The organism is Streptomyces sp. NPDC054956 (assembly GCF_053609185.1).
The window spans coordinates 1-55,662 of sequence record NZ_JBSGXB010000008.1 but is presented as its reverse complement, the minus strand read 5'-3'; the positions used below and the strand labels follow the sequence as shown (position 1 = coordinate 55,662).

52 protein-coding genes (1 of these 52 only partly in view) are annotated in these 55,662 nt (G+C 71.4%); 11 read left to right on the top strand and 41 right to left on the bottom strand.

From position 1 onward, the window contains the following. The 17 genes from ACWGDE_RS03375 to ACWGDE_RS03295 form a co-directional block, all read right to left on the bottom strand. Nucleotides 1-801: the 5' portion of a class II 3-deoxy-7-phosphoheptulonate synthase gene (locus tag ACWGDE_RS03375; RefSeq protein WP_453387274.1), read on the bottom strand. Its footprint begins 591 nt before the window's first position; only the first 801 of its 1,392 coding nucleotides appear in the window; the start codon lies at nt 799-801; the stop codon falls past the left edge of the window. A 155-nt stretch (nt 802-956) separates the two neighbouring features. Continuing rightward, nucleotides 957-2,225 (bottom strand): multidrug effflux MFS transporter, encoded by a 1,269-nt coding sequence (locus tag ACWGDE_RS03370; RefSeq protein WP_453387273.1) that lies wholly within the window; start codon nt 2,223-2,225, stop codon nt 957-959. A 27-nt stretch (nt 2,226-2,252) separates the two neighbouring features. Further along, nucleotides 2,253-2,900: an NAD(P)-dependent oxidoreductase gene (locus ACWGDE_RS03365; protein WP_453387272.1), complete on the bottom strand. Its 648-nt coding sequence runs from the start codon at nt 2,898-2,900 to the stop codon at nt 2,253-2,255. A 74-nt stretch (nt 2,901-2,974) separates the two neighbouring features. Next, a complete protein-coding gene (locus ACWGDE_RS03360; protein ID WP_453387271.1) occupies nt 2,975-3,787 on the bottom strand; it encodes a class II aldolase/adducin family protein in 813 nt (270 codons plus the stop codon). A 96-nt stretch (nt 3,788-3,883) separates the two neighbouring features. Continuing rightward, nucleotides 3,884-5,428 (bottom strand): FAD/NAD(P)-binding protein, encoded by a 1,545-nt coding sequence (locus tag ACWGDE_RS03355; protein ID WP_453387270.1) that lies wholly within the window; start codon nt 5,426-5,428, stop codon nt 3,884-3,886. 169 nt (nt 5,429-5,597) lie between these two features. Beyond that, entirely contained in the window at nt 5,598-6,641 is a 1,044-nt protein-coding gene (locus tag ACWGDE_RS03350; protein WP_453387269.1) for a hypothetical protein, read from the bottom strand. 1 nt (nt 6,642) lies between these two features. Further along, entirely contained in the window at nt 6,643-7,140 is a 498-nt protein-coding gene (locus ACWGDE_RS03345) for a flavin reductase family protein (RefSeq protein ID WP_453387268.1), read from the bottom strand. Nucleotides 7,141-7,220: 80 nt separating this feature from the next. After that, a complete protein-coding gene (locus ACWGDE_RS03340; protein ID WP_453387267.1) occupies nt 7,221-8,759 on the bottom strand; it encodes a 4-hydroxyphenylacetate 3-hydroxylase family protein in 1,539 nt (512 codons plus the stop codon). Between the two features lie 343 nt (nt 8,760-9,102). Further along, nucleotides 9,103-9,381 (bottom strand): LysR family transcriptional regulator, encoded by a 279-nt coding sequence (locus ACWGDE_RS03335; protein WP_453387266.1) that lies wholly within the window; start codon nt 9,379-9,381, stop codon nt 9,103-9,105. A gap of 177 nt (nt 9,382-9,558) precedes the next feature. After that, nucleotides 9,559-9,942: a hypothetical protein gene (locus ACWGDE_RS03330; protein ID WP_453387265.1), complete on the bottom strand. Its 384-nt coding sequence runs from the start codon at nt 9,940-9,942 to the stop codon at nt 9,559-9,561. Continuing rightward, nucleotides 9,939-11,552, bottom strand: a complete 1,614-nt coding sequence (locus ACWGDE_RS03325; RefSeq protein WP_453387264.1) for a class I adenylate-forming enzyme family protein — start codon at nt 11,550-11,552, stop codon at nt 9,939-9,941. The genes ACWGDE_RS03330 and ACWGDE_RS03325 overlap by 4 nt, the downstream gene beginning before the upstream one ends. A gap of 225 nt (nt 11,553-11,777) precedes the next feature. Next, nucleotides 11,778-12,467 carry a ScbR family autoregulator-binding transcription factor gene (locus ACWGDE_RS03320; protein ID WP_453387263.1) on the bottom strand — a complete coding sequence of 230 codons (690 nt, stop codon included), beginning with the start codon at nt 12,465-12,467 and terminating at the stop codon, nt 11,778-11,780. A 125-nt stretch (nt 12,468-12,592) separates the two neighbouring features. Beyond that, complete coding sequence (locus ACWGDE_RS03315) at nt 12,593-12,868, bottom strand: hypothetical protein (protein ID WP_453387262.1); 276 nt, start codon at nt 12,866-12,868, stop codon at nt 12,593-12,595. 37 nt (nt 12,869-12,905) lie between these two features. Continuing rightward, nucleotides 12,906-14,402 (bottom strand): Asp-tRNA(Asn)/Glu-tRNA(Gln) amidotransferase subunit GatA, encoded by a 1,497-nt coding sequence (gatA, locus tag ACWGDE_RS03310; RefSeq protein ID WP_453387261.1) that lies wholly within the window; start codon nt 14,400-14,402, stop codon nt 12,906-12,908. A 112-nt stretch (nt 14,403-14,514) separates the two neighbouring features. Next, entirely contained in the window at nt 14,515-15,573 is a 1,059-nt protein-coding gene (locus tag ACWGDE_RS03305; protein ID WP_453387260.1) for a hypothetical protein, read from the bottom strand. A gap of 41 nt (nt 15,574-15,614) precedes the next feature. After that, nucleotides 15,615-15,797 carry a hypothetical protein gene (locus tag ACWGDE_RS03300; RefSeq protein ID WP_453387259.1) on the bottom strand — a complete coding sequence of 61 codons (183 nt, stop codon included), beginning with the start codon at nt 15,795-15,797 and terminating at the stop codon, nt 15,615-15,617. A 180-nt stretch (nt 15,798-15,977) separates the two neighbouring features. Then, complete coding sequence (locus ACWGDE_RS03295; protein ID WP_453387258.1) at nt 15,978-16,286, bottom strand: hypothetical protein; 309 nt, start codon at nt 16,284-16,286, stop codon at nt 15,978-15,980. 208 nt (nt 16,287-16,494) lie between these two features. Here ACWGDE_RS03295 and ACWGDE_RS03290 point away from each other — a divergent pair, with 208 nt between their 5' ends. Continuing rightward, nucleotides 16,495-17,493: a helix-turn-helix transcriptional regulator gene (locus tag ACWGDE_RS03290; RefSeq protein WP_453387257.1), complete on the top strand. Its 999-nt coding sequence runs from the start codon at nt 16,495-16,497 to the stop codon at nt 17,491-17,493. Nucleotides 17,494-17,537: 44 nt separating this feature from the next. Here ACWGDE_RS03290 and ACWGDE_RS03285 read toward each other — a convergent pair whose 3' ends face one another. The 11 genes from ACWGDE_RS03285 to ACWGDE_RS03235 form a co-directional block, all read right to left on the bottom strand. Next, a complete protein-coding gene (locus tag ACWGDE_RS03285) occupies nt 17,538-18,116 on the bottom strand; it encodes an LOG family protein (protein ID WP_453387256.1) in 579 nt (192 codons plus the stop codon). 6 nt (nt 18,117-18,122) lie between these two features. Further along, on the bottom strand, nt 18,123-19,478 hold the full coding sequence (locus tag ACWGDE_RS03280) for a hydantoinase/carbamoylase family amidase (protein ID WP_453387255.1): 1,356 nt from the start codon (nt 19,476-19,478) through the stop codon (nt 18,123-18,125). A gap of 59 nt (nt 19,479-19,537) precedes the next feature. Further along, nucleotides 19,538-21,502, bottom strand: coding sequence for a S9 family peptidase (locus ACWGDE_RS03275; RefSeq protein ID WP_453387254.1), 1,965 nt, complete (start codon nt 21,500-21,502; stop codon nt 19,538-19,540). Between the two features lie 17 nt (nt 21,503-21,519). Continuing rightward, nucleotides 21,520-23,505, bottom strand: a complete 1,986-nt coding sequence (locus ACWGDE_RS03270) for a M13-type metalloendopeptidase (protein WP_453387253.1) — start codon at nt 23,503-23,505, stop codon at nt 21,520-21,522. Next, nucleotides 23,505-24,815 carry an MFS transporter gene (locus ACWGDE_RS03265; protein ID WP_453387252.1) on the bottom strand — a complete coding sequence of 437 codons (1,311 nt, stop codon included), beginning with the start codon at nt 24,813-24,815 and terminating at the stop codon, nt 23,505-23,507. Before ACWGDE_RS03265 ends, ACWGDE_RS03270 begins: the two co-directional genes overlap by 1 nt. Then, on the bottom strand, nt 24,812-26,143 hold the full coding sequence (locus ACWGDE_RS03260; protein WP_453387251.1) for a cupin domain-containing protein: 1,332 nt from the start codon (nt 26,141-26,143) through the stop codon (nt 24,812-24,814). The genes ACWGDE_RS03265 and ACWGDE_RS03260 overlap by 4 nt, the downstream gene beginning before the upstream one ends. A 100-nt stretch (nt 26,144-26,243) precedes the next feature. Further along, a complete protein-coding gene (locus ACWGDE_RS03255; protein WP_453387250.1) occupies nt 26,244-27,449 on the bottom strand; it encodes a cupin domain-containing protein in 1,206 nt (401 codons plus the stop codon). Between the two features lie 381 nt (nt 27,450-27,830). After that, nucleotides 27,831-28,343, bottom strand: a complete 513-nt coding sequence (locus ACWGDE_RS03250; RefSeq protein WP_453387249.1) for a tetratricopeptide repeat protein — start codon at nt 28,341-28,343, stop codon at nt 27,831-27,833. Nucleotides 28,344-28,744: 401 nt separating this feature from the next. Beyond that, nucleotides 28,745-29,530 (bottom strand): ABC transporter permease, encoded by a 786-nt coding sequence (locus ACWGDE_RS03245; protein ID WP_453387248.1) that lies wholly within the window; start codon nt 29,528-29,530, stop codon nt 28,745-28,747. Then, entirely contained in the window at nt 29,527-30,507 is a 981-nt protein-coding gene (locus ACWGDE_RS03240) for an ATP-binding cassette domain-containing protein (RefSeq protein ID WP_453387247.1), read from the bottom strand. Before ACWGDE_RS03240 ends, ACWGDE_RS03245 begins: the two co-directional genes overlap by 4 nt. Nucleotides 30,508-30,549: 42 nt before the next feature. After that, a complete protein-coding gene (locus ACWGDE_RS03235; protein ID WP_453387246.1) occupies nt 30,550-31,221 on the bottom strand; it encodes a DUF4097 family beta strand repeat-containing protein in 672 nt (223 codons plus the stop codon). Nucleotides 31,222-31,442: 221 nt separating this feature from the next. On the opposite strand from ACWGDE_RS03235, the gene ACWGDE_RS03230 reads away from it, so the two are divergent. From ACWGDE_RS03230 to ACWGDE_RS03215, 4 genes are all read left to right on the top strand, one after another. Then, nucleotides 31,443-32,159: a helix-turn-helix domain-containing protein gene (locus ACWGDE_RS03230; RefSeq protein ID WP_453387245.1), complete on the top strand. Its 717-nt coding sequence runs from the start codon at nt 31,443-31,445 to the stop codon at nt 32,157-32,159. A gap of 711 nt (nt 32,160-32,870) precedes the next feature. Further along, nucleotides 32,871-34,061 (top strand): endonuclease/exonuclease/phosphatase family protein, encoded by a 1,191-nt coding sequence (locus tag ACWGDE_RS03225; protein WP_453387244.1) that lies wholly within the window; start codon nt 32,871-32,873, stop codon nt 34,059-34,061. A 791-nt stretch (nt 34,062-34,852) separates the two neighbouring features. After that, a complete protein-coding gene (locus tag ACWGDE_RS03220) occupies nt 34,853-35,341 on the top strand; it encodes a GNAT family N-acetyltransferase (RefSeq protein ID WP_453387243.1) in 489 nt (162 codons plus the stop codon). Between the two features lie 96 nt (nt 35,342-35,437). After that, entirely contained in the window at nt 35,438-37,117 is a 1,680-nt protein-coding gene (locus ACWGDE_RS03215) for an FG-GAP-like repeat-containing protein (protein ID WP_453387242.1), read from the top strand. 106 nt (nt 37,118-37,223) lie between these two features. Here ACWGDE_RS03215 and ACWGDE_RS03210 read toward each other — a convergent pair whose 3' ends face one another. Then, nucleotides 37,224-38,123: a DMT family transporter gene (locus ACWGDE_RS03210; RefSeq protein ID WP_453387241.1), complete on the bottom strand. Its 900-nt coding sequence runs from the start codon at nt 38,121-38,123 to the stop codon at nt 37,224-37,226. 21 nt (nt 38,124-38,144) lie between these two features. Continuing rightward, complete coding sequence (locus ACWGDE_RS03205; RefSeq protein WP_453387240.1) at nt 38,145-38,969, bottom strand: alpha/beta fold hydrolase; 825 nt, start codon at nt 38,967-38,969, stop codon at nt 38,145-38,147. A 135-nt stretch (nt 38,970-39,104) separates the two neighbouring features. On the opposite strand from ACWGDE_RS03205, the gene ACWGDE_RS03200 reads away from it, so the two are divergent. Then, entirely contained in the window at nt 39,105-39,560 is a 456-nt protein-coding gene (locus ACWGDE_RS03200) for a MarR family transcriptional regulator (protein ID WP_453387239.1), read from the top strand. A 105-nt stretch (nt 39,561-39,665) separates the two neighbouring features. Here the strand turns inward: ACWGDE_RS03200 and ACWGDE_RS03195 are convergent, their stop codons facing one another. Both ACWGDE_RS03195 and gdhA read right to left on the bottom strand, forming a co-directional pair. Continuing rightward, entirely contained in the window at nt 39,666-41,015 is a 1,350-nt protein-coding gene (locus ACWGDE_RS03195; RefSeq protein ID WP_453387238.1) for an AMP-binding protein, read from the bottom strand. Nucleotides 41,016-41,158: 143 nt separating this feature from the next. Then, nucleotides 41,159-42,523 carry an NADP-specific glutamate dehydrogenase gene (gdhA, locus tag ACWGDE_RS03190; protein WP_453387237.1) on the bottom strand — a complete coding sequence of 455 codons (1,365 nt, stop codon included), beginning with the start codon at nt 42,521-42,523 and terminating at the stop codon, nt 41,159-41,161. 371 nt (nt 42,524-42,894) lie between these two features. On the opposite strand from gdhA, the gene ACWGDE_RS03185 reads away from it, so the two are divergent. Next, nucleotides 42,895-43,386 carry an anthrone oxygenase family protein gene (locus ACWGDE_RS03185; protein ID WP_453387236.1) on the top strand — a complete coding sequence of 164 codons (492 nt, stop codon included), beginning with the start codon at nt 42,895-42,897 and terminating at the stop codon, nt 43,384-43,386. A gap of 43 nt (nt 43,387-43,429) precedes the next feature. On the opposite strand, the gene ACWGDE_RS03180 is transcribed toward ACWGDE_RS03185, so the two are convergent. Next, nucleotides 43,430-43,948 (bottom strand): anthrone oxygenase family protein, encoded by a 519-nt coding sequence (locus tag ACWGDE_RS03180; RefSeq protein ID WP_453387235.1) that lies wholly within the window; start codon nt 43,946-43,948, stop codon nt 43,430-43,432. A 192-nt stretch (nt 43,949-44,140) separates the two neighbouring features. Here ACWGDE_RS03180 and ACWGDE_RS03175 point away from each other — a divergent pair, with 192 nt between their 5' ends. After that, complete coding sequence (locus ACWGDE_RS03175) at nt 44,141-44,632, top strand: GNAT family N-acetyltransferase (protein ID WP_453387234.1); 492 nt, start codon at nt 44,141-44,143, stop codon at nt 44,630-44,632. Between the two features lie 37 nt (nt 44,633-44,669). On the opposite strand, the gene ACWGDE_RS03170 is transcribed toward ACWGDE_RS03175, so the two are convergent. The 3 genes from ACWGDE_RS03170 to ACWGDE_RS03160 all read right to left on the bottom strand — a co-directional run bounded on the left by ACWGDE_RS03170 (nt 44,670) and on the right by ACWGDE_RS03160 (nt 46,843). Beyond that, nucleotides 44,670-45,575, bottom strand: coding sequence for an AraC family transcriptional regulator (locus ACWGDE_RS03170; protein WP_453387233.1), 906 nt, complete (start codon nt 45,573-45,575; stop codon nt 44,670-44,672). Nucleotides 45,576-45,654: 79 nt separating this feature from the next. Then, entirely contained in the window at nt 45,655-46,515 is an 861-nt protein-coding gene (locus tag ACWGDE_RS03165; RefSeq protein WP_453387279.1) for an NmrA family NAD(P)-binding protein, read from the bottom strand. Between the two features lie 127 nt (nt 46,516-46,642). Next, nucleotides 46,643-46,843 (bottom strand): DUF4287 domain-containing protein, encoded by a 201-nt coding sequence (locus ACWGDE_RS03160; protein WP_453387232.1) that lies wholly within the window; start codon nt 46,841-46,843, stop codon nt 46,643-46,645. Nucleotides 46,844-46,964: 121 nt separating this feature from the next. Here ACWGDE_RS03160 and ACWGDE_RS03155 point away from each other — a divergent pair, with 121 nt between their 5' ends. Together ACWGDE_RS03155 and ACWGDE_RS03150 are read left to right on the top strand one after the other, a co-directional pair. After that, entirely contained in the window at nt 46,965-47,786 is an 822-nt protein-coding gene (locus ACWGDE_RS03155) for an alpha/beta fold hydrolase (RefSeq protein WP_453387231.1), read from the top strand. 61 nt (nt 47,787-47,847) lie between these two features. Then, on the top strand, nt 47,848-48,402 hold the full coding sequence (locus ACWGDE_RS03150; RefSeq protein ID WP_453387230.1) for a flavoprotein: 555 nt from the start codon (nt 47,848-47,850) through the stop codon (nt 48,400-48,402). A gap of 36 nt (nt 48,403-48,438) precedes the next feature. Here the strand turns inward: ACWGDE_RS03150 and ACWGDE_RS03145 are convergent, their stop codons facing one another. The 5 genes from ACWGDE_RS03145 to ACWGDE_RS03125 form a co-directional block, all read right to left on the bottom strand. After that, a complete protein-coding gene (locus ACWGDE_RS03145; RefSeq protein WP_453387229.1) occupies nt 48,439-48,945 on the bottom strand; it encodes a DinB family protein in 507 nt (168 codons plus the stop codon). A 134-nt stretch (nt 48,946-49,079) separates the two neighbouring features. Further along, nucleotides 49,080-50,249: an epoxide hydrolase family protein gene (locus ACWGDE_RS03140; RefSeq protein ID WP_453387228.1), complete on the bottom strand. Its 1,170-nt coding sequence runs from the start codon at nt 50,247-50,249 to the stop codon at nt 49,080-49,082. 123 nt (nt 50,250-50,372) lie between these two features. Beyond that, nucleotides 50,373-51,002 (bottom strand): ScbR family autoregulator-binding transcription factor, encoded by a 630-nt coding sequence (locus ACWGDE_RS03135; protein ID WP_453387227.1) that lies wholly within the window; start codon nt 51,000-51,002, stop codon nt 50,373-50,375. Between the two features lie 214 nt (nt 51,003-51,216). After that, the gene (locus ACWGDE_RS03130; protein WP_453387226.1) at nt 51,217-52,446 is read right to left on the bottom strand and encodes a cytochrome P450 family protein; all 1,230 of its coding nucleotides are present in this window, start codon (nt 52,444-52,446) and stop codon (nt 51,217-51,219) included. Nucleotides 52,447-52,602: 156 nt separating this feature from the next. After that, nucleotides 52,603-53,295: a ScbR family autoregulator-binding transcription factor gene (locus ACWGDE_RS03125; protein ID WP_453387225.1), complete on the bottom strand. Its 693-nt coding sequence runs from the start codon at nt 53,293-53,295 to the stop codon at nt 52,603-52,605. Nucleotides 53,296-53,562: 267 nt separating this feature from the next. Between ACWGDE_RS03125 and ACWGDE_RS03120 the strand changes: the two genes are divergently transcribed. Next, nucleotides 53,563-55,500, top strand: coding sequence for an acyl-CoA dehydrogenase family protein (locus ACWGDE_RS03120; RefSeq protein ID WP_453387224.1), 1,938 nt, complete (start codon nt 53,563-53,565; stop codon nt 55,498-55,500). The last annotated feature ends 162 nt before the right edge of the window (nt 55,501-55,662 follow it).

Below are 55,662 nucleotides of genomic sequence, written 5' to 3'. Positions count from 1 at the left end.
GCCGATCCAGATCATGTGGCCGGAGACGTCGTACAGCTCGCCGGTGCGGGCGTCGGTACGGGTCAGGGCGGCCTCGTAGTCCAGGAGCAGCGCCTCGTGGCTGGCGAAGATCTCGGAGGAGTGGACGGCGGCCGGGTCGGCTCCGCAGGCGGAGAGGAAGGTCAGCGCGTCGTCGATGTCGCCGGCGAGGCGCTCGTAGCGCTCTCCGACCGGGGAGGCGGCGACGAAGTCGCGGTTCCACTCGTGGACCTGGCGCAGGTCGGCGTAGCCGCCGGTGGTGAAGGCCCGTACGAGGTTCAAGGTGGCGGCGGAGGAGTGGTACATCCGCTTGAGCCGCTCGGGGTCCGGGGTGCGGGACTCGGCGGTGAAGGCGAGGCCGTTGACCGAGTCGCCCCGGTAGACGGGCAGTTCGACGCCGTCGCGGATCTCGGTGGGCTTGGAGCGGGGCTTGGAGTACTGCCCGGCGATCCGGCCGATCTTCACCACGGGCACGGAGCTCGCGTAGGTGAGGACGGCGGCCATCTGGAGCAGGGTGCGGACCTTGTCGCGGACCTGGTCGGAGCTGACCGCGTCGAAGGTCTCGGCGCAGTCGCCGCCCTGGAGGATGAAGGCCTCTCCCCGGGCGACGTCGGCGATCCGCTCGCGCAGGCGGTCGCACTCCCCGGCGAAGACCAGGGGCGGGTAGGAGGCGAGGTCGTCGAGCGCGGAGCGCAGGGCGACGGGGTCGGGGTAGGCCGGCTGCTGGGCGGCGGGCAGCAGCCGCCAGGAGTCGACGGCCGTGGCGTGAGTGGCGAGGGTCATGGTGGCTGTGCCTCGATCGGTTTCGGTGGAAAGGGAGGAGGGTGGGCCTGTCGCCGCCCGGGTGGTGGCCCGGGGTGCCGGGGGACCGCGCGGCGATGAAGCCGTACGGTCCCCCGGCAGGCAATCCGTTTGCTCGAGCCTGTCTCGCCGGGGGCTTAGACCGGCTCGCGCACCTCGGCGAGCGCGGACTCGGCCGCGGGCGCCTGGGCCTCGGTCTCCGGGCCGGCGGCCTGGTGACCCTTGGTGAGGCTGAAGAAGACGAGCCCGCCGACGCCGAGGACGGCGATGACGATGCCCATCGGGACGGCGCTGTCCTCGCCGGCGAGGCCGACGAGCGGGACGACGGCCGCACCGATCAGGTGCTGGGACAGGCCCAGCAGTGCGGCGGCCGAGCCGGCCACGTCACCGTGGTCCTGCAGGGCCAGGGCGAAGGAGTTCGGCAGGACGAGGCCGACGCTGGAGACGACCACGAAGAGCGCGACGAGCATCGGGGCCAGACCGGCCTCGGTGATGACCACGGCGAGCAGCGCGAGGCCGCCGACCGCGGAGGCGGTCAGACCGGTCGCGAGCAGGGCGCGCGGGCCGGTCTTGTGCACGATGCGGCCGCTGACCTGCGCGGCGATGACCAGGCCGAGGGCGTTGACCGCGAAGACGGCGCTGAAGCCCTGCGGGGACATCCCGTGGATGGACTGGAGCACGAAGGTCGAGCCCGAGATGTAGGCGAACATCGCGGCGAAGGCGAACCCGCAGGCCAGGTTGTAGCCGACGAACACCCGGTCGGTGAGCAGCCGGCGGAAGATCGGCCCGGTGGCCTTGAGGCCGCCGCTGACGCGCCGTTCGGCGGGGTGCGTCTCCGGCAGGGCGCCCGCGACGCCGAAGAGCATGACGGCGCCGATGATGGCGAGGGCGATGAAGATGCCCTTCCAGGACGTGAGCAGCATCAGCTGGCCGCCGAGGACGGGGGCCAGGATCGGCGCGATGCCGGTGATGAGCATCAGCATGGCGAAGAACCGGGCCGCGGCGGGCCCGGTGTGCCGGTCGCGCACGACGGCGGAGGCGATGACGATGCCGGTGGCACCGCCGAGGCCCTGCAGCGCGCGCAGCCCGACGAGGGTCCAGATGTTCGGGGCGAAGGCGCAGAGCAGCGCGGTGACCGCGAACAGCGCGAGACCGGCGATGAGCGGACGGCGGCGGCCGAGCGCGTCACTGACCGGGCCGGCGATGAGCTGGCCGATGCCGAGGCCCAGCAGGCAGGCCGTGAGGCTGAGCTGGGCGGCGGAGGCGCTGGTCGACAGGTCTTCGGCGATCTGCGGAAGACCGGGGAGGTAGGCGTCGTTGGACAGCGGTCCGAGAGCGGTGAGCGCACCGAGGATGATGGCGAAGCGGGCGAGCCCGGCGCCCTTCGGCGTGGCGGGTGAAGTCATGGTCGGATCCCCTCCGGGGAACGCGGATCAGTAGGCGACGGTGATGCGGGACTGGATCGCGTCGCCGCGCTCCAGTACGTCCGCGAAGGCGACCGCGTAGTCCGCGATGCTGATGCGGCTCTGTCCTTCGGCGTCCACCAGGAGCTGGTCACCGCCGACGCGGTAGGTTCCGGTGCGCTCGCCGGGTTCGATCTGGGCGGCCGGCGAGATGAACGTCCAGTCGAGGCCGTCGGCCTGGCGGTAGAGACCCAGCGCCTCGCTCTGGGCCAGCGCGTTCTGCTTCCAGACGGCCGGGAAGTTCGGGTTGTCGATGACCTTGACGCCCGGGGCCACCTCGAGGCTGCCGGCGCCGCCGAGGACCACGACGCGGCGTACGCCGCTGCGGGTGAGGCCCTCGATGAGCGCGTTGGCCGCACCGACGATGATCTTGTGGTCGTCGTCGACTCCGAGCTTGGGGCCGACGGCCGAGGCCACCGCGTCGTAGCCCCGCGCGGACAGTTCGGCCACGGTGTCGGCGCTGGTGGCGTCACCGGCGACGACGTTCAGTCCCTCGTTGGCGTTGCCCGCGATCTCTCCGGTGCGGGTGACGCCGGTGACGGAGTGCCCACGGGAGAGCAGCTCACCGGCGATGGCGCTGCCGATGTGTCCGCTCGCTCCGAAAAGCAGGATGTTCATGGTGTGCCTCTTCTACTTGGGTGTTTCTCGCGGGGTGTTGTCGCGCGGGACGGTCACCACTCCGACGAAGCGGCCTACTCCTCTGTGAGGAAGTCGGGCTGCTCGCGGACGATCTCGTCCCAGAGCAGCTGGAAGCTGAACCAGCCCAGCTGCTCGTTGCCGAAGCCGTCCCCCGCGGCCACGGCCTGCTCATGGGTGAAGCTCTTGGGCGTGCCCGCCGCCCGGGCGAGCAGCTGCACCTGGGCGCAGCTGTCGTAGGTGAAGAACCAGTGCACGGCCTCGTCGAGCGATCCGCCGACGGTTATGAGGCCGTGGTGGCGCAGCAGGATCGCGCGGTTGTCGCCGAGCTTCGCCGCGATGTCGCGGCCGAGTTCGGCGGAGACCGAGGGGCCCTCGTACTCCTCGTAGAGGACCTGGCGGTTGTAGAAGGCCGCGGACTCCTGGTCGATGGGCTCCAGCAGGAGACCCAGGGCGCCCAGCGCGCGGGAGTGCGCGGTGTGCCCGTGGGCGGCGGCGGTGGCGCCGGGCTGCATCTCGTGGATGGCCGAGTGGATGACGAAGGCGCTGGGGTTGACCCGGTGCTTGCCCTCGACGACGTTGCCGGCGGAGTCCACGCAGATCAGGTCGGCGACCGTCACCAGATTGAAGGAGACGCCGAAGGGGTTCACCCAGAACCGGTCCTCGTGCTCCGGGTCGCGGACCGAGATGTGGCCCGAGATGCCTTCACCGAAGCCGTACTTGCCGAACAGCCGCAGCGCGGCGGCGAGCCGCTGCTTGCGGTGGCGCCGGGTCTCCTCGTGGGTGGCGAACACCGGCTCGGTCGGAATCGGCAGGCCGGTGTGCGTGTCCGCCAGGTAGGCGGGCCGGTCGGTCTCGGTGATGCTCATGCTCGGGGGTCCTCATCTCCGGATCGTTTTCCGGTGGCGGTACGGGTACGGGTGCGGGCGGTGTCCGGACCGCGGCGGGTCCGGACCGTGCGCGGGCTAGACCGTGAGCAGGACTTCCTCGCTCTCCTGGCTCGCGGCGGTGACGGTCTCGGCGTGCTGCAGGATCGCGCCGACGATGTCCTGGCTGCGGTCGACCAGCGAGGGGATGCCGAAGGTGAAGAAGAGCGACCCGGCGGCGATGTTGCCGAGCCCGTAGAGGCGCGGGTCGGGGCGTCCGTTGGTCGTGAGCTGGCTGGTGGGCCGGGCTATGTGCAGGCCGCCGTGGGGGTGCCGGCTGGCGACGCGGCTGCGCATGAGCGAAGTGACCAGGGGCGCGGCGCTGGTGGGTATGCGCCCCTCGGAGGCGTTCACGGCGCTGACGACGCGGTCGGCCGTGAAGTTGTGGCCCTCGGCGGTGACGACGTCGAATCCCGCCTCGGGGTTGGGCGTGATGTTCTGCAGGCCGGCGACGATGTCGAGCTTGCCCGCCTCGACGAGTTCGAGGAGGACTCCGGCGCTGCCCGGCGGCATGGGGCAGCACAGGCTCATGATCGTGCGGTAGTGGGCGCGCAGCAGCTGGACCTTGTCCTGCTCGCGCAGCAGCGGCCAGACGTCGGGTCCGGTCTCGGGGACGGCACGCTGCAGGATCCGCAGGCCCATGTGCGGGGAGTCGACCTCTTCGATCTGCCGGCGCAGCCGGTCGACCGGGTCCTCCAGGTCGACGCGGATGATCTCCTCGACGGTCGAGTCGAGGTCGGCTCCGACGTCGCGGAACTCCGCCCGCATGATGGTGGCGATGTCCTCGAGGCTGATCTCGGGGTGGGTGGTGGCCAGGGTCTCCATCCGGTGCGGGGTGAAGTGCCGCAGCTCGAAGGGGACCGCCTTCTGCCGCACGCCCGGCAGGACGCCGCGGCGCGACATCAGGCTGATGCGGCCCTGGTGCCCCTGGGCGGCCAGGGACAGGATGATGTCGATGGCGGTCAGACCGCTGCCGATGACGGCGACGTGGTCGTTCTCGCCGACGTCCGCCAGCTTGTTGACGATGGGGTACGGGTCTCCGACGAAGCCCTCGGTGCCGGCCAGCCCGTAGACGTCCTTGGGGCTGTCGCCGCCGACGCACAGGATGGCGTAGTCGAAGGCGCGGGCCCGTCCGTTGCCGGTGCGCAGCAGCACCCGGTTGGCGGCGCGGCTGGCGGAGGTGACGCCCTCGCCGACGAGGTCGACGCGCCAGCCCTGGCGGCGCAGTTCACCGAGCGCGGCGTACGCCGTCTGCTCCAGGTACTCGCCGTAGACGGTGCGGGGCGCGAAGCGGCTCCCGGACCACCGGTCGACTCCGGTGCGCACCCCGATGACCTTGTCCCGCGTCTCCAGCCAGTTCTCGAAGTGCTGGAGGTCGCCGGCGCGCACGGACATGTCGTCGGGCGTCGCGTTGACCTTGAGGGTCTCGGTGTCGACCTGGTAGGCGCGGCCGCGCCACAAGTGCGGTGACGGTTCGAAGACCGTGAGGCTGCCTGGTTCGCTCTGTGTTCGGGACAACGCGTCGATCAAGCAGACTGCAGCCGCGCCTCCTCCGACGATACCGATCGAGAATCCACGGGACATGTGTCAGTCACCTATCAATTCGTGGAAGGCGCTGGGTCGTCGTGCGCCGGCCTTGCTGTCCGCGATCACGGTGGCCCTTTCCTCGCCTACTCCGGGGATTCAGTGGAGGCCGCCGGCCACCCCCGGTGCGGCGGGGGTGAACCGGTCAGCCGATGGGATTCGCCGCTCGTCAGGCGACGGAATTCTTGAAGTTCTTCATCGAGACGGTGTAGTCACCGCGGTTCGCGCGGTAGTCGATGCAGTACTCCTGCGGGTACCAGCCACCGATCTGCCACTGCTGCGGCTGCTTTATGGGCCAGCAGCGGCTCGGGTTGACCCCGGCCTCGATGCCCTCGAACCAGGCCTTGGTGATCATCGGCTCGAGGAAGCTGATCTTGGCGTCGTAGGCGCCGTAGATGAACGTCTGGGTGAAGGCCGTGGAGCCCCACTCGGGCGAGTTCAGGTCGACCAGGTGGTTGCCCATGGCCGCCTCGGCGACGCCCTTGTCCGTGTAGTCCTGCGGCATGAACTGCGGGGCGATCGGCTTGGTGGCCGTCGCGTAGTCGTCGCAGTTGATGGCCAGACCGCACGGTCCGCTGCGGATCGCGTCACGCTCCGCCTTCGACTGGGTGTAGAAGTGGAAGTCGAAGTGCGGGGTGTCGTAGATGTGCTCGGGGCCGTGACCCATCGGGTTGAAGTTCACCAGGGCCCACTTGAGCGGCATGCCGGGCAGCGAGGTCAGCTGCGAGGGCAGGTCCAGCGGACGCTCGTGGCCGCCGACGCACTCCGTGTGCTGGTTGACCGAGCCGTCGTTGTTCATGTCGTAGCAGTGGTGACCGTCCGTCATGGAGGTCGGCATGTTGGTCAGCGTGGACTTGGGGAAGACGATCCCGACGGTCTGCGGCTTGCCGCCGGCGATCTGCGCGTACGTCCGCAGGTTGCCGTTGCCGAGCGCGTTCGGGGTGCCGTACGAGGCGCACGGGCCCCGGTAGGACAGCGTCTCCTCGAGCAGGACCTCGGCGGCCCACTGCGCGACCTTCACGTTGCGCTCGCGGGTCGGGGCGTCCGCCGTCACCAGACAGATGCTCACCGATCCCGTGGTGGCGGCCGCCGCCTCCGGGCCCGACCCCGATGCCTGGGCCGAGGTGTTCGGCCAGATCAGCAGGGTCAGGGCGGATATCGCCAGCGCCGCTCCGAGGAGCGCCCGCCAGCTCAGGAACTTCTTCGCTCGCACGTCACACCTGTTCCAGTTCGAATCTGTGGAATCCGCCCTGAAGGAAGATCAGGGGGGTCTGGGTCTCACGGGCACCCATGGCGACGACTTCGCCGATGACCATCACGTGGTCACCCGCCACCACGTGGTCGCGCAGGCTGCACTCCATCCAGGCCGCCGCCTCGAACAGGAGCGTCCCGGTGGCCTCGCCCGGGGCACCGGGCACCTCGGTCAGCGCCTGGTCGCGCTCGGGCCGCCGGCGCGCGAACGCGCGGGCGGTGGACTCGCCCTCGGCCCCGAGGATCGAGATCCCTACGACGCCGGTGCGCATCAGCTCCGCGAAGAACTCCGAGTCGTGACGGAAGCTCAGGGACACGAGCGGGGGTTCCAGGGAGACGGAGGTGAGCGAGTTGACGGTGATCGCGTTGTGGGTCCGTACGCCGTCCTTGTCGGTGTACGTACTGACGACGCAGACCCCGGTGGCGAAGGAACGCATCACATCGCGCAGGTCGTGGTTCATGGCCGGGCCTCTCTGCTGGGCGCGGACGGGTGCGCGCGGCGCCTGGGCCGCAGGCACCCGTCCGTACGCGGGCTGACGGGTCAGTTCTCCTGGGCCCAGCGGCCGCGGGTCCAGCCGTCGAGGTCGTAGTCGTCCATGGCCCTCTGGACGAGGTCGCCGTAGTTGTCGAGCAGACCTGCGCCGCGGGACCAGTTCAGGGTGTCGAGACGCACCTGGTCGGGGCCGCCGGCGTAGTTGAGCTCGTACAGCTCGTGACGGGCGCCGAACTCGGTGCCGATCGCGTCCCAGGCCAGCTTGAAGAGCTTGGTGCGCTCCTCGGCCGTGGCGCCGGTGCCGCGGTAGTAGCGGTCGAGCAGCGGACGCAGCTCGGGGTTCTGCAGGTCCTTGGCGCTGGACGGCGTCATCAGCAGCGCGCCCGCGAGGTGCTCCTCGAAGAAGCGGTGCGTGCGCTCCCAGCTGAGCGGGGCGAGGGCGCGGTAGCCGGCCGAGTAGTCCATGCGCGGCAGGACGGTGCCGGCCGGGCCGGCCTCCGGGTCCAGGGCCATGGCGGTGGTGACGGCCCAGGTCTGGTGGCGCCAGGCCAGCAGCTCGCCGAGGCCCGCCTGGACGCCGCGGAACTGGTCCGTGCCGTTGATGCGGGTGCCCTTGTCGAGGATGCCCGCCATGAACTCGAGCTTGACCGACATGCGGATCGCGCCCTGGAAGAAGCCGCGGGAGAGCAGGCCGGAGCGGGGGAAGTACTGGTGGATCTTCTCGGTGTCCCGGTAGATCAGGACGTTCTCCCACGGGATGAAGGCCTTGTCGAAGACCAGCACCGCGTCGTTCTCGTCGAACCGGCTGGAGAGCGGGTTGTCGAACGGGCTGGAGGCCTTGGCCTCGTACGGGGTGCGGCAGACGACCTTCATGCCCGGGGTGTTCAGCGGGGCCATGAAGGCCAGCGCCATGTCCTCGGCCTTGCCCTTTTCCAGGTTGGCCAGGTGGATCTGGCCGACGAAGGCGACGTTGCTCAGCGCGGAGGCGGTGGCCATGAGCTTGGCGCCCTCGACGACGATGCCGTCCTCGCGCTCCTCGACGACCTTCAGGTAGACGTCGCGGATCTCGTGCGCCGGCTTGTTGCGGTCCACGGGCGGGTTGACGATCGCGTGGCTGATCGAGAGGCCCTGGCGGGCGTACTTCTCGTACCAGGCACGGGCGTTGTCGCCGAAGGGCTCGTAGAAGTCGTGGGTGACGGCGAGGCCGGCCATGAACGACGCCTTGTAGTCGGGCGTGCGGTTCATGAAGCCGTAGCTCAGGCGGGCCCAGTGCTCGATGGCGTCGCGCGCCTTGATGAGGTCCTCGCCCGAGTGCGCCGGGGTGAAGAAGCGGTGGACGCGGTATCCCGTGTACCGGTCGACCGTCGTCATCAGGTCCTTGGTGTCCGGGTGGTGGAGCGCGTCGTAGAGGTGCGCGGTCGACCTCGCGGCGTTGGCGAACGCCGGGTGCGTCGTCACGTCCTTGACGAGCTCGCCGTTCACGAAGACCTGGCGACCGTCGCGCAGGCTCTCCAGGTAGGAGTCGCCCGTCATGAGGTCGTTCGGAGCCTCGTCGGCCGACTGATCCACTATCGGGACCTGACCCATTTTTGGTGTCCTCTCCAGGGGTAATACACGCGACCGCTGCCGGACGCACAGTTCGATTGGTCCGAGCGTAGGCTCGCGTTCCCATCCGCTCTTGCTGGGCCGCGCACGAACAATTGCCCATCCACGCCAACTCTGCGGACATCAAGTGCCCGACTGCCCGTCAACGGGTAGGCGCGGGAGGCCAGTTGTCATTAGCAAGAAGGCGTGGACAACTGTCCCCATATTGCGGAAGGGTGAATTCCGAATACCTTGAAAAAACTCCGGCCCGGCGCGGATCCAGGGAATTTGGATACGCAGCCGGGCCGCATGAAAAATGAATTGCGAATACGTGTCCGGCAGCCGGTCAGGCGGCTGGACGGGTGCGACCGGCCGACGCGGCGTCGATACAGGCCGTTTCGGCGATCAGGATGATCTTCTCGACGTGCGGCAGCAGTCGCATGCCCGCCTCGGTGAGCTGGACACGGCCGCCGGCGCGATGGAACAGCGGCGCCCCGATGTAGTCCTCGAGGTTCTTGATGTGGGCGGTGACGCTGGGCTGCGAGTAGTGGAGGTTCCTGGCGGCACGAGTGAAGCTCATCTCGGCGGCCACTTCGCGGAACGAGCGTAGCTGCTGGAACTGCACGGCAGAGGCTCCCTTCTGCGAGGCTCAAGCCTCGTAGATGAGAAACATACCACGGTGGCGGTATTGTTGCAGCCCTCGGGAACGCCGCCCGGACATACCTGTGGCCATGCCCGCAGGGAGGGCATGGCCACAGGTCAGCCGCCGCTTAGTGGTTGACAGCGGGTCTTGCGGAGTGGACTAGTCGGACATCTCCATCGGGGAGAGGAGGTCCCTGGCGATCTGCGGGAGCAGACGGTCGATCAGGACGCCCGTGCGCGCGGACCCGTCGGCCGCGCGCGGGATCGCGTCCACGGCCACCGCGTGCGAGAGCACCCAGGGCATGCGCCGTTCGCAGGCGGCCAGCGCGGCCTGCCGGCCGCCGGCCTCCTGGTCCTCTTCCAGGAGCGGCACGAAAGCCACCACCAGCGTTTCGCCCACCTCGGGCAGCTGGGTGCGCATCACGGCGATGTCCTGGACGCAGGGCAGGTCGAGTAGTTCGAGTTCGAGAGCGAAGAAGGCCGTCTCGAAGTCCTCCACCAGCACCTCGTCGTAGGGCTGGTCGTCGAAGGAGGGCAGGTTCACGCGGACATCTCCTGTTGCATCGACTGCTCAAGCTGCAGGTTCAAGGTGATGATGGGCAGTACCGCGTCGAGCAGGTCCCCGGTGCGGATCCGGCCCGTCGGGCTGTACGGGATGGTGTCGACCGCGATGACGTGCGCGGGCAGCGAGGGCACCCGGCGGGCGCAGGCCGCGCTGAGCGCCTGGTAGCCGGTGGCCTCCCGGCCGACCGCCACCGCGATGAAGGGCACCACGATCGCGTCGCCCAGTACCGCGTCGCTGACCCGCATGACGGCGGTGTCGCGCAGGCAGGGCAGGTTGAGCAGGTCCGACTCCAGCCGGAACAGCTCGGTGTCGACCGCCGAATCGCGGACCACCACGGGCACTTCGGTGACGCGCCCGGTGACCAGCAGCCGGCCGGTCTCGTCGATGTGCCCGGCCTCGTCGGTGATCAGGAAGCGCTCCTCGCCCCAGCCGAGGTCCAGGTTCGCCGTCAGGGTCTCGCCCTCCAGGTAACCGTCCATCACCTGGTGGCCGGCGAAGGCGAGCCGCCCGCTCTCGCCCTGCGCCACCGGCTGCCCGTCCTCGCCGAGGACGGCGATGGAGGTGCCGAGCGTGGCGTGGCCCGACCGCGGCGGCGAGACCAGCAGCTCCTCGGGTCCCATGACGGCGGTCAGCCCGGTCTCCGGGCTGCCGAGCGCGGTGTGCAGCACCGGACCCAGCCGCTCCCAGGCCGTGTTGACGGTCCATCGGCCCAGGTGCGTGCCGGGGGTGAGGAGGAAGCGCAGGTGCCGGGTGCGCGGCGAGGGCTCGGCGTCCTCCGGCAGCCCGAGCAGTCCGTGCAGGGCGGTCGGGGTGATCACGCCGGTGCTGACGCGCTCGGCGACGAGCAGCGCGCTCAGGGTCTCGGGGCCGGCTCCGTCCGCGAGGACGACGGTGGCGCCGATGCCGAGCATCGTGCGGGCCAGCGCGAGGGCGGTGGTCTCGGTGGGCGGGGCGGAGGCCAGGTGGACGTCGTCCCGGTTGAGGCCGAACTCGTCGACGAGGTCGACCAGGTGGCGCCCCTCCGAGGGGGTGCGGCGTACGGCGACCCGGGACGGCCCGTCGCTGCGCGCGCTGACCGCGAAGGACTCGTACGGCCGCGGCGCGGGCAGGGTGCGCAGCGTCTCGGCCGAGGTCAGGACGTCGAAGTTGAGTGCCTGGTGCTTGCCGGGCGTGGCCGGCGCACCGGGTGCCGAGATCCCGTCCAGCAGGACGTGCACGGCCTGCGGGCCGCTCGGCCAGACCAGCTGGTCGAGGGTGGCGCGGTGTTCCGAGGTCACGAAGACGACGGAGGGTTCCAGCCACGTGAGCACCTGGCCCAGGTCCTCGGCGCCGCTCTGCGGGTCGAGGCCGGTGCAGGAGACTCCGAGCGTCGCGCAGGCACTCATCGCGACGGTGAGCTGCCAGCTGTTGCCGGCGAGGAAGACCGCGCGGACCGGGCCCTCGGCGGGCAGGTGCTCGGTGAGTCCGGCCGCCGTCCGTTCCACGGTCTCCGCGAACTGGCCCCAGGTCAGCCGCACCTCGCCGTCGACCAAGGCATCCCGCGTCACGCCGCCCGCCGCGTGCCGGCGGATGTCATCGAGCTTGATCATGTGGGTTCTCCGTGGTCGGTCAAGAGCCTCGTGTGTGGCTCGGGGCCGCGCCCATGGAAACAAACCTGCATGAAGGTAGGCAACCGTCATCGGAAGTTCTGATATCGATGGCGCCGAATCAGGTCCGAGTGCGCATCGAGTGCGAAAACGCCTCCGCCGGGCGTCGAAGACGCCCGGCGGAGGGAGACGGGGAAAGGGCCTGGCCGGAAGGGGTACTTGCGGGCACTAGCCCGCGGCCGGCTCCACGAGCTCGGCCCCGGCCCGCTCCCGCAGGTGCTTCTCGAGGTCGGCGACGACCCGGTCGGCCCGGCCGGGGGCCATGTCCAGTTCGGCCAGCACGGTCGGCAGCGCGATGATCGGCATGATGTGCTTGAGCAGGACGGACACCCGTGCTTCCAGGTCCTCCCACTCGGACATCACTTCCGAGAGCACCTGGACTCCGGTGAAGGCGCTGACGAAGAGGTTGGCGACCGCGTCCAGGTCCACGTGCGCGTGGAGTTCGCCGCATTCCCGGGCCCGGCCCAGCGCGGACCGGTTGAGGTCGATCCAGTCCTGGTAGGGCCGCAGACGGTCCACGTGCTGGCTGCCGCGCTCGAGGGAGAGCCGCAGGCTGCCCTGCACTATCGGATCGCTGCGGATCTGAACGGCGAAGAGCATGTCCTTGTCGATCAGTTCCTGGAGCCGGGTGCTCCGCGGCACGAGGGGGAAGCCGAGGGTGTCGATCCGGCTGGCCAGCACGGCCTGGGCGAGCTCTTCCTTGTTCTTGAAGTAGTAGTAGAACGCGCCCTTGGTGAGTCCGAGCCGCTGGTAGACGTCGGCGATCGTGGCCCCGTTGAAGCCCTTCTCCGCGAACACGGCACCGGCGGCCTCGACAATGGCCTGCCGGGTGCGCCGGGAAGTCTCCTTCTGGGACACCCTCGCTCCTTCCACGATCCTGACGGCCAGTCGTGCACCGCCTCGGAGGGACGAGCATCTCACCGAAAAACAGCCGGTCCAAATTATACCAGGCAGCACGTATTTTGCGGCGGCGTCGGCTCCGCTCAGCGGGCCGCTCCGAACTCGACACCTACCCTGCAGGGCACCAGTGCCGGGCGGTCGGGGCCGCCGGAGAAGAGGGCGCGGGCGTGCTCCGGATCGAGGGTGAACTCGATCCGGTCGCATTCGCGCGGGCGGTCGGGCGGGCCGACGACCAAGTGGAAGGCGACCGCCCCGGCTTCGTCGCGGGAGGTGGTCACCACCGCGTCGACGACTCCGGAGATGTCGTGGGACAGCAGCGCCTCGATCTGGCGGACGTGTGCGGTGGTCATGACGGTCATGGCGACTTCCTCCTGGTGGGTCCTCGGGTCCTGCCGGTCAGCCGAGCGACGGGGCCCCGTCGAGCAGCGGGCGGCCCCAGCGCCGGACGAACTCCGCCTCGACGGCGGCGCCGACCCGGTAGAGCCGGTCGTCCTTCATGGCCGGGGCGATGATCTGCAGTCCGACCGGCAGGCCGTCCTCGGGTGCCAGGCCGCAGGGCAGCGACATGGCGGAGTTGCCGGCCAGGTTGGTCGGGATGGTGCACAGGTCGGCGAGGTACATCGCGAGCGGGTCGTCGACCCGCTCGCCGATCGGGAAGGCGGTGGTCGGCATCGTCGGGGAGACGATCACCTCCACCTCGGCGAACGCCCGGTCGAAGTCCCGCATGATGAGCGTGCGGACCTTCTGGGCGGAGCCGTAGTACGCGTCGTAGTAGCCGGAGCTGAGCGCGTACGTGCCGAGGATGATCCGGCGCTTGACCTCCGGTCCGAACCCGGCCTCGCGGGTCAGCGCGGTGACCTCCTCGGCGGACAGGGCGGTGTCGTCGCCGACGCGCAGCCCGTAGCGCATGGCGTCGAAGCGGGCGAGGTTGGAGGAGGCCTCGGACGGGGCGATCAGGTAGTAGGCGGCCATCGCGAGGTCGAAGGACGGACAGTCCAGCTCCACGATCTCGGCGCCGAGCTCCTCCAGCAGTTCCACCGACTCCCGGAACCTGGAGATCACGCCGTCCTGGTAGCCCTCGCCGGCGAACTGCTTGACGACGCCGATCCGCATGCCCGCGACCGATCCCGACCGGGCGGCCTCGACGACGGGCGGCACGGGGGCGTCGATGGAGGTGGAGTCCAGCGGGTCGTGACCGGCGATCACCTCGTGCAGGAGCGCGGTGTCCAGAACGGTGCGGGCGCAGGGACCGCCCTGGTCGAGGGAGGAGGAGTAGGAGACCAGTCCGTAGCGGGAGACCCCGCCGTACGTCGGCTTCACCCCTACGGTGCCGGTGAGCGCGGCCGGCTGACGGATCGATCCCCCGGTGTCCGTACCGACGGCGAGCGGCGCCTGGAAGGCGGCGAGTGCGGCCGCGCTGCCGCCGCCGGATCCGCCGGGGACCCGGTTGAGGTCCCAGGGGTTGCCGGTCGGCCCGTAGGCGCTGTTCTCCGTGGAGGAGCCCATCGCGAACTCGTCCATGTTGGTCTTGCCGAGGATGACGACGCCCGCCTCCTTGAGCCTGCGCGTCAACGTGGCGTCGTACGGCGGGATCCAGCCTTCGAGGATCTTCGAACCGCAGGTCGTGGGGATGCCGACGGTGGTGAAGGCGTCCTTGAGGGCGAGCGGTACGCCGGCCAGCGGGCCCAGTTCCCCGCCGGCCGCCCGCCGGGCGTCCACGGCGGCGGCCTGCTCGAGGGCACCTTCACGGTCGACGTGCAGGAACGCACGTACCTTCTCGTCGGTCTGCTCGATCCGGGCGAGATGGGCCTCGGTGACCTCGACGGCGGTCAGTTCCCCGGAGGCGATCTTCTCCGCGGTCTCGGCGGCCGTGAGCCTGATGATGTCCCACATGTGCGTCTTCCTTGCTGCTGCGTGCCGGCGTTCCGTACGAAGCGCGGCGGGGCGGGCCGGGCGGGCGCCACTGTAGGGCGCCCGCGCTCCGTCCTTCATCCGCTTTGCGTGCTCACGAGGCCTCGGCCGCCTCCGCGCAGGCCAGTTCGTCGGCGAGCTGCCGCCACAGACCGGCGTAGCCCTGGACGAGCTGGGCCATCGGTTCCTTGCAGTGCGTCGGCAGGCTGGCCGCGATCTTCTCCCGGTGCTGGGCGACCAGCGCGCAGGCGCCGAGCATCCGCAGCACGTCGCGTCCGGACTCGCTCAGCCGCAGGGACGGGTCGCGGCGCAGCGATTCGAAGATGCGCAGCAGCCGGTCGGGGGCGGGCTGCGGTTCGGCGACGGGCCGGCGCGGGCCGGCGCCGCGCCGCGCCGCGAGCGAGATGGGGCTCCCGGCCGGGGACGGAGAAGACGGGGGAGCGGACGAGCGGCCGCGGACGGGCGCGTTGTCCGTGCGCCGGGCCGGTACGGGGTCCTCCCCGCGCCGGATCCGGTCGCGTACGTCGGCCACGGTCGCGGGGGACAGTCCGGCCTCGGCGGCGATCCGGCGCAGCGAGGCGCCGGGGTTGCTGCGCAGGAGTTCGCCGGCCAGTTCGCGGCCGCGGGAGGGGTCGACGGGGCGGGCCCGGCCGTCGCGGCCCACGCGGTGGCCGGTCTCGGCCGCGGCGGTGCCCTTGCGCAGCTGGGAGACCTTGCGGGCGGAGAGTCCGGTGACGGCCGCGACCGCGCGGTCCGACCAGCGGGGGTGGGAGGCGAAGACGCGTCCCGCGGCGGCGGTCCGCTCGGCGGCGGTCAGCGGCCGCCCGTGGGTGACGTTGGCCGCGACGGCCAGCAGCTCGGCCTCGCCCCGGTCGCCGTCGAAGTACCGTACGCGGACGTGGGTCTCGCCGCGGAGTGCGGCGGCGCGCAGCCGGTGGGCTCCGTCGATCACGCTCATGGTCTGCCGGTGGACCAGGATGGGCGGCAGTTCGCCGTCGGCTTCCGCGAGGGTCTTCGCGTACTCCCGGTCCTCGCCGCCCGTGCGGGGCGAGAATCCGGCCGAGATCCGGTCCGTGGGCACGCTTTCCACGGGCTGGTCCAGATATCCGCGGTCGCGGAATCTGATCAGGTGGTCGGCGCTTTCTGCGTCCATTGTCTTCCCCTCGGTGAGCGGGTGCGGATGAGGGGGTGTGCTCACTGCCAGCCGAGGTCGTCCAGGCCGGTCTGACCGGGGGTGTTCTGTACGGTGACCGCGCTCCGGTCGGTGGCGGGGGTGGTGTCGGCGTGTGCGGCGGCCGCTCCGAAGGCGGTGCAGGCGGCGAGAATTCCGGCGACGACCGTGCCCCGGACGATTCTGCGGTAGATTTCGAAAGACATGTGGATTCCGCCTTTTCAGCCGGCCTGTGTTTCGCTGACAGGCAGGAGTCTGCTGCCGGCGCGAGCGGCGGGGAAAGGGGCGCCGGGACGGGCAATCCGGCCTTGGCATACACAGTCCAGCTTCGCCCAAGGAACCGTCAGCTCCCGGCAAACAGCTGGTCATTCGCCTGCGGGCCGCCGTCAGATCGTGCTCCACGGGTCGATCCCGGGCAGCAGCGGCACCTCGGCCCGCTCCAGCTCCCACTCCCCCAGTACGGAATGCGCCGAGGCGGCGTGCAGCCACAGCCGCCGGGCGGCCGCTTCGGCCGCGGCCAGCGAGGGGGCCCGTACGTACAGCCCTACCACGGGGGCCGCTTCGGGATCGGGGTGGACGCTGACGTGGACCAGGCCGTCACGTCCCGCAGCGCAGCGGGCGATGGCGGATGCCGTCGGCGCGGGCAGCCGGGCGCCGGAGCGCGGGGGGCGCAGGTGGACGTGAACGAGATACATGGGCGGGAGTCCGGCTCCGTAGTGGAATAGATTTTCCGAAATCGAGGGGTCGGTCAATTGCCGGGGAGAACACGAACCGAGAGATTGCCGATGCCGTCTTGCCGAGGGTCGAACCGACCCGTACCGTCAGGGCAATTACGCAGCCCAGTGCCCCCACCAGCGCCTGGAACCCCAGCGGGATCCGGGCTCTGAACCGGAGTTGCCATCGATGCTTGATCTCCTCGGCCTCGACGCAGTCGCCGAATCCGTCTACCGGGGAATTCTCGCCAAACCCCGGGACATCGCGGATCTGAGCCGTCAGCTCGACCTGACGCCGGACGCGGTCCGCTCCGCCCTGGACCGGCTCAGCGAGATGGCGCTCGTGCGCGCCTCCGCGGAAGACGACTCCCGGCTGCACGCGGTCAGCCCGCACGTCGGCATGGAGATCCTGCTCGCCCGCCAGCAGGCCGATCTCGCCAGCCGCCAGCAGCGGCTGGAGGCGAGCCGGGCCGCGGCGGCGCAGCTCATCCTGGAGTACGACGGCCGGGGCACGGGCAGCGCCGTGGACCCGGGGGTGCGCTACCTCGACGGGCTCGACTCCATCCGCGACCACCTCGCCAACCTGCGCGGCCAGGTCTCCCAGGAGCTGTTGACCTTCGCGCCCGGCGGGCCCCAGACCGCGGAGAACATGAACGCGTCCAGACCGCTCAACCAGCAGCTGCTGGAGCGCGGCGTGCAGATGCGCACGGTCTACCTCGACTCCATCCGCGGCTGTCCGCAGACCATGGAGTACGCGCGCTGGCTCGTCGCGCAGGGCTCGCAGGTCCGTACCGTCCCCTCGCTGCCCAACCGGATGATCATCTACGACCGCACCTCGGCGATCATCGCGGCGGACACCGGCAACACCGCGGCCGGCGCGGTGGAGGTCACCTCCCAGGGGATGGTGGCCACCTTGTACACGCTCTTCGAGAGCGTCTGGCAGTCCGGAGAGTGCCTCGACGCCCCCGCCAGGCCGGATCCGGGCGCGCTCAACCGCCAGCAGGCCGAGGCGCTGAAGCTGCTCGCGCAGGGCTGCACGGACGAGACCATCGCCCACCGGCTGGGGGTGTCCGGGCGCACCGCCCGGCGCATCGCCTCCGGGCTGATGACCTACCTCGGCGCCCAGAGCCGCTTCCAGGCCGGGGTCCACGCGGTGCAGCGCGGCTACCTGCCGACCGAACCCGACTAGGCCGGCCCCGACCAGGCCGGCCCCGGCCGGGCAGGCCCCGCCGCTCATGCCGCTGCCAGCACCCTGGGCGCGCCCAGCAGGTCCAGCGCCTCCTCGGTGCTGTCCGCGGAGCGGATGAGCCGGCGCTCCGCGGCGGTGAGGAACCCCTCGGACACCAGGTGGTCGAGCATCGCGAGCATCGGGTCGTAGAAGCCGGCGTGGTTGACCACCACGATCGGCTTCTCCATCAGGGAGAGCTGGTTCCACGTGGCCACCTCCATCAGCTCGTCCAGGGTCCCGATGCCGCCGGGCAGTACGGCGAAGCCGTTGGACAGCCGGTACATGAGCGCCTTGCGCTCGTGCATGGACCGCACGACGAAGATCGCGCCGCGCGCCCGGTCGGCCCGCTCCCGCTCGTGCAGCGCCCGCGGCACCACCCCGGTGACCGCCCCTCCCCCGCTCAGCACCCCGTCCGCGACGGCCCCCATGACCCCGACGCCGCCGGCGCCGTAGACCAGGTCCAGGCCGCGCCCGGCGAGCGCCCGGCCGAAGCCGTGCGCGAAGTCCACGTGGTCCTGACGGACCCCGGGCCTGGCACCGCAGAACACCGCGATGCGCTCGCACTTCTTGACCAGCGTCTCCATGACTCCTCAACTCCCGGTGGTATTGAGCTCGTTGGAAGGCCGCGACTGCGGCTCGGGCTGCTCGCGCTCCTGCGCCCGCGGGCTGATCCCGATGGTGCGCAGCGCCGTACGGAAGAGCACCCGGGCGCCGGCGACGAGGTCCTCGGGGGCCGTGTCCTCCTCGGGCACGTGGCTGATCCCGCCCAGGCTCGGTACGAAGATCATGCCGATGGGCGCGATGTCCGCGACCATCTGCGCGTCGTGCCCGGCGCCGCTGGGCAGCACCTCGTGCGCCAGTCCCAGTTCGTCCGCGCTCCGCTCGATCGCGGCGCGCAGCACCTCGCTCGTGGAGACCGGGTCGGAGCGGGTCTCGGCGACCACCTCGATCTCGGTGCCGGTGCTCGCCGCGATCGCGTCGAGCATCCGCCGCAGCGTCTCCTCGGCGGCCGCGGCCTTCCACACGTCCGTGTCCCGCAGGTCCACGGTCATCCGTACCGATCCGGCGATCGTGTTGGGGGTGTTGGGGTGGGGGTCGATCCGGCCTACCGTCGCCACCCGGCACAGCCCGCGCTCGCCCGCGATGTGCTCGGCGGCCAGCACCACCCGGGCCGCCGCGGCCATCGCGTCGCGCCTGCCCTTCATCGGGCTGGTCCCGGAGTGCCCGGCGGCGCCGCGCACCTCCAGGGTCAGCACCGTACGGCCGGTGATCGCGTCGACGACGCCGATCCGGCGGCCGCTGCGCTCCAGTACCGGTCCCTGCTCCACGTGCAGTTCGAGGTAGGCCGCGATCGACCCGTGCGGCCAGCACGCGCTGCCCAGCGCGTCGAGGTCCCCGCCGGCCAGCCGCAGCTCCTCGCGCAGCCGGCGGCCCTGGTGGTCGCGGGGCTCGCGCGGCAGTCCCGCGAGGCGTCCGGCGATGGCCATCGAACCCCAGAAGGGCTGCGGGAAGAGCGCGCCCTCCTCGTTGGCGAAGGCCACGGCGACCGGCTCGTAGGGGGATTCGATCCCGCACTCCTCGAAGGTCTGCAGGACCTCCAGCGCGGCCAGCACCCCGTACGCGCCGTCGAGGCGGCCCGCGTTGACGACGGTGTCGAGGTGCGAGCCCATCATCAGGGCCTGGCGCCCCTCCCCGTACGAGGTGTGGCGCGGGCGGATGACGATGTTGCCCGCCGCGTCCACGGAGGGCACGAGGCCGGCGTCGCGCGCCTCGTCCATCAGGTACGCGCGCGCCTCGCGGTCGGCGGCGCCGAAGCCCTCGCGGGTGATCCCGCCCGTCTCGGGGTCCAGCCCGATCCGTCCGAGCCGGGCGATGCGGCGCAGCAGCCGGTCCCCGTCGATGTCCGCGCGCAGGCCTCCGGCGCGCTGGGCGAGCGTGCTGGTCATGACAGTGTCCTTCCGGTCCGTTCGGAGGTCTTCGAGTACGGCCAGGTCGACGACGCCGCTCACAGGTGCCGCCCCCACCACTCCAGGACCGCCGCGAAGCGGGCGAGCCGGTGGCTGGGGAGACCGGAGCGGGACATGTCGTGGCCCTCGCCGGGGAAGAGGAGCATCTCGGCGGGGACCCCGCGCATGCGCAGCTCGGTGAAGAGCCGCTGCGCCTGCTCCTGCGGGCAGTGCCGGTCCTCCTCGGACTGGATGATCAGCATCGGGGTGCTCATCCGGTCCGCGTACGTCAGCGGGGACTGGCGGGCCCAGCCCTCGCGGTCCGCCCCGTACAGCGCGACCGCGAGGTCGACGCCGTCGTCGCTGGTGGCCGCGTAGCTGTCGATGGCGTACAGGCCGCGCTCGCCGATCATCGCCTTGAAGCGGTCGCCGTGGTGGGCGTTGAACCAGGCCGCCATGTAGCCGCCGAAGGAACCGCCCATCACCCCGACGCGGTCCGCGTCCAGTTCGGGCTGGGTCAGCGCCGCGTCCAGCAGGGCGAGCAGGTCGACGGCCGATTTGCCCGGCAGGTCGTCCCGTACGTACGCGCCGTGCCCGGCGCCGTAGCCGGAGGTGCCGCGCGGGTTGCCGAGGACCACCGCGTAGCCGGCGCTCGCGTAGACCTGCGCCTCGTCGAAGGCGGCCGGCCCGTTGAGGGTGTAGCCCCACTGGGTGAAGGGGCCGCCCTTGACCTGGAAGACCACCGGGTGCGGCCCGGGGCCCTCGGGGCGCACCACCCAGCCCTGGAGCTCGTACCCGTCGGGCGCGGTCGCGGTGAACTCCCGCATCGGCAGCAGGGTGGCCCGCTCGGTCAGTTCGCGTCCGTAGGAGGTCAGCGTCCGCTCGGTGCCGCCGCTGAACACCACCAGGTCGCCGGCGCTCGTCGCGCTGGTCACGACGGCGGCGACGACGGGCCCGGCCGGGGTCTCGGCGACCGCGTAGCCGTTGACCTGGCGGGGGCCGGTGACGACCGGGGCGGGCTCGGAGCCGTCGTAGGGAACGAGGACCAGGTTGACCTCGCCGCGCCGGTCGCCCGCGAAGTACACGCCGTCGGCGGCCGGGCGGATCATCTGGCTGGCGAAGCTGAGGTGGTGGGAGCCGTCGGTGAGGCGGCGCGGGGCGCTCGACCCGTCGGCGGCGGGCAGCAGGACCCCCGGAGCGCTGACCGGAACCGTCCACAGGCCGTACGTGGCGGTCGCGCAGGAGTGGTTGAACTTGTCGAGCTCGGAGCCGACGAAGACCACCGAGGCTCCGTCGGCGGCGAAGCGCGGGGTGAACAGGTACATCCCGCCGTGCGTCAGGGGCCGCAGGCCGCTGCCGTCGGGGGCCGCCGCCCAGATGTCGTTGCGGGAGTCGTCGCCCGCCTCCTCGTGCCGGGCGCAGACGAAGACCAGCTGGTCGCCGGCCGGACTCCAGGCCAGGTCCATGTGGTCGTACGGGCCTTCGGTGACCTGGACGGCGGGCGCCGACGGGTCGAAGGGGTCGGTCACGAAGACCTGCCGGGGCCGGTCGGCGGTGTAGCCGAAACCGTCCATCTGGTAGAGCAGCGTGGTGATCCGGCGCGGCGCCTCCGCCTCGGCCGGGCCCTGGTAGCGGCCCGCTTCGGGGATGCGGCCGGTATAGGCGATCCGGGTGGAGTCGGGGCTCCACACGGGCTGGCCGGCGCCCATCGGGTGGTCGGTGACCGGGAAGGCCTCGCCGCCGCCGTCCATCGGCAGGAGGTGGATCTGCGCCCGGCCGTGCGCGCCCGGGCGCTGGAAGGCGAGGAAGCGTCCGTCGGGCGAGAAGGCCGGGCTGCCGTCGTAGGGCCCCTGGGTGAGGCGGCGCGGCGCGCTCGCCCCGCTGGTGTCCGCGATGAGCAGCTCGGTGGTGTAGTCGTCCGCCTCCAGGACGGGGCGGGTGACCTCGAAGACGACGTGGCGGCCGTCGGGCGAGAGGGCGGGCGGCCCCAGGACGGGCAGCAGCTCGATGTCAGCAGGAAGCATGGCGTGGCCTCACAGAGTCACAGGAGGAAGAAGCGGGAAGCGGGGTCGATGAACAGCGCGTCGCCGGGCCGGACGTCGAACGCCTCGTTGAAGGCTTCGACGTGGCCGAGCACCCCGTTGCAGCGGAACTCGGCGGGCGGGTGCGGGTGCCGGGGCGAGGCGAGCCGCTCGGCGAGCCGGGCGGGCGTGGTCCGGGCCCGCCACATCGTGGCCCAGTGCAGGAAGAACGCCCTGGTCCGGACGGTGTCGAGCGGTCCCTCGTGCGCGGCGAACGCGTCGAGCGCGACGGTGACTCCGGCGATGTCGGCCATGTTCTCGCCGAGCGTGCGGGCGCCGCTGACCCGGTGTCCGGGCAGCGCGGCCGGCTCGTAGCCGTCGTACTGCGCCACCAGCAGGGCGGTGCGCCGGGCGAACTCGGCCCGGTCCTCGGGCGCCCACCAGTCGCGCAGCCGGCCCCGCCCGTCGTAGCGCGAGCCCCTGTGGTCGAAGGCGTGCGACATCTCGTGGCCGATGATGGAGCCGAGCACCGCGAAGTTGCGTGCGGGATCGCCCGCCGGGTCGAAGACCGGCGGCTGGAGCAGCCCGGCGGGGACGACGACCTGGTTGAGCCCGTGGCGGTAGTACGCGGTCACCTGGTGCGGATGGATCTTCCACTCGGAGCGGTCGACCGGGCCGCCGAGCCGGGCCAGCTCGGCGGCGATGTGCCGGGCCCGCCCGCGCTTGACGTTGCCGACCAGGTCGGCGGGGTCGAAGCACGGCTCCGCGGCGCCGGCGCCAACGTCCCCGCGCGGGAAGCCGATTTCGAAGACCATCGCGGCGAGCTTGTCCAGGGCCGCCGCCCGGGTGCTCCCGGACATCCAGTCGGCCCGCTCCAGGCGCCGCCGGAAGGCTGCGGTCAGCGCGCGGACCAGTTCCGTCGCGGCCTCCACCGTGCCCGGGGCCAGGTGCTCGGCGACGTACCGCTCGCCCACCGCGTCGCCCGCGAAGGTCTCCACGAAGGAGACGGCCCGGATGCGGCGCGGCCTCGGCTCGCTGAACCCGTTGAGCAGCTGCCCGTAGAAGGCGAAGTTGTCGGCGAAGACCTGGCGCGGCCCGAAGGGCACCGTCTCGTGCACGTACCGCCAGCAGACCCACTGCTTGAGCTCGTCGAGCGAGTGCCCGGTCCACCACGCGTCCAGCGCGTCGGGGAACTCGCTCTGGCGCACCCGTACGGTCGCCTGTCCGGGTACGTCGCCCAGCGCGGCCAGCCAGGCCCCCCACGGGAACCCGCCCGCCCGCCCGGCCAGTTCGGCGGCGGTCAGCGACAGCGGCCGCAGCGGCGCGCCCGGCCGGGCCGGGGTGTGCCGGGCGGCGAGGTCGGCCTCCAGGGCCAGGACCGAGGCGGCCGCGTGGGCGGGCTCGGGGAGTCCCGCGTGCGCCCACATCACCGCGAGGTGGCCGAGGTAGCGTCCGCGCAGTTCCCCTCCGTCCCGGGCGACGGCTTCGGCGCCGTACGCGGTGGCCGGCAGGCCGAGTCCGGCCTGCGTGAGGAACAGGACGTACCCGTCGGCGTCGGCGGTGTCCACGGCGACCGTGAAGTCCACCGCCCCGCCGATTCCCTGGGCCTGCAGCCGGCCCAGTACGGCGGCGAGTTCGTCGGGGGTGGCGGCCGCACGGACCGTTTCGAGGTCGGCGGCGAAGGCCCCGGCGGCGCCGAGCTCCTCGATGCGGTCCTCGTCCATGAAGCTCGCGTACAGGGCGGCGATGTGCCGGCCGGCCGGGTCGGCGGCGGCCCGGCCGGCTTCGGCCGCGCGCAGGATCACGGCTTCGGCGTCGGCCTCCGCCCGGTCGGACAGGAGGGTCAGGGTGGTGGCCTCGGCCCGGTGGGCGGGCAGGACGTGGGTGTCCGTCCAGTGCCCGTTCACGAACCGGTAGAAGTCGTCCTGGGGGCGTACGGAGAGGTCGAGTTCCACGTCGTCCGGGAGGGCGGGGGCGCCCGCGGCCGGTTCCGAGACCACCGTCATCAGACCGCCCCGGCCTCGATGCCGGCCTCGGCGCGGTCGGCTTCCACCCGGTCGGCGTCGGCCCGGTCGGCGTCGGCCGACTTCAGGACCCGGCCGCTGAACAGCGCCAGCGCGATCAGGCAGAACACCCCGGCCGCGAGGAACCCGTAGCGCGGGGCCATCAGGCTCATCGCCGCGCCGCCGACCACGTAGCCGATGGCGGGCCCGGTGTTGGAGACGGCGCCCAGCGCGGCGAAGGCGCGGCCGCGGTGGGTGTCGGGGACCCGGACGTTGAGCAGGATGTGCGTCACGGTGGCCTGGGCTCCGTTGCCGATGCCGCCGAGGACGTAGAAGGGGACGATCCACCAGACGCCCGGGGCGAGGCCGGTGCCCAGGATGGCCACGGCGATGCACAGGAACGTGCCGATCAGGACGGTCTCGTGGCGCAGGTTCTTCGCGCGGCGCACCAGCATCCCGCCGGGGATCAGGCCGAGCATCCAGGCCGACATGATCAGGCCGAAGGTCTCCTCGGAGGCGCCGAAGCCCTCGCGGACGTAGAAGACGATGAGGACGTTGATGATGCTCGCGGCCGCCATCACGGCGCCGCTCAGGATGAGCACGGCCGTCAGGAAGCGGTCGGACGTCACCTTGTACGGGGCCTTCGCGGGCTCGTCGCCGTCACCGGCGGCGGCCTTCGCGGCGCCCCGGTCCTTGTGCAGCCGCGTCTTGATGAGCAGGCCGCCGACGACGACCGCCGCGAAGCTCAGCGCGTCGATGAGCAGCGGGACGGAGATCCCGAACCGGCCGATGAGGACGCCGGCGATGCCCGGGGCGGCGACCATGCCCGCCATGGCGGTGGTCTGCGAGATCGACGAGGCGCGCGGCACGTTCTCCTTGCCGACGATCGCGCTGGGCAGGGCGCCGAACACCGGGTGGGTGAAGGCGAGTCCGGAGGAGAGCAGCGCGGAGAGGCCGATGAGGACAACCGGGGAGGTCCAGATGGTCATGGCCACGCAGATCAGGGCCTGGAGCGCGCCGACGACCACGATGAGGTTGCGGCTGTCGAAGCGGTCGGCGAACCGGCCCGTCAGCGGGGACAGCAGGACGGGCGGGACGGTCGCGGACAGCAGCAGCGCCATGACGGCGTAGGAGCCGGCGCCCTGGGCCTGGAGCTGGAGGGCGATGGCCGTCTCGGCGGCGATGTCGCCCGCGAAGGACAGGCCGCGCATCCCGGCGAGGACGTAGACCTCGCGCCAGGCCCGCCGGGAGGGCGGCGGGGAGGCCTCGGTGGTGGCCGGAGTTCGGGTGTCGATGGCCATCTCGTGGCTCACTTCCCCTGGTCGGTGTGGTTGGCGGGCTGGGTGGCGGTGTGCGCGGTGCTGTGCGTCGTGCCGTTCGGAGTGCTGTCCGGCGTGATGTCCGGCGTGTTGCTCGGTACGGGGAACACGGCGTGCTCGGCGGCTTCGAGGACCCCGATCCGGGCCAGGCCCCGGGCCGCGCTCAGCGAGCGGGCCGGATCCACGCCCGGGAAGAACTCGGAGGTGGTGACGGGGCGCCCCCCGTCGAGCTCGCGCAGCGACCGGGCGACGGCGTCGGGCACCGCGAGCCGGTGCCCGCCCACCCTGATCCCGGTCTTCGTCCCGTCGCTGTCCCCGATCTCCACGGGGGCCGCGCTGCGCCGCACCAGCGAGTCGGTGGTCAGTGCGTCGACGGCGTGCAGCCGGGCGAACTCCCGGGTGCGGCCGGAGCCGGACCGCTCGCGGCCGAGGCGTACGAGCCGTTTGGCCTCCGAGGCGGGCTCCACATGGGCGAGCCGGTCCCGGAGGAGTTCGATCTGCCGGCTGAGGCCGGCGACGGCCGCGGCTTCCCCGCCGGCCGCGTCACCGCTCCCGCCCTCACCGTCGGCGAGGTAGGGGAAGTCATGGAACCCCTCGTCCTCGACCACGGCCGCGACGGTGTCCTTCAGCAGGTCGCGCCAGCGCCTCGGCTCGATCCCCACCGACAGGTGCAGGGACAGCTCGCTCTTCGCGGCGGCCGCGTGCGGGGTGCCGTGCGGCACGTACAGCACGTCGCCGGGGACCAGCGTCACCTCGATGACGGGCTCGCCGAGTTCCTCGGGCGTGTACGAGCCCTCGTCGCCCCGCCGGACCTCGGGGGTGGCCCACACCCGCCAGGTCTTGGTGCCGTCGACCTGGACGACGTACACGTCGATCGAGTCGTGGTGCGGGGAGAAGCCGTCGTTGCGCGCCGGGGTGACGAAGAGGACCACCTCGCCCTCGCAGGCGAAGGTGTCGGTGAACGGCGCGAGCAGCCGGCGGGCCGAGGGCAGTACGTGGTGCAGGGAGTTCCAGGTGACGGTCCCGCCCGAGCGGAACAGCTCGTACACCTTCTCCGGGTTGACGGCCTCGGCGAGCGCGGCTCCGCGCGCGACGGTCCGCGTGTAGGCGCCGCTGGGCACGCCTTTGCCGCCCTTGGTCACCCGGAGGTAGGAGGGCGGAGTCGTCTCCAGGGCCAGTACGTCGTCGAGCTGCCGCACGGAGGGGAGGCCGTCGAGCCGGCCCGCCAGTGCTCCTTTGCGCAGCAGCGGCTTCTTGTTGAAATGCTCGGCGAGGAACACGTCCCGGTCGCCGACGAAATCCTCGAAGGAGTACGTCTCCACCGTCTCTTGCCTCCAGTCGTGCACGGGGACGCCCGTCGCGGACCACCGGGGGGATGGTCCGGTGGTCCGCGACGGGGCGGGTCCGGGTACCGGCAGCTCGTCAGCCGGCCGCGGCCAGTTCGAACACACCCAGGCGGGTGAGTCCTTGCGCGGCCTTCGTCGAACGGACCGCGTCCACTCCGGGGAAGATGAGGGACGCCGCGATCGACGCGTCCGGGCCGAGCGCGGCCAGGGTTTCGGCGATCGGTGTGGGTACCGCGATCTTGTGACCGTTGACGGTCATCTGGGTCCGGCCGTTGTCGCTGACGCCGAACTCCAGGGGCGCGCTGCCGCGCCGCAGGCGGGCGTCCGGGCCGAGGTCGTCCATGTCCGCGATGGACTGGAAGGTGTGGCCCTCGGAGCTGCCCTCCATGTGCCGGCCGAGGTCCGCGAGGCGGTCCAGCTCGGCCGCGGCGGCCTCTCCGTCGGCGGCCACCGTCTGCAGCCGCGCGGCGAGCGCGGCGATCTTCTCGGTGAAGCCGGACTCGGCCTCGGACGAGCGCAGTTCCCCGATGTAGGGGTACGCGTTGAACTCGTCGTCGGCGATGAGCTCCTCGACGGTCTGGCGCAGCAGGTCCTTCCACATGCGCGGGCGCATCATGACGGACAGGTGCAGCGAGGCCTTGCCCTCGGCGGCCGCGGCGTGCGGGGTGCCGTAGGGGAGGTAGAGGACGTCGCCGGGCTGCAGCGAGACCTCGATCTCCGGCTCCCCCAGTCCTTCGAGGGTGTACTGGGCGTTGTCCCCGAGGCGCTCGGCCGGCGGGTTCCACAGCTTCCAGTGCTTGGTGCCCTCGAGCTGGACGATGAAGAGGTCGACCGGGTCGTGGTGGGGCGGGTAACCCTTCTTGCCGGTGGGCGTCAGGAACGCGACCGAGTCGGTGCGCACCGCCATGCGCTCGCTGATGACGCGGGTGAAGTCGCGCAGTTCCGGGACGATCTGGTTGAGCGAGCACCAGGTGACGGTCGCGCCGGCCCGGAACAGCTCGTAGATCTTCTCGGGGTCGACCACGTCGGTGATGGTCTGGCCCTGGACGACCACGTTGCGGGTGTACCCCTGCTCGGGGACGCCGTTGCCCTTGAGGTTGACCTTGATGTAGGGCGGCCGGACGACCTCCAGGTTGACCAGCTGGTCCAGCTTGCGGTGCGAGAGGATGTCGCGCGGGTCTCCCGGCACGGCGCTCTTCCGCAGCATGGGCTTCTTGTTGAAGTATTCGGTGAAGAAGACCTGCTCGTCCCCCACCAGATCCGCGAATGCGTAGTCCGCCATGCCAAGCTCCTCGAAAATGATCGGGCCGCGGTGAGGGGCGGCGCCTTCCGGCGCCGCCCTCCGCCACAGCGCTACTTCAAGAACAATTACTGGATGTTCTTGTAGTAAGAGGTGGCGAGCAGCTCCTCGGCCGTCTCGATGAACTCGATGTCGTCGAAGTCGACGTTCTCCATGAGATTCACTTCCCTTCGCGTTCTACTTCCGTCCTTCCCGGTTTTCCGGGCCGGTGAAATGAGAATGCCCGCACCCGGGAAAAGGGTCAACGGCGTTCAACTGCACGGCAACGCGGTTGAACGGACCGGAAAGAACAAAGCGGCCCCGACCTGTGGTCGGGGCCGCGGCTCGGCTCCGCGAGGAGGCGTCCGGCTGCGTCAGGAGGCTTCAGGAGGCGTCCGGCTGCGGCTCGGTCAGCTCACGGGCGTAGTTGGCGAGCGAGCGGTTGTAGCGCGGAAGGTGCCGGGCGAGCGCGACGAGGGCGAGCGACAGCGCCTCCCGCTCCCGCCCGGTGTCGGCCAGCGCCAGCGCGAGGAAGCCGACCACCGCGTCGTCGAGCAGGTCGGAGCCCTCGGCCCGTTCGGCTTCCAGCAGGGCTACGCTCTCGTCCGCCCGGCCGAGGTTGCGGATCGAGCTGGCCAGCTGGACGACGGCACGCCGGCGCCGCACCCCTTCGAGCCCGCCGGCGAGCGCCTCGCGGTAGAGCGGCGCGGCCAGATCGCTGTGCCCGGTCGAGTCGTACGCGCAGGCGCGCTCGAACGCCCCCCGCGGGTCCCCGTCCGCCAGCTCCCCGACGAGCTCCTCGACCGCGGCGAGGAACTCTTCCTCCTCGTACTCGTCCAATTGCCCCCAGAGCGCGCCCACTCGCTCTTCCCAACCCAGTTCAACATCGGTCGTCATAACCAAGCCACCCCAATATCCGTCGGAAATCGCGAAGGGGCGGCGTCCGAATCGACGCCGCCCTTCACGCAGGCATTACTGCAAGAACAATTACTGGATGTTCTTGTAGTACGAGGTCGCGAGGAGCTCCTCGGCGGTCTCGATGAACTCGATGTCGTCGAAGTCGACGTTCTCCATGAGATTCACTTCCCATCTGCCTGGTCATTCCCGCCGGGGTTTTCCCCGGCGATGACGGAAGAATGCCCGCGACCTCCGGCCGGGGTCAACGTTGTTCAACCGCCACCGTGCGGCGGTTGAACACGAGGAAGGCGGCGTACCCCGACGCGATGTCGGTGCACGCCGCCTCGGGGGCGGTACGGGTCGTGGGGGCGGGGGCCGACCGGCCCGCGCTGTCACGGCGGCTACTTCGGGTCGCTGTTGAACTTCGAGGCCGACCAGAAGTAGCCGAGGACCGCGAGGCCCAGGCACCAGGCGACCGCGAGCCACCCGTTGTGGCCGATCTCGGTGCCGAGCAGCAGCCCGCGCAGGGTCTCGATGGCCGGGGTGAAGGGCTGGTACTCGGCGATGGGCTGGAACCAGCCCGGCATCCCCTCGACCGGGACGAAGGCGCTGGACAGGAGTGGCAGCAGGATCATCGGCAGCGCGTTGTTGCTGGCGGCCTCGGCGTTCGGGCTGATCAGGCCCATGCCGACCGCGATCCAGGTGAGCGCCAGGGCGAACAGCACGAGCAGCCCGAACGCCGCCAGCCACTCCAGGACCGTGGCGTCCGTGGACCGGAAGCCGATGGCCACGGCGACGGCGCCGACGAGGACCACGCTGGCCACGCACTGCAGCACGCTGCCGATGACGTGCCCGATGAGGACGGATCCGCGGTGGATCGCCATCGTGCGGAAGCGGGCGATGATGCCCTCGGTCATGTCGTTGGAGACGGACACCGCGGTGCCGATCGTGGTGCTGCCGATGGTCATCAGCAGCAGACCCGGCACGAGGTAGGCGATGTAGGAGGAGCGGTCGCCGCCGCCGATGCCCGCGCTCATCACGTCTCCGAAGATGTAGACGAAGAGCAGCAACAGCATGATCGGCGTGAGCAGCAGGTTCAGGGTGAGCGACGGATAGCGCCGGGCGTGCAGCAGGTTGCGGCGCAGCATCGTGGACGAGTCGCGGACGGCGAGGGCGAGGGAGCTCATCGGACGGTCTCCTTGGACTGGCTGGGCAGGGTGGACTGGGCGGACCGCGGGTCGGTGCCGGTCAGGGCGAAGAACACGTCGTCGAGGTCGGGGGTGTGCACGGTCAGCTCGTCGGCCTCGATGCCGGCCGACTCCAGCCGGTCGAGCACGGAGCGCAGTTCGCGCTGGCTGCCGTCGCTGGGGACCTGCAGCGCCAGGGCCTCGTCGTCCCGGGTGGCGTCCCCGAGGGCGCTCGCGGCGGACCGGTACGCGGCCGGATCGGAGAAGCGGAGCCGGACGTGGCCGCCGGGGACCAGCCGCTTGAGCTCCTCGGCGGTGCCCTGCGCGGCGATCCTGCCGTCGTTGAGCACGGCGATGCGGTCGGCGAGCTGGTCGGCCTCTTCCAGGTACTGCGTGGTCAGGAAGACGGTGACCCCGTCGGAGACGAGCCCCCGGATGATCTGCCACATGTTGTGGCGGGATCGCGGGTCAAGCCCGGTCGTCGGCTCGTCGAGGAAGATGATCCGCGGACTGCCGACCAGGGTCATCGCGATGTCGAGCCGGCGCTTCATACCGCCCGAGTAGGTCGACGCGGGCTTCTTCGCGGCCTCGGTGAGGTCGAACCGCTCCAGCAGCTCGGCGGCGACCCGCCGCCCCTCGCGCTTGGAGAGGTGGTGCAGGTCCGCCATCAGCAGCATGTTCTCCTCACCGGTGATCAGCCCGTCCACGGCGGAGAACTGCCCGGTGACACCGATCGCGGCGCGGACCGCCTGCGGTTCGGCGGCGAGGTCGCGGCCGCCGACCCGGATCTCGCCGGAGGCGGGGTCGGGGGAGACGAGGGTGGAGAGGATCTTGACGGCGGTGGTCTTTCCGGCCCCGTTCGGGCCGAGCAGGGAGAACACCGTCCCTTCGGGGACGGCCAGGTCGACACCGTCGAGGACGACCTTGTCGCCGTATGACTTGCGCAGCCCGTTCGCCGCGATGGCCAAGTCGTTCATGGGTGGTTGCTCCTTGGAGGCGTGGAAGGGCGCAGGCATGACTCAGAGGCTGCGGGCGGTGATGTCGCCGTAGGCGGTGGTCGCGTGGATGTTGAGGCCGGCGGCGCCGCCGTCGGTGTTGGCCAGCGAGTTGTGGATCCGGCCGTAGGAGGTGCCGGCGTCGAGGGAGGCGGAGACCCCGCGGGCGGCGCCGACCGAGATCTCGCCGGACTCGGTGCGCAGCACGACCGTGCCCTGCACCGCCTCGGCGATGCGGATGTCGCCCTTCTGGACGCTGATCTGCGCGGGTCCGCCCAGGCGGACCACCGAGACGTCACCGGCGGCGAGGGTCAGACTGGCACTGGCGGCCTCGTCGAGCTCCACCGAACCCTGCGCACACTCGAACGCGACGTATCCGAGCCGCCCGACGCCGCTGAACTCGGCGCTGGCCGCCTTCGCGTCGATCCGGGAGCCGGCGGGCAGCTGGACCGTCACCTCGACGGACCCGGAGGACCCGAACACCTGGCTCTTGGCCTCCGGGGCCTCGATCCGCAGCACGCCGTCGGCGTAAGCGACCTCGATCTGCTCCGCCGCCTTCACGTCCCGCCCCTTCGAGGCGTCCGCCGGCCGGACGTCGACCACGGTGTCGGCCTGGTCGGCGGCGATGAACCGCACGCGCCCGGCGGGGATGTCCAGAACGGTGGAGATCGGGGCGGGGGTGTCGAACTTCTGCATGATGCTCTCCTGCGAGTTGTCGTTTCCGATGGACGAAAAGCTACGTTGCTTTCTAACCTCCGGCAAGAACTTCGTTGCGCAGAAACAGCGAACTCCCAGCTCACACCAGCAATTTCGTTGCGAAGCTTTGAAAACAAACGCAACGAAACACCCTCACCCCGTTGCAATGAACTGAAAGGAAACGCTATACTGGGGACACCACGTACCAGAAGGAGACCGCGATGCCCGGAGGCAGACTCACCCAGCAGGAACGCCAGCAGATCGCGCTGGGACTGGCCGACGGCCTCGCCTACGCGGAGATCGCCAGACGGCTCGACCGTCCGACCTCGACCATCACCCGCGAGGTCATGCGCAACGGCGGCCCCACCACCTACCGCGCCGACCTGGCCCACCGCGCCACCGAACGCCGCGCCCACCGGCGCACGCAGCCCGCTCCCCGGGGACCGCAGACCCCCGCGCAGCCGCACGGGCGCGACGCCGAGGCCGTGAGCGAGTACGAGGAGACGTTCACCACCGTCCTCATGTCCTCGGGCATGCCCAAGATGATGTCCCGGGTGATGGCCTGCCTCACCCTCGCCGACACGGGCAGCCTCACCGCGTCCGAACTCGTCCAGCAGCTCCAGGTCAGCCCGGCGTCCATCTCCAAGGCGATCACGTTCCTGGAGAGCCAGGGCTTCGTCCGCCGCGAACGCGACGAACGCCGCCGCGAGCGCTACGTGGTCGACGACGACGTCTGGTACCAGTCGATGGTCGCGAGCGCCCGCTCCACGGCGCACATAGTCGAAATCGCACGCCAGGGCGTCGGCGTCCTGGGCTCCGACACCCCGGCCGGCGCCCGCCTGGAAAACGTGGCCCGCTTCCTGGACTTCGTCTCGGAAAGCATCGCCCGCGCCGCAGAACAGGCCCGAGAAATCCTCCACACCAAACCGACCCCCTAACCACCCCCGGCCTGAGGCCACCCCCCAAGCCCAGTACGCAGCCCGGCGCCTGGGGTCCCAGCCCCCGAAGGGGGTACAGCCCACACCCCAAGGCACACCCCGAGCCCGGAGCGCAGCCAGGTGTCCGGGGGCGCAGCCCGAGCTCAGTGCACAGCGCCGCGTCTGAGGCAGGTAGCCCCACCTCAAAGCACAGCCCAGTGCCTGGGGGTGGGCCGAGCCCAACTCGGGGCACAGCCCGATGTCTGGGGGCGCAGCCCCGAAGGGGTACGGGTCACACGCCCGGCGCCGAAGCCAAAACCCAGCTCTGGTCCGGGGTGCAGCCCAAGCTCGGGGGCCACGTCCCAAGTCCGGGGCGCAGCCAGGTGTCTGGTGGGCGCAGCCCAGGGGCCAACCCAGGGCCGGGGTTCAGCCCGCGGTCCGGAGCCCAGCCTGGGTCCGGGGCCAAGCCCCGACCCAGTTACGGGTCACACGCCCCGGAACGAAGCCACGGCCCGGCCCTGCCCCAGGGCGCGGCCCAAGCTTGTGGCACAGCCCAGCTTCCGGGGCGCAGCCCCAGTTTCGGGAAGGGGCGGGGTGGGGGAAGCCCCGCAGGGCCCCGCCCCCTCAGCGGCAGCCACCCGTACCCCCGGAACCGAACCCCCAGCTCGGACGTCGTCCTACCGTGCAGGCACCACCCCCGGCTGCCGCGAACGGACCAGGAACAGACGGCCCATGACGCAGACGGACACCGGCACACCCTCCGATCCACCTGACGGCCCCAGCCCGCAGATCCCCCACCGCCGTGCCCACCTCCGTGCGCTCTCCCGGCTCCGCCGGATCCGCCGGATCCCCTGGCTCCCGGCCCTCTCCCTCCTCCTCGCGGCCCTTCTGGCCTTCCCCTCCCTCGTCCCCAACACCGTCGGCCACCCCGGCAGCCTGCTGGAGACGTTCCTCCCCTGGCTCGGCCTCCCCATCCCCCTCCTCCTGGGCCTCGCCGCAGCCCGCCGCGCCGCGCCCCGCCTCGCCGCACCCCGCCTCTCCAGACTCCGCGGCACCACCCCGCCCCGCGCGACCCTCCACCGCAGCACACCGCCCCGTAGCACCCTCCGCCGCTCCACCCCACCCCGTTCCGCCATCGCCGTCCTCACCCTCCTGCTCCCCACCTGCGCCTGGCTCGCCCAGTTCGGCGGCCAACTCCTCGCCACCGCCCCAGACCCGGCCGGCGCCACCGCAGCCACCACCCTCACCGCCACCCAGCACAACATCAGCGACGACAACCCCGACCCCTCCGGCACGGCACACGCCCTCGCCGCGTCCCACGCCGACCTCATCGCCCTGGAGGAGCTGACCCCCTCCGCCCTCCCCGCCGTGACCACCGCCCTCGCCCCCGACTACCCCCACCACGCCACCCACGGCACGGTCGGCCTCTGGTCGAAGTACCCGCTCACGGACATCCGCCCGGTCGACATCCGCCCAACGGACCTCCGCCCACAAGGCCCCACCACGGCCGCCCCCGACTGGAACCGCGGCCTGCGCGCGACCGCCGCCACCCCGCAAGGCCCCGTCGCCGTCTACGTCGCCCACCTGCCTTCCCTCCGCCTCGGCGCGACCGGCTTCGGCTCCGCACGCCGTGACGAGAGCGCCGCCCTCCTCGGCGCCGTACTCGCCGCGGAGCCCGCGGACCGCGTCATCCTGCTCGGCGACCTCAACACCACCACCGACGACCGCGCCCTGGACCCCATCCGCGCGGCACGCATGAACACCCCGTCCTCCAGCGGGTTCGCGTTCAGCTGGCCCGCGTCCTTCCCCCTGGTCCGGATCGACCAGATCCTGGCCCGCGCGGGGACCGTCACCCACCTCCGCACGCTCCCCGCCACGCCCAGCGATCACCTGCCGATCTCCGCTGTCATCCGCTTCGGTTGACGTCCAGCCAGTACTGATCTCGTACGGATGACAGGCGCACGGCTCGCTTCCTCGGCACGGGCCGGGGCGGGGCCACAACTCGGGGCCACAACACGTACCCACTGCCCCGACGGGCCTCGACAAGCACCGGGACACCCCGGCCGCAGCGCGCCCAGCCCCGCCCAGCAGACCCATACAGCGGACACACTCGACGCGGTGACCGGCCCGACCTGCGCGACGGCGTCCTCGTCCACCGTCAAGCGAATCGCCGCGTCGCCCCGGCCGAAGGCACCCACAGCCACTCCTGCATCCCGGCAGACCATGCCTCCGAGCAGATCCGCACCCACCTGAACCGGTCGGTCCGCCGACGCAACGCCCCGCCGAAGGCGAGTCGTTCGTCTCCGGCCGACCCGCCGGGCCGACAGCCGGACGATGGTGAACGGCGCGATCGCCGCGACCGACGCCGGCCGGCCGCCACTCGAGGCTGCCGACTGCGAGACCCCGCGCCGGTCTCCCCAACACGACCCCGCACCCGGGCCACACCCTCGTCAAGCCGGCCGTGCCACCCCGTCCGCTCGACGAACTCCCGGCGACCGACGCGCAATGCCCCCGGACGGCCGCCAAGCCGAGCCCCGCCGCGGCGACACCGCTGCCCACCGGCCAGGACTGGCAACCGACCACCCTGAACACCTGCCAGGGGCCGACGCTGCCCACCCCAACCCACCCGGCGGCCCGCGTCCCGCTCAGCGCGGTCACTCCACCCTTGGTCAACCCGGTTGACGACACCACGGGCGCGGGGTTTCCTGAGCCGCGTGTCTGATCTTCGTATAGAACGCGTACACGGCGACCCCTCCGGCAACAACCCCGCCGGCCCCGCCACCGCACTGGCCGACTGGCGCCACGTACACAACCTGGTCATCCCGACCCACGAACTGTCGCCCGCCGACGTACTGGAGCGCTCCGGGCGCCACGTCCTGCACGTGGCCTACCTCGGCGACACCCTCGTCGGCTGCTCGACGGTCCGACCGCCGGCGCCGGACTCCGCTCCCGCCACCGCCACCGCCACCGTGATCGCCCGCATCCTGCCCGCGCACCGCGGTCACGGGTTCGGCCGCGAGCTGTACGCGTACGCACTCGCGCAGGCCCGGGAGCTCGGGTCCGAGGTGATCGAGACCGTCGTGCTCGCCTCCAACCCGGAGGGCCTGCGCTTCGCCGAGAAGAACGGCTTCGTCGAGTTCGACCGCTACGTCCTGCCCGGCGACACCGTGCCCTACGTCGACCTGCGCCTCACACCGGCCTAGGGCGTCACCGACGGTCCTCGGCAACACCGATCCCCGTACGAGCCGAGTCCTACGATGACCCGGATTCATGATCCTTTCGAATTCGGGGGTGGGCCCGTGAAGGGCATACGCGCAACACTCGGCACCTCGGCGAGCAGACTGGCCGTCGGCCTGGCCCTGCTCGCCGGCGCCGTGACAGGGGGTTCGCAGCCGGTGGCGGCCGACCCGGTCGCGCCGCAGGCGGTGCGGACCGTCTCGTACAACGCGTGCGGGGCGTCCACGTGCCAGAACACCGTCGACAGCGCCCAGGAGTGGGCGGTGAAGTTCCAGTCGCGGATGCAGGCCGAGGGCGGGCCCGCCGATGTGATCACACTGCAGGAACTGTGCGCGGGTCAGTACGAGGCGCTGGAGGGCCTGCTGGCCGGCTACACGTCGGTGCGGGTCGGCGAGCAGGAGCCCGACGGATGCGCCCGCTGGGGCGGAACCTCGAAGAAGTTCGGGCAGGCGGTGTTCGTCAAGGGCACCGAGGCGGACTTCTCGACGTACCAGGCGCTGGTCAACCCCGGCGAGACCAAGGTGTCGGACCAGCGGTGGGTCCTCTGCGTGAAGGGCCCGATCGGCGGCCGGACCACGCTGGCGTGCGGGACACACCTTGCGACGAGCCTCCCGGCGAACGGGACCCCGGTGATGCTCGACAGCATGGAGCGCTGGGCCGCGGGCTCGCCCGCGCTGGTCACCGGCGACTTCAACGCCGTGCCGAGCCACAAGGCCCTCGATCCGGTGCGGGATGGACTGTGCGCCACGGGTCCGTTCACCGAGGCGGACGCCGCCGCCAACCGTCCGACCGCCTGGGCCACCGGGGCTCCCGTCGGGTACCGGCTCAAGTACGACCACGCCTTCTTCGGCAGCAGGGACTTCACGGGCCTGAAGGCGAAGACGGCCGACATCGACCTGACCCCGGCTGAGGACCACAAGCTGCTGTGGGCCGAGGCCCAGCCGCGGGAGCGGACCGCGACGCACGTCCCGGGCGACCTCACCGGCGACCTGTGCCCCGACATGCTCGCGGTCCGCAAGGACGACACGCTGCGGCTGTATCCCGGTACGGGCCGGGGCGCGTTCGGCTCCCCGCGCGTGATCGGCAGCGGACCCGAGTGGAACGGCGCGGTGGTCAGCCACCGCGGGGACTGGGACGGTGACGGCGACGAGGACGTCGTCGCCCGCAAGGGCAACGAGCTGCTGCTCCACAGGAACAAGGGCAACGGAGACCTCGAAGCCGGTGTGGTGATGAAGGTGTCCGAGACCGGCTGGGCCCACACCACACCGGTCGCGGCCGGGGACGTGGACGGTGACGGCAGCCCCGACCTCGTCGCCAGGAGCAGCACCGGCCTGTGGCTCCACCGGGGCCGTGTGGCGGCGGACGGCGGCTGGCTCTCGTACGGGGCCGTACCGATCGGCACCACCGAGTGGAAGGACCAGGAGGTCCTCGTTCCCGGGGACCTGACCGGGGACGGCAAGGCCGAACTCTGGGCCCGCGACGCCGGCGGGGACATCAAGCAGTACTCCTACGACGGCGCCACGAAGACCCTGGGTACGCCCAGCGTCGTCGGCCACCTGCCGTCGAGCTCCCGCGTGCTCGGGTTCTCCGTGGGCGACGGCAACGGAGACGGCCTCTCCGACCTCTGGTACACCACGTCGACGGCCGACCTCGCTTTCCACCCCGGCGGCGCCGCCTTCACCGAGGCCGGCTCCGTGACCGTGGGCACCGGCGGCTGGGGCTACTTCTCCCACCTCGGCTGACCGCCGGCACCACCCCGGCCGCCCCGCGACACCGACGGCCCCGGGCGCGAGCGCGAGCTTCCGCCCGGGGCCGCACCGAACCCTTTGCGCCGAGCGGCTGCCGGGCCTACGCCCGGGCGCCGCTGCGCCGCTTGCGCGATACGGCCACGCCGGCCAGGCAGATCGCACCGCCCAGCAGGGTCAGCCCGGCCGGGATCTCGTCGAGGGCGGCCCACGCGATGAGCACGACGACGGCGGGCACCGCGTAGGTCGTCGCGCCCATCTTCCCGGCGGTGGTCCGCGCCAGGGCGTACGACCAGGTGGTGAAAGCCAGGGCGGTCGGGAAGATCCCCAGGTAGAGCATGTTGAGGACGGCCCCGACCGGCGCCCCCGGAAGCTGGTCGGCGAGCTGCCAGGCGAAGGGCAGGGTGACGGCCGTGCCGATGAAGCAGCCGTACGTGGTCACCTGCAGCGGAGTCGCGTACTCCAGCGAAGGCTTCTGCGCGACCACCCCCGCCCCGTAGGTGAGCGCGGCGACCAGGCAGAGCAGGACCCCGCCCAGCGAGGCGGATCCACCGTGGGAGGTGGACAGTCCGACGACCACGGCGCCCACGAAGGAGACCGCCATGCCCGCCAGCAGCATGGGCGGGAACCCCTCCTTCAGCAGCCAGCCACTGAGCAGGGCGATCACGATCGGGCCGATGTTGACGACCATGGCCGCGGTACCGGCGTCCACGAGTTGCTCGCCCCAGTTCAGCGTCACCATGTACAGCCCGAACCACAGCACTCCGGAGCCCACGATCCCGGGCCACGCCGGCCTCGGCGGCGGCGGGACCCGCTTGATGAGCAGCACCAGCCCGAGCGCGATCGAAGCCGTCAGCAGCCGCCCGAACGCGAGGGCCCCGGGCCCGAAGTGAGCGGCCGCGGACCGGATGGAGACGAACGCGGATGCCCACAGCAGGACCGTCACTCCGGCCGCCAGCAACGCACGCCTGTCGGTTCTGTTCTCGTCAGCCGTCTTGTCCATGCGCGCAAGCTACCCGTCCGGTCAGCCGGCCGCCGTGAATAGATTCCGCAGCCGCTCCGCGTAGCCCCTGGGGTGGGTGGTGTTGCCGTTGTGGCCACCCGGGAAGGTCTGTATCTCCGTGTCCAGCAGGCCCGCCAGTCGCACCGCGCAGTGATGGTCGAAGACCGTGGTCGGAGTGGTGGCCCCCACGGCCGGGATGATGCGGGTCGCGGTCCGGGTCAGTGCCTGCTGGTCGAGGGAGTCCTCGATGATCGCCGAGAAGTCGTGCTCGATGAAGCGGTCGAAGTTGGCGTGCCGGCGCTCGTCCAGGGGCTGCGGCGTCAGGTCGGGCTCGGCGTCCCGCCGGGTCACGTCTATCCCGAGGACCCGGGCCATCTCCGGGAAGGCGGCCGTGAGTCCACCCTTGCGGTAGATGTCCTGGAGCCCCGCGAGCTCCGCCTCGTGGTGACCGCGCTCGGCCTCGGGCAGCAGCCACGGGGCGACGGGTTCGTGTGCGATCAGGGTGCTCACCTGCTCCGGGTGCCGGACGGCCAGGTGCAGGCCTATGACGGCGCCGAGGCTGCACCCGAGCATCAGCGCCGGCTCGTCGGTGACGGCGGCCAGCAGCCGGTGCACGTCGTCCGCGTGTTCGGCGATCGACGTGGTCCGGCCGGGCTCCTGCGCCAGGCTGCGCGAAAGTCCCCGGCGGTCGTACGTCAGCACCGTGAACGCGTCGGTGAGGTGCGGGACCAGGTCCACCGTGCGGTCCGCGTCCCCCTCCCCGCTCTGCGCGATGAGCAACAGCGGCCCGGAACCCTGGAGCTGGTAGTGCAGCGTGGCACCGGGGACAGCAAGCACAGCAGACATGACGACTCCCTTGTCGATACTCAGTGGCCCCGGACCCTTCGTCCGCCGCTCTGCAACCAACGTAACCCATCGAAACAGATACATCAATACCGATGGATCGATTCCGATGCATCTTCCCGGATGTATCTTGTCCGCATGGACGGAATCGAACTCTTCCTGCTGGGCCGGGCCTTGATGAAGCTGGGCGAGGAAGCCCTCCCCGAGCCCCCCGGCGGCGCCGGCCAGTACCCCGGCAGCACCCGCTCCGTCGTCATCGTGGCCGGTGACATCGCCGCACACCCGGACACCACCGTCGGCGAGACGGCCCAGCGCACGGGCCTCCCCCAGAGCCAGGTCTCGGGCGCCGTGGCCCGCCTGCGCGAGGCCGGTTCCGTGGAGACGGCGCCCGATCCGGCCGACCGCCGCCGCACGCTGGTCCGCCAGACCCCCGGAACCTCCGCGCGCGTGGCCGCCGTACGCGCCGCCGGGACCTCGAAGGTCGAAGCGGCCCTCGCCCGCGCCCTCGGCGAGACCGAGGCCGACCACCTGCCGGAGGTCACCCGCGCCCTGGAGGTCCTGACCCGCCACCTGGTGGCCCGGGACACCCCCTGACCGGTCAGCCCCCGCCGAGGCCAACCGGCCGTCGCGGTCAGCCGCCCGTCACGGTCAGCCGCCCGTCACGGTCAGCCCCCCGCCGGGGTCAACCACCCATGGCGCTCAGCCGTCCGTCGCAGTCGTCGGCAGCAGCAGCTTCTTCTGCGGCTTGCCCATCGCGTTGCGCGGAATCTCCGCCACGAACCGCACCTCGCGCGGCCGCTTGTGCACCGACAGGTGCGCGGCGACGAAGTCGGTGAGCTCGGCCCCCGTGACCCCCTCGGCCACCACGAAGGCCACGATCCGCTGCCCCAGATCCGCGTCCGGCAGCCCCACCACCGCCGCCTCGCTCACCTTGGGATGGTCCAGCAGCGCGTTCTCGATCTCGCCCGCACCGATCCGGTAGCCGCCCGACTTGATCATGTCGATGGAGGCCCGGCCCACGATCCGGTGGACCCCGTCGGCGTCGAAGGCCGCGATGTCCCCCGTACGGAACCACCCGTCCTCCGTGTACGCGGCGGCCGTCGCCTCGGGACGGCCCAAGTACCCCGAGAACAGCGTCGGCCCGGTGAGCTGGAGCTCGCCGATCTCCGCGCCCGCCTCGGCCACGATGCGCGTACGGATGCCGGGGAGCGGGGTGCCGACCGTACCGGGCCGCACCTCGCCACCCGCGCGCCCGCTGATGGTGATCAGCGTCTCCGTCATCCCGTAGCGCTCCACGGGCCGCAGCCCGGTCAGCCGCTCCAGGTCCCGGAACACGGGCGCGGGCAGGGCGGCGCTCCCGGAGACGAGGAGCCGTGCCCCACCCAGCGCGGCGGCGGCCCGCGGCGCCCCGGCGATACGGGACCACACGGTCGGCACCCCGAAGTACAGGCTCCCCCCGGCCGCCGCGTAGGCGTCCGGGGTCGGCCGTCCGGTGTGCACGAGCCGGCTCCCGGTCCGCAGCACACCGAGCACACCGAGGACCAGCCCGTGGACGTGGAACAAGGGCAGGCCGTGCACGAGGGTGTCCTCGGCGCTCCACTGCCAGGCCTCGGCGAGGGCGTCGAGATCGGCGGCGACGGCCTCGGCGGTGAGGACGACCCCCTTGGGCGGCCCGGTGGTGCCGGAGGTGTAGAGGATCAGCGCGGGCCGGCCGGGACCGGCGGAAGCCCCCACGGGGTCGCCGTCACCGCGTCGGCCGAAGTCCACGTCGAGGAGGACCGCCCCGGAGTCCCGCAGGATGTGCTCCCGCTCGGCCGGCCCCGCATCGGGCGGCAGCGGTACGAAGGGCACCCCGGCGAGCAGCCCTCCGACGGCGGCGGCCACGGTCTCCAGCGAGGCGGTCGCGGTCACCGCGAAGGCGGGCGCCCCGGCGACATCGGCGGCCACCGCACGCGCCGCGCCGAGCAGGTCCTCGTAGGAGGCGGCCCGGCCGTCCACGACGAGGGCATCGCCCCGGTCCCCGTACACCCCGGTGAGCGCGGTCAGCACTGTCGTTTCCCCCTGAATCACATGAATCCACCGGCCCGCCCCAGGCTACGACCCACCCCACAGGGCGACCCCGTAGCCCCACCGGGAAACTCCGGAACCCCGCCGGGGGACCCCGGGACCCCACCGGGCCCCGGGGCCCGACCTCAGATCAGCCCCTGCGCCAGCATCGCGTCCGCGACCCGCTCGAACCCGGCGATGTTCGCCCCGGTCACGTAGTCCCCGGCGGAGCCGTACCGCTCCGCGGTCGCGTAGGACACGGCGTGAATGTCCCGCATGATCCCCGCCAGCTCCTCCTCGACCCGCTCCGCGCTCCACGCCACGCGCCCCGCGTTCTGCGCCATCTCCAGCGCGCTGACCGCGACACCGCCCGCGTTCGCCGCCTTGCCGGGCCCGAACGCGACCCCGGCCGCCTGCAGCAGGTGCACCGCCTCCGGCGTCGTCGGCATGTTGGCGCCCTCCGACACCGCCTTGACCCCGTTCGAGATCAGCGTGCGCGCGTCCGCCCCGGTCAGCTCGTTCTGCGTGGCCGAGGGGAAGGCGACCTCCGCCGCGACGTCCCACACCCGGCCGCCCTGCACGAACCGCGCCGAGGCACCGCGCCGCTGCGCGTACTCGCTCACGCGCCCGCGCTCGACCTCCTTGATCTGCTTGAGCAGCGCGAGGTCGATGCCCTTCTCGTCGACGACGTAGCCCTGGGAGTCGGACGCCGTCAGCGGGTTCGCGCCGAGCTGCTGGAGCTTCTCGATCGTGTAGAGCGCGACGTTGCCCGAACCGGACACGACCGCCGTCAGCCCGTCCAGGGACAGCCCCTTGACCGCCAGCATCTCGGCGGCGAACAGCACGCTGCCGTAGCCGGTGGCCTGCGGGCGGATGAGCGAGCCGCCCCAGCCCTGACCCTTGCCGGTCAGGACGCCGGCCTCCCAGCGGTTGGTGATGCGCCGGTACTGGCCGAACAGGTAGCCTATCTCGCGGCCGCCGACGCCGATGTCACCCGCCGGAACGTCCGTGTGCTCCCCGATGTGCCGGTGCAGCTCGGTCATGAAGGACTGGCAGAAGCGCATGACCTCGGCGTCCGACCGCCCGCGCGGGTCGAAGTCGCTGCCGCCCTTGCCGCCGCCGATGCCGAGCCCGGTCAGCGCGTTCTTGAAGATCTGCTCGAAGCCGAGGAACTTGACCACGCCGATGTCCACGGACGGGTGGAAGCGCAGGCCGCCCTTGTACGGGCCGAGCGCGCTGTTGAACTCGACGCGGTAGCCACGGTTGACGTGGACGCGGCCGCGGTCGTCCTGCCACGGCACCCGGAAGATGATCTGCCGCTCCGGCTCGGTGAGCCGCTCCAGCAGGGCCGCACCCGGCTCGGCGTACTCGGGACGTGCCGCGAACACGGGAGCCAGGGTGTCCAGCACCTCCCGTACCGCCTGATGGAACTCGGGCTGGGCGGGGTTCCGGCGCTCGATGTCGGCACGCAGCGCGTCCAGCCGGCCCTGCGGGTCCTTAGCGTCCTTCACGGTCTGCTCCTCCTGGTTTCGATGCCGGGACCGGCGACGAGATGCGGCTCGGCGCTCCGGAGCGGACTTCCGCATGGCGGAAATCACCGTCCGGACACGGCCCCTGCCGGAGGGTACCTCGCCCGCCGAGTCTGCCCAGGAGCCTTTCCGGCCTGCTCGAGGGGCCCTCGCACGCCCCACGAGACGACCGCCGCCACCCGGTCACCACGCCGTCACCAAGCCCTCGCGACGCCGTCGTCCCGCGCAGTCCCGCGAAGTCCCGCGAAGTCCAGAAGCGGATCCCATCCGTCCCCGGACACGCCCCGGAGAACGACCCGGGAAAAGGACCACGACCGTGGACATGACCACGAAGAAGGGCATAAACAATGACCATGGACACCGCACGGCTCGCCGCCCTGGTCGCCGCGACGCTCACCACGGGCTTGATGGCAGGTCTCTTCTTCGCCTTCGACGTCTCGGTGATGCCGGCCCTCAAGCGCTCCGACGACCGAACCCTCATCTCCGTGATGCAGCGGGTGAACACGTCGATCATCAATGGCTGGTTCATGCTGGCGTTCCTCGGAGCGCTCCTCTTCACCGCCCTGACGCTGGGCCTGCACCTGCCCGCCGGCGAGCGCGCCGCACTGCCCGCGCTGGCCGGGGCCCTGTTCGCCTACGTACTCGCCCTCGGGGTCACCGGCCGGGTGAACATCCCGCTCAACAACGCCCTGGAGGCGGCCGGTCCCGCCGAGCGGATCGCCGATCCGGCCACCGTGCGCCGGGCGTTCGAGACGAAGTGGGTACCCGCCAACCGCTGGCGCACCGCGCTGTGCACGATCGCCCTGGGCTGCCAGTCCTGGGCCCTCCTCGCGTCCGCCGCGTAGCCGTCCCGTCTGCGAACCCGCGCCCCGGCCCTAGCCGTCCCGTCTACGAACGCGCGCCCCGGCGCCCGTAGAGCACGAGCGCCCGCGCCAGCGCGGTCAGCGCCGCCGTGCAGAGCAGCGTGCGCACGATGTTGGTCGTCTCCCAGGTCCCCTTGAACTTCTCGACGATCGAGAAGTCGGTCGCCTTCGCGGCGTCACCCAGGTCGGCGAGCTCGTTGTTGAGCGGGATGTTGACGGCGAAGGTGACGACGAGAGCGACCAGGTACGCCGCCGCGCCCAGCGCGGCCCACAGCGCGATCTCCCGGCGCCCTGCCTTCACCTCGACGAACGCCGCCGCGAAGGCGGCGAACAGCGCGACGACGAAGACCGTCCCGAAGACGGGGTTGCCGTCGATGACGGCGTTGAAGCTCTGCATCGCCGTGACGTACGTACGGTCGTCGGTCTTCGCCAGTCCCGGCATCACCGAGACGTCGAAGGCGAAGAACAGCCCCGCCATCAGGCCGACCAGGACCGTCGACAGTACGAGCAGGACGGTGGAGAGTCTGGTGCCGGTGGATCCCATCTGCTGTGCCCCCGTCTGAAGAGAATCCGGGTCCGAAGCCGGACCCGAAATGGTGACGATGTGATGAAACGCGGGGAAACCGACGCCCCCCGACGGCTGTTGATCGTGCCACCGCCGACAACTTCCGGCCAGTGGATCTCGGGAACGCACCGGCCCGAAAATCAGCATGTAGCGCACACGTAGGCTGCGGGCATGACCACCCTCAACCAGAATCCGTCCCTCCGCCTCGAAGCGGTCACCCCGGACAACTTCGACGCGGTCTGCGCGCTGTCGGTCCGCCCCGACCAGGCGCACCTGGTCGCCCCTGTCGTGAAATCGCTGGCCGAGGCGTACGTGCACGGGGAGACGGCCTGGCCGCGGGCGATCGTCGACGGCGACGAGATCGTCGGCTTCGTGATGGCCTTCCTCGACATCGCGTGGAACCCGGCCAAGGACCCCGAGGACTTCCGTTCCGGCCTGTGGCGCCTGAACATCTCGGCCGCCCACCAGTCCAAGGGATACGGCCGCTTCGCGGTCCGGGCGGTCGCCGCCGAACTCCGAGCCCGCGGCGCCTCCCGGGTCTACGTCACCTGGGAGCTGGGCCCCGGCACCCCCGAACCCTTCTACCTCGGCCTGGGCTTCCGTCCGACGGGCGAACTGAGCGGCGGCCAGACGGTCGCGGTACTGGACCTGACCACCCCGTAGCTCCCGCTGCCGGTTCCCACCGCCCCGCCCCCGCCACCTAGGCCATCCCCGCCCTGAACTCCCGCGGGCTGATCCCCCGTACCCGCTTGAAGGCCGTCGACAGGGCGAAAGCCGAGCTGTAGCCGACCTGGTGAGCGGCCGAGGCGAGCGTCGTCGACGGGTCGCGCAGGAGGTCCGCCGCCAGCGCCAGGCGCCAGCCCGTCAGGTACGACATCGGGGGCTCGCCGACCAGTTCGGTGAACCGGCGGGCCAAGGCGGCCCGGGAGACGCCGACCTTGTGGGCCAGCGACTCCACCGTCCAGCCGTGCGCGGGGTTCTCGTGGAGCAGCCGCAGCGCCGGACCCGTGACGGGATCGTTCTCGGCGCCGCCGCGCTCCGCGAGCCAGTCGCGTACGACGCCGATCAGCAGCAGGTCCAGCAGCCTGCCCAGGACCACGTCCTGGGCAGGCTCGCTGCGGGAGATCTCCCCGCCGAGCAGGGCGACCAGCCCGGGGTCCACCGGCCCCACGAGCACCGGCGGAAGCGCCTCGAGCAGCCGACTGCCGATCTCGCCCGGGTCCTGGTAGGTGCCGCTCAGCAGCGCCACCGAACCGGCCGCCTCGCCCCACGTCCGCACGCCGAGCGCCATGGAGTCGGAGACGTCCTCGCCGCCGTCCACCCGGCTGCACCGCTGGTCCGGTCCCACCCTGATCTGCCAGGGCGTGTCCCGGGCGTCGGCGACGGTGTACGGATCCGGCCCCCGGACCAGGGCCACTTCACCGGGCTCGATGAGCACCGGCTCGCCCCCGTCCGGGATCAGCCACGCCGAACCGTTCACCGTCGTCATCACCGACAGCGGGGCCCGGTCCTCGATCCGCACCGCCCAGGGCGGGGTGAACACGGACTTGATGAAGTGGGCCGACCTGGCCTTGGGTCCTTCGAGGAGAGCCGTCAGCGTGTCCATCGGCCCATTCTCCCCAAGTACCTCCCGCTCCCTCCACCCCTCCCACCCCTCCGGGGATCGGGCTCGCGCGCGGGCGCTGCTACGCGTCCCAGACACCACGGGCCGCCGCCTCCCGCGCGAAGTCGGAGAAGTCCCGGGGCTTGCGGCCCAGTACCTCCTCGACCCCGTGCACCAGGTGCGCGTTGCGCCCGTCCAGGATCAGCGTGAACAGGTCCGTGAACTCCTCCGGCAGTCCGTTCTCGCGCAGCACCGCCCGGTAGGCCTCGTTCGTGATCGGGACGTACGAGATCTCGCGCCCCGTGGCCTTCGACAGCTCGGCGGCGACGTCGGAGAAGCTGAGCAGCCGCGGTCCGGAGAGCTCGTACGTGCGGCCGATGTGCCGGTCGTCGGTCAGCGCGGCCACGACCACGTCGGCGATGTCCTCGGCGTCGACGAACGGCTCGACGGCGTCTCCCGTCGGCAGGGCGATCTCGCCCGCCAGCACGGGCTCCAGGAAGAAGCTCTCGTCGAAGTTCTGGTTGAACCAGGCCGCGCGCACAACCGTCCAGTCGGCCCCGGAGGCCTTCAGCGCCTCCTCGCTCAGCTCCGCCGCCTCCTCGCCGCGGCCCGACAGCAGGACCAGCCGGCGCGTCCCCGCCGCCACCGCGGCCCGGGCGAAGGCGCCGATCTGCTCGACGGCACCGGGGAAGGCGAGGTCGGGGTAGTAGGTGACGTACGCCCGGTCCACGCCCTCCAGGGCCGGTCCCCAGCTCGCGGGCTCGTTCCAGTCGAAGGCCGGCTCACCGGTGCGCGATCCGATGCGGACCGGCAGGCCCAGGGCGGTGAGCTTCTCGGCCACGCGCCGGCCCGTCTTGCCCGTGCCGCCGATGACCAGCGTCAGGCTGCCGCTCTGCGGGTCGTTGCTGTGCGGGTCGTTGCTGGGCGAGTCGTTGCTGGGCATCTGCGTGTTCTCTGTCTTCGTCATGGCTCCAGTCAACGCTGCCGGAGCTGGACGGAACATCGCCGAGAAGCTCAATCACATACGCCTGCGTCTACGGCCTCGTTTCGCCCCCCACCCCGCCCGGCTACTACTTCGCGAGGGTGTGCGCCACGAGCGCGTTGGCGTGCCCGTGCCCGAGGCCGTGCTCGCTCTTGAGCCAGGCGACGAGCTCCGTGTGCTTGGTCAGCGGCGAGGAACGGATGAGCTCCTGCCACTCCGCGATCGGACGGCCGTACTTCTTCTCGATGGAAGGGAAGTAGCTGGCGGGGCCCTTCACCGGCTCGGTCATGGCGGTCTTCTTCCTCTCGGCAGCGGCACGGGAACCAGGCTCCCCGCGTCTCACAAGAGTCAGACAGCTCTCGGTCCGAAAACTCATCGGCGACACCGGAAAATTGTCGGATCATCTCCAGATGATGTGGACCGAACGCACCGTCACCCGAGCCGGCGTACGCCTGACCTGCCGCGACTGGAACCCCGAGGGCTCCGCTGCCACCCCCGTCGTCCTCCTCCACGGCCTCGCGGGCCACGCGGGCGAGTGGGACGCGGCCGCCGCGCACCTCTCCCCGCACCACCGCGTGGTGGCGGTGGACCAGCGCGGTCACGGCGCGAGCGAGCGACGCCCCGCGGACGTCTCCCGCGCCGCGTACGTGGCGGACGTACTGGCCGTCTGCGATCAGCTCGGCCTGCACCGCCCGGTGCTGGTGGGCCAGTCGCTCGGCGGCCACACCGCGATGCTGACGGCTGCCGCCCACCCGGACCTCGTACGGGGCCTCGTGCTGGTCGACGCCGGCGCGGCCGCCGCCGATCCGGACACCCCCGAGAAGATCGGCGGCTGGCTGGACTCCTGGCCGGTCCCCTTCCCCTCCACGGCCGCGGCTCAGGCGTTCTTCACCGGCGAAGGCATGAACGGCGAGGGCTGGGCGGCCGGCCTGGAGCAGCGGGTGGACGGCTGGCACCCGCGGTTCGAGCGCTCGGTGATGGTCGGGGCCATCTCCGAGAACGGCACCCGCGACTGGTGGCCGCAGTGGCAACAGGTCCGCTGCCCGGCGCTCCTCGTCATCGGGGAGGAGGGCTTCATGCAGCCCGAGGAATCCATCCGGATGCTCGACTCGGCCGACCCGTCCACGAGGATGACGGCGGTCTCGGTCCGGAACTCCGGCCACGACGTCCACCTGGACCAACCGGCCGTCCTGCACACCCTGTTGTCCGGCTTCCTCGCCACGCTTCCCTGAGGCCGCGTCACCTCACCGTCCCAGGTGAAGCCGAGGTCAAGCGATATGATCACATTGCGGTATGACCACGACGAAGACCCTCTATCTGCTCAGCTCCGCCGCCCCGCCCGTTTTCGACGTGGCCCATGTCATCGAGGATGCCCAGTCCCGCGGCTGGGACGTCTGCCTCGGCCTCACCCCCACCGCCGCGCACTGGCTGTCCGGCAACCTCGACGGACTCGCCGCGCTCACCGGCCACCCCGTCCGCTGGCAGTACAAGCTCCCCGGGGAACCAGACGTGTGGCCGACGGCCGACGCCCTGCTCGTCGCCCCGGCCACCTTCAACTCGGTCAACGCCTGGGCCCTCGGCCTGACCGACCGGTTCGTCATCGGCATCGCCGCCGAGGCCATCGGCAAGGGCACCCCCACCGTCGCCATGCCCTGCACGAACGCGGCCCTCGCCGCCCACCCGCAGTTCGACCAGTCCCTGGCCCTGCTGCGCGGCGCCGGCGTCCGCGTCCTCTTCGGCGAGGACGGGTTCACCCCCGGCCCGGCCGGCCCGGACGCCCCGGAGCACTTCCCGTGGACGGTGGCCCTGGACGCCGTGGACCGCGCCGCGGCCGCCACCGCCCAGTAGCGGAGGCCGCGGCCGCTCCTGCGGCGCCCGCTCCGCCTACTCCCCGGTCATCCCGTCGATCGCCTCGCGCAGCAGGTCCGCGTGCCCGTTGTGCCGGGCGTACTCCTCGATCATGTGGGCCAGGACGTAGTGCAGGGAGTAGGGCTGGCCGTCGTACGACCCGGTCACGTCCAGGGACTCGGCCGCGTCCACGATCTCCCGCGAGCGCGCGCAGGTGTCCTCCCAGATCTTGAACGACCCGGCCACGTCCGCGTCGTCGACGTGGAACTCGGTCCACTCCCCCGCCTCGTTCTTCGGGAAGTAGCCGCGCACGTCCCCGCCGCCCACGACGTTGATGAACCAGCCGCGCTCGACCTCCGCGAGGTGCCGGACCAGCCCGAGCAGGCTCAGCCCCGACGGGGCCACCGCCCGGCGCCGCAGCTGCTCGTCGCTCAGCCCCGCGCACTTCATCATCAGGGTGTCGCGCTGCCACTGGAGAATGCTGGTCAGGGTGGCGCGCTCGTCGCCCACCAGTACGGGCCGGGTCCGCTGTTCGTCGATCATCGGCTGATCATCACAGCCGTGCCCCGGCCCCGCACACCATTTCGCATGCCGGACGCCCGGAGACCGCAGGTCACAGGCCCGGAGCCGCACAGATTCGGAGCCGCACAAACTCTGAGCCGCACGGACTCGCAGCCTCACAGCGAGCGGAAGAACGCCCTGATGTCACCCACCAGCAGCTCCGGCACCTCCATCGCCGGAAAGTGCCCGCCCTTCTCGTACGAGGTCCAGCGCACGATGCGATCCGTCCGCGCGGCGATGTGCCGCAGCGGCACGAAGTTGTCCCGCGGGAAATCGGCGAGCGCGGTCGGCGTGCTCGACACCTCGGGCGCCGAGCCCTGGTAGTCGGCGTGCGCCCGCTCGTAGTAGATACGGGCTGCGGAACCAGCCGTTCCGGTCAACCAGTAGAGCATCACGTTGGTCAGCATCTGGTCGCGGTCGACGGGGCAGCGGGGGTCCGCCCACTCCGCGAACTTCTCGCCGATCCAGGCGAGCAGCCCGGTCGGCGAATCGTTCAGCCCGTACGCGATCGTCTGCGGCCGGGTCGCCTGGATGTCGGCGTAGCCCTGCCGCTCGCGCGCCCAGACCCGGTACCGCTCCCAGGAGGCGAGCGTGCGCTCCCGCTCGGCCGGGCTCAGCTCGGCCAGTTCCTCGGCCCCCGGCTCAGCGGTCGCTCCGCCGCCCGGCAGCAGGTTCAGGTGCACCCCGAGCACGTTCTGCGGCCGGATCCGCCCCAGCTCCCGCGATACGGCCGCGCCCCAGTCGCCGCCCTGGACCCCGTAGGACTCGTACCCGAGCCGCTCCATCAGGACCCCGAAGGCCCGCGCGACCCTCTTGAACTCCCAGCCCCGCTCGGTGGTCGGCCCGGACAGGGCGAAGCCCGGAATGTGCGGCAGCACCAGGTGGAAGGCGTCGGCCGGATCCCCGCCGTGCGCCCGCGGATCGGTGAGCGGGCCGGCGACCTTCTGGAACTCCACGAAGGAGCCCGGCCAGCCGTGCGTCATCAGCAGCGGTGTCGCGTCCGGCTCGGGCGAGCGCAGGTGCGCGAAGTGCACGCGTGCCCCGTCGATGACCGCGGTGTACTGCGGCCACTCGTTCAACCGTGCCTCGGCGGCCCGCCAGTCGTAGCCCGTACGCCAGTACAGCGCGAGCTCGCGGACCTCCGCCAGCGGCATCCCGTACGCCCGCCCGGCCCCCGGCAGTTCGTCGGGCCACCGGGCACGCTCCAGCCGCCAGGCCAGATCGTCCAGCTCCCGCTGCGCCACGTCGAGCCTGAACGGCCGCACCCACGCCCCGGAACCACCCATGTCTTCTCCCCCCGGACCCTGCGGTCGCCGGATCCCGTCCGGGGCTGCGGTTGCCCGTTCCCGTCGATGGCCGCATCGGCCTGCGCCAGGAACCGTACCCGCCGCGCGGTTCGTTCCGGCGCCTCAGGCGGACTGGACGTACTCCCCGACGACGCCCGAGGGCACCAGCTCGGCCAGCGCCGCCCCCTCGACCAGCCCGGGCAGCAGCAGCGTCCAGAACCCGGTCACGGTGTCGTGCGAGAACCACTGCGGGTCCCTGCCGCTGAGGACCTCGAAGCCGGCGGCGGCGGCCACGACCACGGTCGCCGCGTCCCGCGCCTCGACCCCGCGCGCCAGAGTGCCTTCGTCCTCGGCCCGTTCGAGAGTCCCTTCCACCCACTGCTGCCAGGTACGCCGCAGGTTGCGGGTGTCCTGCAGGCAGGCGAGCTTGCAGCTCAGGTCGAACCCGGCACGCAGGACGATGTCGCGCTGGAAGGCCTGGGAGAGGCCGTGCATGGCGTCGATCAGCATCTGGAGCGGGCTGCCGGCCCGGTGCTCGGTGATCTCGTCCAGCCGCGTGCCCGCCAGTTCGACGACCGCCTGCGCCAGGGCCTCCTTGCTGGGGAAGTGGAAGTGCAGCGCTCCGCTGCTCACTCCCGCCCGCGCACTGATGGAAGCGAGCGTGACGAGCTCGAAACCCTCCCGGCCGAACATTTCGGCGGCTGACTCGATCAATGCGTTGCGCGTGCGTACCGCGCGTTCCTGTGTGGCCAAGGCGGGGCTCCGTAGCTTCGCAGGGGTGCTGTCCGCGAGGGACGGCCCCGCTCGACCCGTGCCGCAAGCCCTCGCAAAATCACTGTAACAAACCGCGAGCGCGGTTTCTATATCGGGGGGGCTCCTGCGGTCCGGAAGCAGCGGAAGGGCCCCGCGGCTGATCCTCCGCGGGGCCCTTCCGGCCTGCCCGTCCAGTGCGCCGTGTCCGGCTCCCTCAGGCCTGCCGCAGCACCGCGGGAAGCGATCTGTAGCCGTTGAGCAGGAACGTGGGCAGCGGTTCGAGTGCGTCCACCGGGCAGTCGAGCGCCATGTCCGGGTAGCGCTCGAAGAGCGCCGCGAGGGCGGTGGTGGCCTCCAGCACGGCCAGCGGGGCGCCCAGGCAGCGGTGCACACCGTGCCCGAAGCCCAGGGTGTCGCGCCCGGCGCGGAGCACGTCGAACTCGGCGGCGTCCGCCCCGTGCCGCTCCGGGTCGCGGCCACCGGCCGCGAAGGAGACGAGGATGGGGTCGCCCTGCGCGATCTTGACCCCGTCCAGGTCGATGTCCTCCACCGCGAAACGCATGGGCGAGTAGCCCGCGGGGCTGTGGAGCCGCAGGGTCTCGGCAACCGCGTCGTCCCAGCCGGCCCGGCCCTCCCGCACGTGCGCCAGCTGCTCCGGACTGGACAGCAGCGCGCCCAGGGCATTGGTGATCAGCGTGGCCGTGGTGTCCTGACCCGCCGCGATCAACAGGAACAGGGAGCCGAGCAGTTCGGGCTCGGTGAGCCCCTCGCCGTTGTCCCGGGCCTCGATCAGCGAGGTCGTCAGATCGTCCCCGGGCTCGGCCCGCTTGGCGGCAACGTGCCCGGCCAGTAACCCGAAGGCCGTCATGCGCGCGGCCTCCATCTCCTGGGCCGGCACCGTCGTGCTGAACACGGTGCGCAGCGCGGTGCACAGCGCGTCGCGCTCGGCGCCCCGCTCGACTCCGAACAGCTCGCATATCACCCGCATGGGCAGCAGTTCCGCGAACGCGGAGCGCAGATCGACCGGCTGCCTGGCCGGTATCGAGGCCAGACCGTCGAGCAGTTCGGCGGTCACCTCCTCGACCCGGGGCCGCAGGGCCGCGGCCCGCCGCGCGGTGAAGGCCCCCGCGACGAGCTGGCGCAGGCGCGTGTGCTCCCGCCCGTAGGCGAACAGCATGTTCTCGTTGGCCACCCAGGGATAGAGGGGCCACTCGTGCGTGATCCGCCCGTCGATGAAGGCCGGCCAGTGCCGCCGGGCGTCCTTGGACACCCTCGGATCGAGCAGGAGTTGCTCGACGTACTTCTGGCCCACCACGGCCCACGCGCGGACCCCGCCCGGGATCTCCACCTCGACCGCCGGTCCCTGCTCCCGCAGCATCGCGCCCTCAGCCGCGATGTCCCGCCCCAGCACGTCCAGTGCGTACGGGCAAGCAGCCATCTCCATCTGTGCACTCCGTTCGGTCGGTCCTTGGGTTTCCGTGCCCCACCACACCCACGTACACCGAGGAGAACAACCTGCCCCCTCCCCCCACATCGGCGGCCCGTTTCCGGACCGCCGATGTCACTTCTTCGTCGCGCTCAAACCGCGCTCACGCCGCGCTCACGCCGCGTCGGCCGCCGCCTCCGCCTCGGCCTTGGCGTCGCGCAGCTTGATGGCCGCCTCGTACACCCGCTCCGCCCGGTCGGGGGCGAAGTCGAGGCGCACCAGCACCCCGGGCATGGCGATCGCGGTCAGCAGCGTCCGCATCAGATCCGTCACCCGGTCCACCATGTCCGCGTGCCCGGTCATGATCTTCGAGAGCACCTGGACGCCGGTGAAGCTACCGGTGAACATCTTGGCGGTGGCCTCGATGTCGATGTGCGGAAGGAGCTCCCCGCATTCCTTGGCCCGGGCGAGCACCGCCGTGTTGTGGTCGTTCCACCCCTGCATGGGGATCTGCCGGTCGAGTCCGTCGAGCGGGGATCCCTGGTCCAGGGTGAGCCGCACGCTCCCCCGCACCATCGGGTCCCCCTTGCGCAGCAGGTAGGCCAGGACGAGCGCCTCGTCCAGGCTCTGCTGGAGGAACAACTCCGGCTTCGGTACCGGCGGCAGGGCTCCCACCTGCCCGGCCAGCACCGCCTGGGCCAGCTCTTCCTTCGAGGTGAAGTGGAAGTACAGGGCTCCCTTGGTCACCCCGGATCTCTTGAGCACTTCGGAGATCGTCGCGGCCTCGTAACCGACCTCGTCGAACAGCTCCGCCGCTGCGACCAGGATCTTCTGCCGTGTACGAATGGCTCGCTCTTGCCGCGCCATACACCCTCCGATGCCACTCGGGCCAAGAACAAACCGCTAGGTTCGTACTCCCCCTGCACTCACATGGCGCGTTCGCCACGTCACTGTCCGATATGCACGCTGATCAGCCAGCAGACAGCTCTACCTACTCGACTGTAGCGTCCACATTTCGAGAATAAAACCAGGTCACCGGTTTTTCAAGCAGGTCCCTCTTGAAAACAAAACCGGTTAGTTCGTATCTTTGGACCCCTGTGCAACCTGTACTTCGGTTCCTAAGGGGATGGTCCGATGTCCGCACTGACGCTCGAGCACGCGGAACCTTTCAGAAGCAGCCAGGCCGGGGGGGCCGAAAACCGCACTGTTCAACTCGGCGTTCTGCCTGTTCAGCCAGGCGCCGAGAAGCCTGAGACCAAGACCGCCACCACGCCCGCCGGGTCGACCACCGGAGAGCTGACCTTCCTGCTCTTCGACCGGGAGGACCGCGACCGTGTCCACGAGGAGTGGCGAAGACTCCTCGGCAGTAACTTCTTCGCGTATCGACCAGGCCTGACTCCGGGCGAGCGCACGGCGCTCTCCTACGACCGCCTGCGCCTGGTCAACAGCTCCGTCGACAACCCCGCCGCGCTGTCGTACGACGCCCGCCGGCTGGCCGGACTCCACGAGTGGGCCGGGTTCGTGGACGGCGGCCTGTGCACACTGGCGAGCATCCACTACAACCTCTTCGTCGGCAGCCTCCTTGACCACGACGGCTACCGGCGCAACATGTCCGCCTTCACCTCGATGCAGCGCATCGGCACCTTCCTGTGCACCGAGCTGGAACACGGCAACGACGTGGCCTCCTTGCAGACCACCGCCGTCTTAGACCGGTCAACCGGCGGGTTCGTCCTCAACACTCCCACTCCGGGAGCCCAGAAGTTCATGCCCAACACGAGCCTCATCGGCGGCCCGAAGAGCGCGGTGGTGGCCGCCCGGCTCATGGTCGACGGTCAGGACCAGGGCATCTTCCTGTTCCTGACCCCGCTGAGCGACGAGAACGGGCACCTGCCCGGGGTCAAGGTCCGCCCGCTGCCGCAGCGTACAGGCACCCCGGTCGACCACTGCCTCACCGCCTTCGACCACGTATGGCTGCCGCGCGATGCCATGCTGCAGGCCGGCCACGGCCGGCTGGACGAGGACGGCACGCTGACCAGTGACCTCGGCAACCGGCGCAAGCGCTTCCTGCGCTCCGTCGGCCGCGTCACCATGGGCAAGCTCTGCATGAGCGCCGGCACCCTGGGCATGGCACGGGCCGCCCTCACCATCGCGGTCCGCTACTCGTACCACCGGCACATCGGCGGCCCGAAGTCCGGCCAGCGCATCCCGCTGACCAGCCACCGCAGCCACCACGGCCGGCTGTTGCGCTCCCTCGCGAACGCCTACGCCATGACCTTCCTGCACCGGTCGGTGATGGACCGCTTCGTCACGCACGACGAAACGGAGCGGGAGGAAGTGGAGCGGATGGTGGCGGTGGCCAAGGGCTGGATCACCTGGCAGGCCCGGGAGATCACGACCGAGTCCCGGGAACGGTGCGGCGCACAGGGCCTGTTCCCCGTGAACAGGATCTCGGACCTGCCCGGGAACATCGAGGGCGGGATCACCGCGGAGGGCGACAACCTCGTCATCTGGGTCAAGGCCGCCGCCGAGATGGTCTTCGGGCACCAGATGGACACGAGCGGTTCGGACAGCCGGCCCGCCGCCGAACGCGAGCTGACGGACCTGCACTTCCTGCGCGACCTCATCGTCTCCGTCGAGCAGACCTGGCAGACGCGCGCCCGGACCGCGCTGCGCCAGGGCCCCTCGGGAGACCCGGTCGGCCGCTGGAACGAATCCTCCGGCCCCGCCCTGGAGATGGTCTCCGCCCACGCCCGCCGGCTGGCGGCCGACGCCTTCCTGGCCACGGCCGGACAGGCGAGCGACCCCGCGACCCGAAAACTGCTCAAGAACCTGTGCTGGCTGTTCCTGCTGGAACAACTGCGGGAACACACCGGCGATCTGCTCGCCGAGCAGCGGCTGACCGCGGAGCACGTACTCGGGCTGCACAAGACGATCGACACCGTCATCGCGGAGCTCGCCCCGCACATGATGACGCTCGTGGACGCCTTCGACCTGCCGGACGAGTTCCTGGCCGGCGTCCCCATCGCCAACGCCGAGTACCTCGACCACTACCGGGAGACCGCCACCTTCTGACCCGGCCGCCGCGAGTTGCGCCGCCGACTCGCCGCTCGCGACGCCAGGGGTCAGTGCACTCGGCCTGCCCGGACAAGACCCACCCCGATGGACCGTCGGACAAGCATCATCGGGGTCCCTTCGCGCAATGGGACGGCGCGTGGGCGTTAACGGCGTTAACGC

Excerpts from the sequence above, each read along its gene's own strand:
- ACWGDE_RS03370 (WP_453387273.1), bottom strand. The coding sequence starts at position 2,225 with ATGACTTCACCCGCCACGCCGAAGGGCGCCGGGCTCGCCCGCTTCGCC.
- ACWGDE_RS03365 (WP_453387272.1), bottom strand. The coding sequence starts at position 2,900 with ATGAACATCCTGCTTTTCGGAGCGAGCGGACACATCGGCAGCGCCATC.
- ACWGDE_RS03360 (WP_453387271.1), bottom strand. The coding sequence starts at position 3,787 with ATGAGCATCACCGAGACCGACCGGCCCGCCTACCTGGCGGACACGCAC.
- ACWGDE_RS03355 (WP_453387270.1), bottom strand. The coding sequence starts at position 5,428 with ATGTCCCGTGGATTCTCGATCGGTATCGTCGGAGGAGGCGCGGCTGCA.
- ACWGDE_RS03345 (WP_453387268.1), bottom strand. The coding sequence starts at position 7,140 with ATGAACCACGACCTGCGCGATGTGATGCGTTCCTTCGCCACCGGGGTC.
- ACWGDE_RS03340 (WP_453387267.1), bottom strand. The coding sequence starts at position 8,759 with ATGGGTCAGGTCCCGATAGTGGATCAGTCGGCCGACGAGGCTCCGAAC.
- ACWGDE_RS03325 (WP_453387264.1), bottom strand. The coding sequence starts at position 11,552 with ATGATCAAGCTCGATGACATCCGCCGGCACGCGGCGGGCGGCGTGACG.
- ACWGDE_RS03315 (WP_453387262.1), bottom strand. The coding sequence starts at position 12,868 with ATGACCGTCATGACCACCGCACACGTCCGCCAGATCGAGGCGCTGCTG.
- gatA (WP_453387261.1), bottom strand. The coding sequence starts at position 14,402 with ATGTGGGACATCATCAGGCTCACGGCCGCCGAGACCGCGGAGAAGATC.
- ACWGDE_RS03305 (WP_453387260.1), bottom strand. The coding sequence starts at position 15,573 with ATGGACGCAGAAAGCGCCGACCACCTGATCAGATTCCGCGACCGCGGA.
- ACWGDE_RS03300 (WP_453387259.1), bottom strand. The coding sequence starts at position 15,797 with ATGTCTTTCGAAATCTACCGCAGAATCGTCCGGGGCACGGTCGTCGCC.
- ACWGDE_RS03295 (WP_453387258.1), bottom strand. The coding sequence starts at position 16,286 with ATGTATCTCGTTCACGTCCACCTGCGCCCCCCGCGCTCCGGCGCCCGG.
- ACWGDE_RS03290 (WP_453387257.1), top strand. The coding sequence starts at position 16,495 with ATGCTTGATCTCCTCGGCCTCGACGCAGTCGCCGAATCCGTCTACCGG.
- ACWGDE_RS03285 (WP_453387256.1), bottom strand. The coding sequence starts at position 18,116 with ATGGAGACGCTGGTCAAGAAGTGCGAGCGCATCGCGGTGTTCTGCGGT.
- ACWGDE_RS03280 (WP_453387255.1), bottom strand. The coding sequence starts at position 19,478 with ATGACCAGCACGCTCGCCCAGCGCGCCGGAGGCCTGCGCGCGGACATC.
- ACWGDE_RS03275 (WP_453387254.1), bottom strand. The coding sequence starts at position 21,502 with ATGCTTCCTGCTGACATCGAGCTGCTGCCCGTCCTGGGGCCGCCCGCC.
- ACWGDE_RS03270 (WP_453387253.1), bottom strand. The coding sequence starts at position 23,505 with ATGACGGTGGTCTCGGAACCGGCCGCGGGCGCCCCCGCCCTCCCGGAC.
- ACWGDE_RS03255 (WP_453387250.1), bottom strand. The coding sequence starts at position 27,449 with ATGGCGGACTACGCATTCGCGGATCTGGTGGGGGACGAGCAGGTCTTC.
- ACWGDE_RS03250 (WP_453387249.1), bottom strand. The coding sequence starts at position 28,343 with ATGACGACCGATGTTGAACTGGGTTGGGAAGAGCGAGTGGGCGCGCTC.
- ACWGDE_RS03245 (WP_453387248.1), bottom strand. The coding sequence starts at position 29,530 with ATGAGCTCCCTCGCCCTCGCCGTCCGCGACTCGTCCACGATGCTGCGC.
- ACWGDE_RS03240 (WP_453387247.1), bottom strand. The coding sequence starts at position 30,507 with ATGAACGACTTGGCCATCGCGGCGAACGGGCTGCGCAAGTCATACGGC.
- ACWGDE_RS03235 (WP_453387246.1), bottom strand. The coding sequence starts at position 31,221 with ATGCAGAAGTTCGACACCCCCGCCCCGATCTCCACCGTTCTGGACATC.
- ACWGDE_RS03230 (WP_453387245.1), top strand. The coding sequence starts at position 31,443 with ATGCCCGGAGGCAGACTCACCCAGCAGGAACGCCAGCAGATCGCGCTG.
- ACWGDE_RS03225 (WP_453387244.1), top strand. The coding sequence starts at position 32,871 with ATGACGCAGACGGACACCGGCACACCCTCCGATCCACCTGACGGCCCC.
- ACWGDE_RS03210 (WP_453387241.1), bottom strand. The coding sequence starts at position 38,123 with ATGGACAAGACGGCTGACGAGAACAGAACCGACAGGCGTGCGTTGCTG.
- ACWGDE_RS03205 (WP_453387240.1), bottom strand. The coding sequence starts at position 38,969 with ATGTCTGCTGTGCTTGCTGTCCCCGGTGCCACGCTGCACTACCAGCTC.
- ACWGDE_RS03200 (WP_453387239.1), top strand. The coding sequence starts at position 39,105 with ATGGACGGAATCGAACTCTTCCTGCTGGGCCGGGCCTTGATGAAGCTG.
- ACWGDE_RS03185 (WP_453387236.1), top strand. The coding sequence starts at position 42,895 with ATGGACACCGCACGGCTCGCCGCCCTGGTCGCCGCGACGCTCACCACG.
- ACWGDE_RS03180 (WP_453387235.1), bottom strand. The coding sequence starts at position 43,948 with ATGGGATCCACCGGCACCAGACTCTCCACCGTCCTGCTCGTACTGTCG.
- ACWGDE_RS03175 (WP_453387234.1), top strand. The coding sequence starts at position 44,141 with ATGACCACCCTCAACCAGAATCCGTCCCTCCGCCTCGAAGCGGTCACC.
- ACWGDE_RS03170 (WP_453387233.1), bottom strand. The coding sequence starts at position 45,575 with ATGGACACGCTGACGGCTCTCCTCGAAGGACCCAAGGCCAGGTCGGCC.
- ACWGDE_RS03165 (WP_453387279.1), bottom strand. The coding sequence starts at position 46,515 with ATGCCCAGCAACGACTCGCCCAGCAACGACCCGCACAGCAACGACCCG.
- ACWGDE_RS03160 (WP_453387232.1), bottom strand. The coding sequence starts at position 46,843 with ATGACCGAGCCGGTGAAGGGCCCCGCCAGCTACTTCCCTTCCATCGAG.
- ACWGDE_RS03155 (WP_453387231.1), top strand. The coding sequence starts at position 46,965 with ATGATGTGGACCGAACGCACCGTCACCCGAGCCGGCGTACGCCTGACC.
- ACWGDE_RS03150 (WP_453387230.1), top strand. The coding sequence starts at position 47,848 with ATGACCACGACGAAGACCCTCTATCTGCTCAGCTCCGCCGCCCCGCCC.
- ACWGDE_RS03145 (WP_453387229.1), bottom strand. The coding sequence starts at position 48,945 with ATGATCGACGAACAGCGGACCCGGCCCGTACTGGTGGGCGACGAGCGC.
- ACWGDE_RS03140 (WP_453387228.1), bottom strand. The coding sequence starts at position 50,249 with ATGGGTGGTTCCGGGGCGTGGGTGCGGCCGTTCAGGCTCGACGTGGCG.
- ACWGDE_RS03130 (WP_453387226.1), bottom strand. The coding sequence starts at position 52,446 with ATGGAGATGGCTGCTTGCCCGTACGCACTGGACGTGCTGGGGCGGGAC.
- ACWGDE_RS03125 (WP_453387225.1), bottom strand. The coding sequence starts at position 53,295 with ATGGCGCGGCAAGAGCGAGCCATTCGTACACGGCAGAAGATCCTGGTC.
- ACWGDE_RS03120 (WP_453387224.1), top strand. The coding sequence starts at position 53,563 with ATGTCCGCACTGACGCTCGAGCACGCGGAACCTTTCAGAAGCAGCCAG.